The sequence below is a fragment of the Dactylosporangium salmoneum genome (genome assembly GCF_039532525.1).
Taxonomy (GTDB): Bacteria; Actinomycetota; Actinomycetes; order Mycobacteriales; family Micromonosporaceae; genus Dactylosporangium; species Dactylosporangium salmoneum.
Genome location: NZ_BAAARV010000046.1, coordinates 86,902 through 144,572 on the forward strand (window position 1 = coordinate 86,902; position 57,671 = coordinate 144,572).

Below are 57,671 nucleotides of genomic sequence, written 5' to 3' on the forward strand. Positions count from 1 at the left end.
GCCGCGCCGGCGATCGCCCCCGTCCGGCGTCTGCGTTGCCGCCGCGATCGCCGGTGTACCGCGGCGAGCAGTTCGATCGGCGGCGGCGTCGCTTCCGCGTGCTCGTGCAGGGACTGCCGGAGTGCGTCAAGCTCGCTCAACGCTCACCTCCGTGGTCCCGGGGGCCGGTGTGCCCCGCCGAGGGTCCCGCTGCCGCGGCACGACCGTGCGGAGCCGGGACAGCGCGCGGGCGGCGTGGGCCCGCACGGTCGAGGCACCGCAGTCGAGGGTCGCGGCGATCTCGTCGTCGGTCATGTCGGCGTAGTACCGCAGCACCATCACCGCTCGCTGGGCGCGCGGCAGCCCGGCGAGGAACGTCCACATCTCGTCGCGGGCCGCGAGCCGGTGCGCCGGGTCTCCCGCCTCGCCGGTGACGCCCTCGGGCATGGTGGGCACGGGCGTCTCGGTGCTGGACAGCCGCCGGCGCCAGGACAGGTACTCGCGCACGATGGCCTTGCGCAGGTACGCCTCGGGCGCCTGCATCTGTTCGATCCGGACCCACTGGCGGTGGGTCCGGGCCAGCACCTCCTGCACCAGGTCCTCGCCGAGGTGCAGGTCTCCGCAGAGCACGTGTGCGAACCGCAAGAGGGCGTGACCGCGGGTGACCACGAACTCGTCGAACCCGGTGGACATTTCCGCGGCACTCCTGCGATCAGCAGCTCTGGTAGACGTACGACCGGGAGCCGGGCTTGCTCACGTTCACGTCGCGCAGGACCACCGAGAGGCGGCTGCCGTACTTCGCGCACGTGCCGGCAAAGCTGCCGGGATCGTACTCGATCACGATGACGTTGGCGCCGTAGGCATCGACGTAACCCTGACATTCCGAGACGCCCGGCGCCATGTCGTACTCGCCGCACTCCTCGGCCACGGCGAAGTCGAACCCGGCCTGCGTCTTCCCGGCCCGGGCGAGCTCCGAGGCGTTCTTCTGAGCGATCGCCAGGCCCTTGCCGTGCGCGTGCGCGGCGAGGAGCTTGGCGAACGCGATCGCGTGGTCGGCGGTCAGCAGCCCCTGTGAGCGGGCGAAGCTGTCGAAGTTGTCGACCTCGACACCCTTGAAGCCCTTGGCGGCGCAGCTCGTGATCCAACCGCCGACGATGTCGGCCAGGGCGGCACGCTTGGCCGGCGTGGAGATGTCCAGGACGAGTTCGTTCCAGTCCCGGTCGACCACCTCCGCGCCGCCCTTGCGCAGCAGCAGGTCAGGGTGGTTGGCACGCCACCACCCGGCGGCCTCGGTCTGGGCCTGGAAGCCGTTGACGTAGCAGATGTTGTACGCGCCGGTGGCGACGGTGTCCTCGTGGTCGCGGGACACGACGGTGACGCCGGCGGGCAGCGGATACCCTCCGCCGATCTGGTAGTCGAACCCGGCATTCGGCGGCGGGGCGTTCACGGACGCCGGGCTGGTCGTGGGCGCCGGGGTCTTGCTCGCGGCCGGCGAAGGGCTGGGCGCCGCGGCGCTCCGGCTGGATGACGCGGGCGCGGCGCCGGGACCGTTCGTCGCGGGGCTCGGCTGAGCGGTGCGCGACGGCCTCGACCAGCCCGGCCAGTGCCCGGAGGCGCGTCGCTCACCGGCTGTGGCCGCACCGATCCCCAGCGCGATGGAGGCCAGCACCGCGCATGCGGCAATGGCCACGAGGAGCCAGCGGGGGCGGCGTACGGCTCGAAGAATCTTCTCGCTCACATCTGTTCAATGCGGTGAGCGCCCCGGTCTGCTGCCGGCCGACGCGAGAATCTTTTGGGTTCACGGCGCGCACGATCGCCTCCGCACGGGGTAGGGCTGTCCACCCGGACCACGCAGGAGGTGCGCCGCGACATGGCCAGCTACCCCGCAGCAGATACCCCTCGTGGCGCCACCATCACCGTCCGTTGGTCGGTCCTCGGTCCGGCGCTCGTCGCCGCGCTCGGTGGATTCCTGTTCGGGTACGACACCGGCGTCATCTCCGCCGCCCTGCTGTACCTCACGGCGGTGTTCGGCCTGTCCAGCACGCTGCAGGAGGTGGTCGTCGCCGCGCTGCTGCTCGGCGCGATCGGCGGCGTGGCCGGCGGCGGGCCGCTCGTCGACCGCTTCGGCCGGCGGCGACTGCTCATGGTCTCCGCCGCCGTGTTCTGCATCGGCGCGCTCGCGTCGGCGTTCACCCCGAACCCGGGGGTGCTCATCGCCGCCCGGTTCGTGCTCGGGCTTGCGATCGGCACGGCGTCGCTGGTGGTGCCCACGTACATCGCCGAGATGGCGCCCCGGCAGGTGCGCGGGCGCCTGGTGTCGTTACAGCAGCTGATGATCACCGTCGGCATCTTCGTGTCCTACCTCGTCGGCTTCGCGTTCTCCGGGGTGGACCAGGGCTGGCGCTGGATGCTGGGGCTCGCCGTCGTGCCGGCCGCGGTGATGCTGCTCGGCCTGCTCGGCCTGGCGGAGAGCCCGCGCTGGCTGCTGTCGCGGGGCCGCGACGACGAGGCACGGGCCGTCATGCTGCGCTCCCGCGGACCGCGCGAGGCCGACGAGGAACTGGCCGAGATCCGGGAGATCAGCGCGGCGGAGCGCGGCATGTCGATCCGCGACGTGTTCGGCCGCCAGCTGCGCCCGGCCGTGCTGCTCGGCGTCGCCGTCGCCGCGACCAACCAGCTCGTCGGCGTCAACGCGGTCATCTACTACACGCCGACCCTGCTCACCCGGGCCGGCTTCGGTGACGCCGCGGCGCTGCTGTCCACGGTCGGTATCGGGCTGGTCAACATGCTCGTCACGATCGTGGCGCTGCTCGCGATCGATCGGGTCGGCCGGCGCCCGCTGCTGCTCGGCGGCACCGCGATCGTCGTGGTCAGCCTGGTCGTGCTCGGCGTCCTCTTCCTGCTCCCGAGCCAGACCGGCGTGACCGGGGCCGTCCTGGTGGCCGTGTTGTGCGTGTACATCGCCGCGTTCGCCGCGAGCCTCGGCCTCGGCATCTGGCTCATCAACAGCGAGATCTTCCCGACCGCGGTGCGCGGCAAGGCGGCCGGCGCCGGTACCGTCACCCACTGGACGCTGGACTTCCTCATCTCGCTGAGCGTGCTCACGGCGATCGGCGCGCTGACCGCCACCGGGCTGTTCTGGCTCTACGCCTGCTTCGGTGTGCTGGGCTTCCTGTACCTGTTCCGCAACCTGCCGGAGACCAAGGGCCGCAGCCTGGAGGACATCGAGCAGGCCCTGCGCCGCCGCACCGAAGCGGTCCGCTGATCCGGCCCGCGCCGGGCGGGGCTCGCAAGCGTCGTCGGCGGCCGCCCCGCAGTGGGCGCGAGGCGGCCGCCCCCGGCACCTAGACCTTGGCGCAGGCCGTCCCGTTGAGGGTGAACTGCGCCGGCACCGCGTTCGTGCCGCTGTACGCCGCCTGGAAGCCGAACTGCACGTTGCCCCCAGCCGGGACGGTGGCGTTGTAGGGCATGTTGACCGCGGTCACCGCCTGTCCCGACTGCGTGACGGTGGCGTTCCAGGCGTTGCTGATCGCCTGGTTGCCGCCGAACGTCCACTTGAGAGTCCAGCCGGTGATCGGGGCGGCACCGGTGTTGGTGACCGTCACGTTGGCCGTGAAGCCGGCGCCCCAGTCGTTGAGGCTGTATCCGACCGTGCAGCCGGCACGGGTCGACGGCGAGGCCGACGCCGACGGCGATGCGGACGGCGAACGGGAAGGGGACGCCGACGCGGACGGGGAGACCGACGCGGACGGGGAGGCCGACCGGGACGCCGACGGGCTGGTCGAGGGGTTCCCGCCGCTCTTGGACACCATGTACGCGGAGTGCGCCTTGAACACCGACAGCTCCGGTGCGCCGTGCTTGACGCTGTAGTTGTCGCCGCCGGCCTGCGCGTCCGGGTACCACCAGAACGCGCTGCCGTCCGCATCCTGCGTCTGCAGATCGTTGTAGATGGAGGTCCACCAGGTGCTGCGGTCCACGCCCTGCGTGTTGAACTCACCCAGGAAGAACGGCTTGCCGACCACCGCGTGCGAGTCGGACACCCAGGCGTTGATGAGGGTGAGCGTCTGCGCCAGCGTGAGGTTGGCCCAGCCCTCGTTCGGGTACGGGTGCGCCGAGGTGAAGTCGATGTACGGCGACTGCTGGATGGCGACGAACGGGTTGCCCTCGTCGCCGCCGAAGCCGTACTTGGTGCCGTGCCCCTCCAGGCCGGCGTCGACCATGTGGTTGCCGTCGATGCCCTTGATGTAGGCGGCCATGGTGTCGACCCACTTGCGCAGCGTGGTCCCGTTGACGTTCTCCGCGGCGCCCTGGCCCTCGTACCGCGGCTCGTTCATCAGTTCCCACGCGAACACGGCCGGGTCGTCCTTGTACTTGACACCCGTGTAGTGGTTGGTGCGGTTGAGCGCGTACGACACGTAGTTCTGGTACTGCGTGAAGCAGCCCGGGCAGGCGGACTGGTTGAAGAACCGCCACCGGTTGGCCTGACCGGTGGCCAGGCCCTCCCAGGACAGCCGGGTGTCGATGCCGCCGTACGCCTCCCAGTAGTTCTCCAGGACCGGGATCACCCGGATGTTGTGCTGCGCGGCCGAGTAGAGGATGTAGTCGAACTCGGAGAACTGCTGCTCGCTGTAGACGCCCTTGCCGGGTTCGAAGCCGTGCCACGTCTCGTGGTCGAACATCCACGTGCGCAGCACGGTGACCCCGTCGGCGGCCATCTCGGCCATGTGGTTGTCGATGCGGGCCTTGTCCATCCACTGGGTCTCGGTGTCCCCGTAGCTGCCGCCGTAGGTGAAGGTGTCGTAGACGTTGGCTCCGGCGAAGTAGTACGTGTGGCCGCCCAGGCAGAAATGGATGCCGCAGCGGGTGACGAAGCCGGCGGTGGCGGCCGACGCTTGCACGAGGGGCACCGCGACCGCGGCGGCGAGCAGTGCGGCACAGACCGCGACGGCGAGCGCGACCCGGCGCCGGGCGCCTCGCCAGCCGGTGGGTGCGGGATGGGACTGATGCATAGGAGTGCGCCTCCTGGCGTGAACCCCGAACGTGATCGGTGTGGGCGGTGGAGTCGCGGCAGCCCACGGCCACCGCGCAACTGAACCGCTTCAGTAAGCTCACGCCAGCGACCGCTGTCAACGCCCGCACAACCGCCGTCGGGGCAGTCTCGGGTGAATGCCGCCGCGGCGCGCACAAACGGAATGCGCCGCCTGTCCGACGGCGCTGAAAGTTTCCCGGCCACCGTCGAGGAAGCGGTCTCGTTCCCCGACGGTGGCGGTTTCGTTGACGTGCGGGTCACGGCCCGCTCGCGGTCACCCGGCCGGTGGCAGGCCGGCGGTGAGCTCGTCCACCCGGCGCCGGTAGCCCGCGACGTTGGCGAGCTTGATGTCCTCGTAGCCGCGGACCATGTCGGGCAGCGCCGCCAGCTCGACGCACCGCGCGTGGGACTCCTCGCTCAGGCCGGGCAGCAGACCGTCGATCGTGGCGCGGTACTCCTCGACGAGTTTGCGTTCGGTGCGCCGTACCGCCGCCATCCCGAACAGGTCCATGGGTGTCCCCCGCAGGACCCGCATCGTGCGCAGGACCCCGAACACCGGACGGAACCAGGGGCCGAGACGCATCTTGTGCTTCATGCCCAACGCGCGCAGGACGGGCGGATGGAGCCGATAGGAGACCTTCGCGCCCGCGCCGAACTCCGCGCGCACCGCGGCCTCGAGCTGCGGGTCGAGCGAGAGGCGCGCCACCTCGTACTCGTCCTTGTACGCCATGAGCTTGTAGAGGTACTGCGCCACCGCCTCCGACAGGTCCGTGCCGGGCACGCTGTGCCGCTCGGCCTCGTGGACCCGGGCGACGAACTCGGCGTAACGGCGGGCATAGGCCAGATTCTGGTATCCGACCAGGTCGGGAATCCTCGCGCTGACCAGTCGTTCGAGTTCGGAACCCGCAGGGGCGCCGACGGTGTCGACCAGTCGCCGCTGCGCGGCCGTCAGCTCGCGCACGGGCACCTCGGTCGTCAGCTCGGCAACCGTGGCAGCGAAGGCGCCCGGGTCGGCCACGTACTGCCGCCCGCGCCGCAATGCCTGCAGGTTCTGCTCCACCTGCACCCCATTGAGCCTGATCGCCTCCTCGATCGCGTGCACGGGCAGCGGCAGGCAACCGGTCTGGAACGCCACCCCCGTCAGGAACATGTTCGCGAACTGGTCGGTGCCGAACAGCGTCACGGACAGCTTGCGCGCGTCCACGAAGACCGACTGCGCCGCACGGGTCGCGTCCTTGATCCGCGCGGCGGTGGCATCCACGTCCGGGAAGCCGTCGGAGGAGTCGACCACCATCCGTCCGGTCGGGACCTTGGTCGTCGACACCACGGCGACGGTACGGTCCGGATCGGCGACGGCAAGGTTCCTGGCGTCGGCGGCGACGAGGAGATCGCAGCCCAGGTAGAGATCGCACTCGCCCGCGGCGGCCTTGTTGCTCTGCTCGATCGGCGCCGCGCTGATCCTGATGTCGGAGACGACGGCTCCCCCCTTCTGGGCCAGGCCGGTCTGGTCGAGGGACCGGACCTCGTGGCCGGCGGTCAGGGCCGCCGCGGTGAGGATCTGCGAGAGCGTCACCACGCCACTGCCGCCGACCCCGGTGATGCGCGTCGTGTGGGTCGAGGCAGCGAGGTCGAACGTCGATGCCGGTTCGCCGATCGCGTCCGCCGGCAGGGCCGGCGCACGCCGGCGACCGGCGCGCGACTTCACGTCCGGGACCACCGTCAAGAAGGACGGGCAGTCGCCGGCCAGGCACGAGAAGTCCTTGTTGCACGACGACTGATCGATCACGGTCTTGCGGCCGAACTCCGTGTCGACCGGCTGGACGGAGAGGCAGTTCGACTGTTGCCCGCAGTCGCCGCAGCCCTCACAGACCCGCTCGTTGATCATCACTCGCTCGACCGGGTCGGGAGCGAGCCCGCGCTTGCGCTTGCGCCGCAACTCGGTCGCGCATTCCTGATCGTGGATGAGGACCGTGACACCCCGGACGCGGCTCAACACCTCCTGGGCTTCCACCAGCCGGTCGCGGTGCCAGACCTCCACCGCCGGCGCGAGCCGGACGCCACGGTACCGCCGGGGCTCCTCCGTGGTGACGATGATGCGGCGCACCCCCTCGGCGGTCAGCATCCGCGTCAGCGCCGGGATCGACATCGCGCCGACCGCCTGCTGGCCGCCCGTCATCGCCACCGCCGAGTTGTACAGCAGCTTGTAGGTCACATCGATCCCGGCGGCCACGGACGCGCGCACCGCCAGGCTGCCGGAGTGATGGAAGGTACCGTCACCGATGTTCTGCAGCAGGTGCTTGCGCGTCCGCAGGAACGGGGACATGCCGATCCACTGCGTGCCCTCTCCTCCCATCTGGGTCAGCCCCATGACGTCGCCGACAGTGTCGGGGCTCATCATCAGCACGAGGGTGTGGCAGCCGATACCAGCGCCGACCAGCGAGCCGTCCGGAACCTTGGTCGAGCGGTTGTGCGGGCACCCCGAGCAGAAGTACGGCGTCCGGGCGACCAGGGGCAGCGGAACGATCGTGCGCCGCGCCCCACGACCGGCCGGCCGGCCACCCAGGCGCCGGGCCAGTCCGGCGGCGACGCCGTCGGCATCGAGCTCACCGTCCGAGGCGAAGATCGCGGTGCCGTCGGGCGCCCCCTTGCCCGAGATCCTGGGGGCGTCGGCGCTCCCGTAGAGGATCTGCTTCAGGGCCGACTCGACGAACGGGCGCTTCTCCTCCACCACGATGATCTCGTCCAGGCCGGCGGCGAACTCGGTGATCTCGTCCGGGATCAGCGGATGGATCATGCCCAGCCGCAGCAGCCGGACCCCCCGGGCACGCAGCGCGGCGTCGTCCAGGCCCAGCATGACGAGCGCCTGCCGCATGTCGAGGTAGGTCTTCCCGGCGGCCACGATGCCAATGGTGGGCGTCGACCCGAAGTCCTCGACCCGGTTGAGCCTGTTCGCCCGCGCGTACGTTCGGGCGGCGGCGATCCGGATGCCGTCGCGGCTCTGCTCCATCTCCGACAGGGCCGGTTGCAGCATCCTGGCGTTGATCCGGTGTTCGAACGGCTCCCCGCGCCACGTCACCTGCGGCAGGACGGGCGCGATGCGGTCACCGTCGACCCGGACTTTGCCGACCCCGTCGGCGACGTTCGTGACGATCTTCAGGGCGACCCACAGTCCGCAGAAGCGCGACATCGCCACGGCGTGCATCCCGAGGTCGAGAACGTCCTGCGGGTCGGCCGGGAACAGCACGGGCATCCCCAGATCGGCGAGCAGGGCCTCCGACGCGCCCGGCACGGTCGAGGACTTCGCCGAGGGGTCGTCGCCGACGAGCGCCAGCGCGCCGCCGCGCGGGTGCGTCCCCATCAGGTTCGCGTGCCGTAAGGCGTCGGTGGCGCGGTCGAGGCCCGGGGACTTGCCGTACCAGAACCCGGTGACCCCGCCCACCCTGGCGTCGTCCAGTCCGGCCACGAGCTGGGTGCCCTGCACCGAGGTCGCGGCGAGCTCCTCGTTCACACCCGGACGAAACACCACGTCCAGGTCGTCGAGGAGCTTTCCCTGCCGCTGGAGTTCCAGGTCGAATCCGCCGAGCGGCGAGCCCTCGTACCCGGAGACGAACACGGCGGTGTCCCGGCCATGGACGCGATCGGCGCGGCGGACATTCATCGGCAGGCGGACCAGCGCCTGGACCCCGGTCATCTGTACATCACCGGTCTGTGCGGTGTACCTGTCGGTGAGTTCCGCTGTCATTCGCCCTGCCCAGTTCTCGGTCCTGTGAACGCCACCAGACTCGCACAGCCGACGCGGCTATGCGCTGCGTAGCTATTTGCTGAAGATGCATGGAGCGTTGCTCGTGCCTTCCGAGGATGCCCGATCCGAGCAGGACACCTGCATCATCCGAGGGCACGCGGCCTGGGCTGCGGCGCCCGCCGCGTCGGCAGTCAAAATCGCTGTCCGGTTGTCGGCGCACGGTGATAGATAGTGAGCGTGGCAAATCCTCTGGAGTTCTCCGTCCTGCTGCGGCTGATCGAGGAACGGTCGGTCGCGTTCCGGGCCGCGGTCGCCTCCGCGTCCAGCCTTGACGTGCAGGTGCCGACCTGCCCCGAGTGGACGCTGCTGGACCTGGTGCTGCACCTGGGCCGGGGAGAACGCCGCTGGGCCGCCACCGTCGCCGCAGGGCCTGCCGACGCTCCGCCGGCCGAGACCGCGTCGGCGGAGGGTGCACCGGCCGCGCCCCGGGAGCGCGAGGCCCTGCTGGCCTGGTCGGCCGAGTCCACGGAGCAGTTGCTGAGCGCATTGCGGGAGTCCGGCCCGGATCGCGGTTGCTGGACGTGGTGGGGTGATTCGGAGTCGCCGCAGACCTGCGGTGCCGTCGCCCGGCACCGGCTCCAGGAGGCCGCGGTGCACACCTACGACGTCCAGATCACCGTGGGCGCCCCGCAGCCGCTGCCGGACGAGGTGGCACTCGACGGTGTCGATGAGTTCCTGTCCACCTGCTGCGCCACGACGAGCGCCTGGCCGCACGAGCCGGGTGCCGTCGACTTCCACGCCACCGAGGGCCGCTCCTGGCGCCTCTCGCTCTCCGCCGACGGCGCACGGACCACCCGTCTCCCCACCACCGCTGGCGGCGGCCCGGACGCGGCCGCCGCGGCCGCCCGGGGCACGGCCAGTGAGGTGGTCCTCATGCTGTACGACCGCATCCCGCTCGACTCCCTGCAGCTCAACGGCGACCGACGTATGTTCGACCTGCTCCGCGCCTGGAACCCGGACGAGTAGTACGTAACGGTGCGCCACGTCGTGCACCGCGAGACCTCAGCACTGGGCCTGCTCGTCGCCAAGACCGGCGACTTCCCGGCCGCGTTCGCCGAGGCGCTCGGCCACGGCGGCCCGGCGTTGATCGAGCTCCGGACCGACCCGGCGCAGCTCACCCCCGACCGCAGGCTCGCCGAGGCGGCGCCGCGAGCGGGGCAGTGACCACGGAGCCCGGCTGCGATCGGCTGGTTACGCCGACTCGCGGATGACCAGTTCGGTGGGGATGATGACCGCGGCCGGGCTTTCGCCGTCGATCTGGCTCAGCAGCAGGCGGACCATCTCGGCGCCGATCCGGGGGTACGACTGGCGGACCGTCGTCAGCAGCGGCTGGGTCGTCGTGGCGATCTGGCTGTCGTCGAAGCCGCCAACCGCCACGTCCACCGGCACACGGCGGCCCGCGCGGTGCAGTGCCGTCATCGCGCCGGCCGCCATCAGGTCCGACGCCACGAAGATCGCGTCCAGATCGGGCGCCCGCTCGAGCAGCTGCAGCATGGCCGCCTCGCCGCTGGCGCGGGTGTAGTCGCCGTGGGCCACCAGCTCCGGCTGGCCGCCCAACGCTTCCCGGTAGCCGGCCAGCCGTTCGACGCCGCCGGACGTGTCGAGGGGGCCGGTGATCGTCGCGATGCGGCGGCGGCCCGAGGAGAGCAGGTACGACACCATCTGGCGGGCGCCGTCGCGGTCGTCGGCGGCCACGTAGGCGGCCTGGCGCTCGTAGCCCAGGGGCTTGCCGCACGCCACGACCGGCAGGCCGCGGGCGAGCAGTTCGGGGATGAGCGGGTTGCCGCTGTGCGTGGAGACGAGCAGCGCGCCGTCGACGTGGCCGCCGGTGAGGTACCGGCCCAGGCGCTTGCGGTCCTCCAGGCTGCTGGCCAGGGTCAGCAGCAGCGTGATGTCCTGCTTGGCCAGGGCCTGGGTGCAGCTGTGCAGCAGGACGTTGAAGTTCGGGTCCTCGAAGAGGCGCTCCTGCGGCTCGGAGAGGATGAACGCCACCGACTGCGAGCGCTGGGTCACGAGGCTGCGGGCGTGCTGGTTGACCACGTAGCCGGTCTTGCGCATCGCGCGCTCGACCGCCTCCTGGGCGGCGTCGCTGACGTCGTGGCCGCCGTTGAGGACCCGGGACACCGTGCCCCGGCTCACCCCGGCCGCCGCCGCCACGTCGTTGATCGTGGGGCGGCGGCCGGGGCGGCGCCGGGTCTCGCGAGGTTCTGGCACGTGGCCATTGTGCACCAGCGCTATCCCTTGACCGCGCCGGAGAGCAGGTCGACGCGCCAGTAGCGCTGCAGCGTCAGGAACAGCGCGACCAGCGGCGCGATGGACAGCAGGGCGCCGGTCACCACCAGCGTGTAGAGGACCGGGGTGGTGTTGCCCTGCTTGAGCATCGTGTAGAGCCCGACGGTCACCGGGAACTTGTCGTCGGAGGTCAGCATGATGTACGGCAGGAGGAAGTTGTTCCAGATCGCCACGAACTGGAACAGGAACACCGTCACCAGCCCCGGCAGCATGGACGGCACGGCGACGCTGCGGAAGATGCGCACGTCCCCGGCCCCGTCGGTGCGGGCCGCCTCGACGAGGGAGTCCGGCACGGCCGCGGCGGCGTAGATGCGCGCCAGGTAGACGCCGTACGGGCTGAGGATGCTCGGCAGCAGCACCGAGAGGTACGTGTCGGTCAGGTGCAGCCGGGCCAGCAGCAGGTACTGCGGGATCGCCAGCACCACGGCGGGCACCAGCACCCCGGCCAGCAGCACGTTGAACACGACGCCGCGGCCCGGGAAGCGGTACTTCGCCAGGGTGTAGCCGCTGATGCCGGACACGGCGGTCGACAGCAGCGCGCCCACCCCGGCGTAGAGGGCGGTGTTGAGGAACCACTGCCAGTAGACGCCGCCCTGGTACCGCGAGAGGTCGGCGATGTTGTCGAACAGCGCCGTGCCCGGGGCGAGCGTGAAGGTGCGGAACAGCTCCCCGTTGGTCTTCGAGGACGCGGTCACCACCCACACGATCGGCAGGAGGCAGTACAGGGCCCCGACCAGCAGGACCAGCGTCGGCAGCAACGAGTACTTCTTCACGACTCCGCCCCGAAGGCACGTCGCTGTACCAGCCGGAGGAAGCCGAACGACAACACCAGCGTCGCCGCCGCGACGACTACAGACGCGGCCGCCGCCGTGTTGATGTCGTCGCGGGCGAACGCGTCGACGTAGATCTTCATCAGTGGGGTCCAGTTCGACGGCAGGGCGTTGGTCAGCGGGCGCAGCGTGGTGGGCTCGCTGAACACCTGCAGGGTGGCGATCAGCGAGAAGACGAACGTCATGATGAGCGCCGGGGTCAGCATGGGGATCTTGATGCGCCAGGCGATCTGCCACTCCGTGGCACCGTCGATGCGGGCCGCCTCGTACAGCTCGCTCGGCACCGCCCGCAGCGCCGTGAACAGCACGACCATGTTGAAGCCGGTGCCGCCCCACAGCGCGATGTTCGCCACCGAGAAGTAGATGCTCGTCGGGCCGAGCAGGTCGACGGGGTGCCCGCCGGCCAGGGTGAGCAGGTACTGGCCCGGGCCGACCGACGGCAGGTACATGAAGCCCCACATGAGGCTCGCGATGACCGCGGGCACGGCGTACGGCATGAAGATCGCCATCCGCGAGAACCGCCGCGCCCGGGCCCTCGGCAGGTCCAGCAGCAGCGCGAAGAGCAGGGCGAGGCCGAGCATCGTCGGCACGAGCAGGCAGCCGTAGACCAGCACCCGCAGCGCGCTGTGCCAGAACTCGCCGTCGGCGAAGACCGCACGGTAGTTGGCGAACCCGACGAAGGACTCGACCCGCGCCGCGGCGCCGAGGCCGAGCCCGCTGACCTTCACGCGGCGCAGCGACAGGTACACCGTGTAACCGATCGGCACCACCATGAACAGCGCGAAGAGCACGATCGCGGGCGAGAGGAAGGCGTACGGCACCGAGGCCGGTGCCGTACGCCGGGAGTGCCGTCTCATCCGGAGACCTTGAACCCGTTCTTCTTCAGATCGTCCACGGTGGACTGCTGCATCGCGCCGACCGCCGCCGGGAAGGCGGTCTTGTCGGTGATGGCCTTGGCGAAGGCGTCCTTGTAGGTCGCGTACGTGACGTTGACGTTCGGCCCCCAGGTGACCCCGGCGGCGGTGCCGGCGATGGTCTGGGCGAGGGTGTAGAACTCGGGCTGGTTGCTGAAGAACGCCGGAGGCTTCGACAGCGCCCCGCCGGACTGCGCCGCGGTGGCGGCGGGGTAGATGCCGCCGTTGTTGATGAGCCCGGTGACCGCGGCGGTGTCGGTGTTGAGCCAGATGGCGAACTCGGTGGCCTCCTTCATGTGCTTGCTCTTGGCCGCGACCGCGGTGGAGGAGCCGCCCCAGCTGCCGGTCTTGTGCTCGCCGGCGCTCCACTGCGGCAGCTCGGCGATGGCCCACTTGCCGGACGTGTCCGGGGCGTTGCCCGACAGCACGCCGGGGCCCCACACGGCGCTCGGCCAGGCGATCAGGGTGCCGTCGTTGAGGGCCTTGTTCCATTCGGGGGTGTACATCGGCTGCTTGTCGATGTCGCCGGAGGCGACCAGGCCGCCCCAGAAGTCCGCCACCTTCTTCGTCGCCTCGTCGTCGACGTGCACCGACCAGGTGTCGCCGTTGACGCCGAACCACTTGGCCCCGGCCTGCTGGGCGAGCCCGGCGAACCAGCCCGGGTCGCCGGCCGAGAACGTGGTGAGGTGCCGCTTCGGGTCCTTCTGCCGTACCTGCTTCGCGGTCTGCGCGAACTCGTCCCACGTGGCCGGGACCTTCAGCCCGAGCTGGGCGAAGATGTCCTGGCGGTAGTAGAGCATCATCGGGCCGGAGTCCTGCGGGATGGCGTAGACGGCGTCGGTGCCGAGCGTGATCGTGCTCCACACGCCGGCCGCGAACTTCGCCTTGGCGTCGCCGGCGTACTTCGAGATGTCACCGGCCGCGCCGTTGCTGACCAGGGTCGGCAGCGCCTGGTACTCGGCCTGGAACAGGTCCGGCGGGTTGCCGGCCTTGTTGGCGGTGAGGACCTTGGTGACCTCCTCGTCGCCCTGGGCCTGCTTGCTGACCGTGACGTGAATGTCGGGGTGGGCCGTGTTCCACTGGTCCACGACCTTGTCGATGCCCGGCACCCAGGACCAGAAGGTCAGCTCGACCTTCCCGCCGGATGAGGAGCTGCTGTCGTCCGAGCCGGAGCAGCCGGCCGCCGCGAGCAGCAGCGAGCCGGCCGCCGCGGCCGCGAAGAGGGCGCGCGTCGTGCGCTTCATGAGCGATCTCCAACACGTAGTCGTCGTCGAAAACGATGGGGTGTACGACTGGGAGCGTTCACAGTTTTGGCTCGGTCAAGCTCGGTGTCAAGTGGCCAAGTGTGCGCTACAGTGCGCGCAGAGCCTTTGGGAACGTTCACGGTCAGGAGCACGGTTGTGGCGGATTTGCAGCTCGGCGGGCTCGCCTACGGCGGGGACTACACGCCCGAGCAGTGGCCCGAGGAGGTGTGGGCCGAGGACGTCGCGCTCATGCGGCAGGCGGGCGTCAACCTGGTCAGCCTCGGGATGTTCAACTGGGCGCTGCTGGAGCCGGCGCCCGGGCAGTACACCTTCGAATGGCTCGACCGCGTCCTGGAGCTGCTGCACGGCGCCGGCATCCGGGTCGACCTCGGCACCCCGACCGCGGCGCCGCCGCCGTGGTTCGCCCGCAACCACCCCGGCGCCCGCCTGGTCGACCGGGCCGGGCACGTGCTCGGCCAGGGCGGGCGGCAGAGCTTCTGCCCCAGTTCCCCGCAGTACGCCGCGGCCGCGGCGAACATCGCCGAGCAGCTCGGGCGCCGCTACGGCACCCATCCGGCGCTGTCGCTGTGGCACGTGCACAACGAGTTCGCCGGGGTCAACGCGCACTGCTACTGCGGCACCTGCGCGGAGGCGTTCCGGGCCTGGCTGCGCGCCCGGCACGGCGACCTCGCGACGCTGAATGCCGCCTGGGGAACGGCGTTCTGGGGCCAGCGCTACGGCGACTGGGCCGAGATCGAGCCGCCGCGGCTCGCCCCGACCGCGGTCAACCCCGCGCAGCAGCTGGACTTCCTGCGCTTCTGCTCCGACACGCACCTGGCCAACTACCGGCGCGAGCGGGACGTGCTGCGGGCGCACTCGCCGGCGGTGCCCATCACCACGAACTTCATGATCGCCAACTGCAAGTGGGTGGACTACTGGAAGTGGGCCGGCGAGGTGGACATCGTGGCCAACGACCACTACCTCGCCTCCGAGCGCGCGGACCGCCACGTCGAGCTCGCCATGTGCGCCGACCTCACCCGCAGCCTCGCCGGCGGCGCGCCGTGGCTGCTCATGGAACACTCCACCAGCGCGGTGAACTGGCAGCCCCGCAACATCGCCAAGCGCCCCGGGGAGCTGGCCCGCAACAGCCTCGCCCACGTGGCCCGCGGCGCCGACGGCGTCATGTTCTTCCAGTGGCGGGCCTCGCGCTTCGGCGCCGAGAAGTTCCACTCGGCGATGCTGCCGCAGGCCGGCACCGGCACCCGCATCTTCCGCGAGGTCACCGACCTCGGCACCCGCCTGGCCGCCCTCGGTGACCTGCGCGGCACCCGGGTCGCCGCCGACGTGGCCGTGGTCTGGGACTGGGAGGCCTGGTGGGCGCTGGAGCTGGAGTGGCGCCCGTCGGTGGACGTGACCTTCCGCGAACGGGTCGAGGCCTACTACGCCCGGCTGTGGGAGGCGCACCTCACCGTGGACTTCGTGCACCCGGAGGCCGGCCTCGGGCGCTATCCGCTCGTCGTGGTGCCGTCGCTGTACCTCACCACCGCCGCGGCCGCCAAGAACCTCGACGCCTACGTGTCCGGCGGCGGGACGCTCGTGGTGTCGTACTTCTCCGGCGTCGTCGACGCCAACGACGCCGTGCCCGACGGCCCCTACCCGGGCGCGCTGCGCGAGGTGCTCGGCCTGGCGGTCGAGGAGTTCCTGCCGCTGCGCTCGGGCGAGCGGCTCCTGCTCTCCGACGGCTCCCGGGCGGACGTGTGGGCGGAGGACGTACGCCTGGACGGCGCCACGGCGGTGCTGTCCTATGTGGACGGCCCCGCCCCGGGCGGCCCGGCCGTGACCCGCCACGAGCGCGGCGGGGGCGTCGCGTGGTACGTCTCCACCCGCCTCGCCGACGCCGACCTGAGCCGCCTGCTGGAGCGGGTGTATGCCGACGCGGGCCTGTCCGCGCGCGCCGCCGTGCCGTCCACGTTGGAGCTCGTGCGCCGCCCGCCCCACCTGTTCGCGATCAACCACGGCGTCGAGCCCGCCGAGGTCCGCGGGGTCGCCGTCCCCGCCGGAGAGGTCGTCGTCCTGCGCGAGGAGCCCTGACATGATCATCGAGATGCGCCGCGCCGAGATCCTCGCCGCCGCCCGCCAGCGCGGCGGCGTTGGTCTGCAGGAGCTCAGCCGCCGCTTCCACGTCTCGATCCCGACGATCCGCCGCGACCTGTCGGCCCTGGCCGAGCGGGGCCTGCTGCGCCGCGTCCACGGTGGCGCGGTACCCCTGGCGCCCCCGCCGATCCCGGTGCCCGACACCGCCGGCCTGCAGGCCGCGGCGGCGCTGGTCCAGCCGGGGATGGCGATCGGCGTGTCGGGCCGCCGCCTCGGCCCGCGCCTGGCCGCGCTCGTCGCCGGCGTGCCGGCTCTGACGGTCGTGACCCCGATGCTGGCGGTGGCCCGGGCGATCCGGGCGGAGTCGGCGACCGTGCTGCTGATCGGCGGGGTTCGCACGCCGTCCGGCAGCCACGCCGGCCCCCTGGCCGAGCTGGCCCTGCGCGACGTGCACCTGGACATCGCGTTCGTGGAGCCCGTGGTCTCGGGCGATCTCCTGGCGGCGGCGACGGACCTGGCGCTGCTGCACCGGGCCCGTCGCCGGGTGTTTCTCTAGCCGCCGACAAGCCGGGCGGCCTGTCGGACGGATCAGGGTTCTACGGAGTCCAGGAGACGTTCGGGTTGATGTGGCCGGTCCAGTCGAAGAGGGTCATGTTGTCCCACTGGTTGCCGGTGCCGTTGATGTTCGCCGGGTCCCAGCCGTTGCCCGAGATCGCGTACCAGGTCGGCTCCCAGTAGAAGACGCCGATCGCGCCCGCCGAGCGGGCCGTGTTCTGCACCGCCGTAAACTCGCTGGCCTGGCCCGCCCAGGTGGCCGGGTAGCCCGAGCACGGCGCCGAGCCGCTCACCGAGTTCGCCTCGGAGTCGGCGTTGGCTGAGGTGAACGGGTACGCCGTCTCGGCCAGGATCACCGGCTTGCCGTAGCGCGTGCGCACGTCGCCGATCACCGTGGACAGGTTCGACAGGGTGCCGTGCCACATGCAGTAGTACGACAGGCCCGTGATGTCCCAGGTGACGCCCTTGGCCTTGATGCCGTCGTAGAACCAGCGCGCGTTGGCGTCGCTGTCGGCGTCAGCGGTGTGGATGATGACCTGCGTGCCGCTGTTGCAGGCCTTCGTGGCGTTGTAGCCGGACTTCAGCAGCAGGCTCAGGTTCGTGAAGTCGTTGTTGACGACCTTGCCGTCGTTCCACAGCATGCCGACGTTGATCTCGTTGCCGATCTGCACGCTGTCGGGCGTGGTGCCCTGCGCCTTGAGCGCGTTGCAGACCGAGAGCGTGTAGTTGTACACGTCCGTCTGCAGCGCCGAGATGTTGTGCGACGCCCACGCCGCCGGCTTGTACTGCTTGCCGGGGTCCGCCCACGTGTCGGAGTAGTGGAAGTCGATCATCAGCTGCAGGCCCTTGGCCTTCGCGGCCTTGGCCTGCACGAGCACCTTGGCGAGGTTGTTGTACCCGCTCGCCGGGTTGTTCCAGATGCGCAGCCGCACGTAGTTGACCCCGACGCCCTTGAGGATGTCGAGCGGGTCGGCGGCGGTGCCGGAGGCGTTGTAGTACTTCGCGCCGAGGTCGAGGCTGCGCTGCAGCGACGACACGTCGGCGCCGCGCATGGTGATGGTCGCCGCGCCGGCGGGCGCGGCGTTGGCGACGGCGAGGGCGGCGCCGATCGCGGCCGCGCCGATGATGGCGGCGACGCGGCGGGTGCGGGGATTCCGGAGCACTGGTACTCCTTCGCTCGGGAGTGTAACCGTGAACGTTCCCAGTGTTCGGAGCGGTGCTGTTGAGCGTCAAGACGATGACAGATGTTGATTGAAAGTGGGATCGTTCACGGCTCCCGTCACCGGGAGGGCAGGTCGACCCACTGCTGTACGACGAAATCCTCATCCCCGCGGCCCTGGCCGATGCGGGCCGCGCCGTGTCCGCCGAAGTGGGCCGGAAACACGATGGCCCCACTTCCGGCGGCGGCGTCGAGGATGCGGCGCCGGGAGGTACGAGCCTGCTGCGGGTCGACGTCGAAGCTGCAGCGCTCGTCGGCGTGCAGGAACTGGACGGGACTGTGCACGAGGTCTCCGACGAACACCGCGCGGGCGTCGGGCGTCTCGAGCCAGACGACCGCGGAGCCGGGCGTGTGACCGGGGGCCGCCTCCAGCCGCAGCACGCCGTCGATGCGGTGGCCGTCCTGCCAGAGCCGCAGCTGGCCGGCCTGCTCGATCGGCGCGATGCTGTCGGCGAAGAGCAACCGGTGGCACTCGAGCTGTCGCCGTTCGTCCTCCGTCCGGGGCGCACGCGTGTAGATGACGCTGTCCGGGTGGAAGTACTCGTAGTCGGCGCGCGCGACGACGTAGGAGGCGTTGGGAAACGTCGGAGTCCAGGATCCCTCGACGAGGTGGGTGTTCCACCCGACGTGATCGGCGTGGATGTGGGTGTTCACGACGAGATCGACGTCCTGCGGACGTACGCCGGCGGCGGCCAGCCGGTCGAGGTAGTCCGTGTGCAGGTTGGCGAACCGCGGGAACTGCGGCCGGTCCCGGCCGTTGCCGATACCGGTGTCCACCAGCACCGTCCGGCCCTCGTAGCGCAGCACCCAGGTTTGCACGAACGCCCGGAACGCGCGGGTGCCCGGGTCCCAGAAGTCCGGCGCGAGCCATGAGGTGTTCGCGCGCCAGGTATCCGCCGGCGTATCGGGGAAGATCTCGTCCACCGTCCGGCTCAGTCCTTGCAACTCCACCACGCGCGTGATCTCCACGGCGCCGATCAAGACCCGATCCACGGCCCCCGCCTCTCCGTCAATCCAGGCTGCACCCTTCGCGGTGGTGTACGACTCGCCCGCTCCAGGTGATGCACGCGGCCGCGGCCCTCGCCTTCACCCGCCGCGCCGCCCGCCGGGCGCCCGGGACGGAACTACGGTTGGAGCATGAAGGCTGCGGTACTCGACCACGTGGGTGTCCCGCCACACTTCGGGGACTTCGCCGAGCCCGAACCCGGCGAGGGTCAGGTCGTGGTGAACGTGGCAGCCGCCGGCGTGAACCACCTGGACCTGGCCAAGGCGTCCGGCTCGTTCTACACCGGGCCGCCTCCGATTCCGTCCGTGGTGGGGTCCGACGGGGTCGGCCGGACGGCCCACGGCCGTCGGGTCTACTTCGACGCCCCGGTGGCGCCGTACGGCTCCTGGGCCCAACAGACCCTGGTGTCCGATACCGACCTGCTCGACGTGGCCGCCGGCGTGGACGACGCCACCGCGGCCGCGCTGGGCAACACCGGCCTGACCGCCTGGCTCGCCCTGAGCTGGCGGGCCAGGCTGCAGCCGGGCGAATCGGTGCTCGTCCTCGGCGCGACCGGAGCGGTGGGCTCCGTCGCGGTCCAAGCCGCCAAGTCCCTGGGCGCCGCCCACGTGATCGCCGCCGCCCGCAACCCGGACCGCCTGCGGTGGGCACGACAGCACGGCGCGGACGCCACGGTGGTCCTCTCCCCCGGCACCGACCTGCCGTCCGCCTTCCGGCAGGCGGCCGGCGACCACGGGATCGACGTCATCATCGACCCGCTGTGGGGCGAACCGGCCCTGGCGGCCATGCAGGCCGTCGCACCCGGGGCACGGCACATCCAGATCGGCGCCTCCTCCGCCCCCACCATCGACCTCCCCGCGGCGGTGATCCGCGCCGCCGACCTGGAGATCCTCTCGTTCGTGGTCTTCCGCGCCCCGCTGCAGGAGCGGCGCGACGCATACCGGAACCTCACCGAGCGCGCCGCCCTCGGCGAGATCGCCGTCGACGTGATCCGGCTGCCGCTGGCCGAGGTCGCGAGCGCCTGGGAGCAGGAACGGCGCGGCGCTCACGCCAGGCTGATCCTGACTCCGTAGCCGCCGTGTCCTCGGCGGCCTCGCCTCCCGGCACGCTACTCGTCGAAGTCGGGGTCCGGGCCGCCGTAGACAAGGTGCTCCGCGTCGGCGGGGATCCAGGGGCCGGGCTGCGTCGCCCACCCGGCGTCGTAGCGCCCCACCGCCTCGACGAACTCCGCCGGCGGCCGGTACTCGTGCGCGGTCACGTAGTGCCAGATCAGCGCCGGCGCCGCGAACATCACGCCCGGCCCGGCCGGCACCCGGATCTCGTGGTACGCCAGGAAGCTCCGGCCCGGCCGCGGATCGACGATGCCGCGGCCCTCGCCGGGCGGGCAGAACTCGCAGTCGTGCAGGCCGCGGTACTGGTTGACGGACGGATTGCCGATCGCGTCGAGCAACGCGCCGGCGAACCAGTCCGGCACCGGGCCCCGCTCGAACGGGTGCTCCGCGCTCAGCCAGCCGACGTTGCGCCGCTCGTACTCCGGGCGGTAGTCCACGTAGCCCCAGTCGTACTGCAGCGTGTCGGTGTCGTCGTCGCCGCCGTAGGCGTAGGGCGTCAGGTCCGCGAAGTAGGTCACGGCGCACGGTACAGCAACCGGCGTCACCCGAGCTGCCCTCAACGCAACCCTTAGGATGCGGGGGTAGCGGGCCGGAGATGGTCACGGGGTTCGGCGGTTCCGGGGTTCGAGTCCTCGGCGGCCCACGTGCGCGATGAGTCTGCCGGTGGCACGGCGGTTGGCGGTGGCGAAGCCGAAATTGTCGGTCGTGACGACGACCTGTTCGTGCTGCGCTCGTTCGTGGATCGATCAGGGGGTGTGGGCGGCGCCCTGTTGCTGTTCGGCGAGCCCGGTGTCGGCAAGACGGTACTGCTGGGGGCCGCGACCGGGTACGCCACGGCGGCGGGGACGCGGATTCTGGTGGCTTCCGGCACGCAGTTCGAGGCGGCGTACAGCTTCGCGGCCCTGCACCAGGCGCTGCGCCCGTTGATCGAGGATCTCGCGGGGTTGAGCCCGGCGCACCGGCGGACGCTCGGTGTCGCGTTGGGCGTTCGCCACGGGTCGCCGCCCGGCCTGCTGATGATCGCCAATGCGGCTCTGGCGCTGCTCGACCGGGCGGCGGCGGGTGGGCCGGTGCTGCTGATGCTCGATGATCTGCAGTGGCTGGATCGGGCGAGCGCCATGGTGTTCGCGATCCTCGCGCGCCGCCTGCCGGCCCGGGTCGGGCTGCTGGCGGCGTACCGGATCGGGGAGGAGAGCTTCTTCGACCGGGCGGGGCTGCGGGAGCACGAGGTCCGGCCGCTCGACGAGCGGGCCGCGACGACGCTGGTCGCCCAGCGGTTTCCGGCATTGGCTCCCCGGGTCCGGCGGCGCCTGCTCGCGGAGGCCCAGGGCAACCCGCTGGCGCTGCTGGAGCTTCCGCTGGCGCTCACCGATCGCCAGCAGTCCGGAATGGGATCGCTGCCCGAGGTACTCCCGCTGAACCGCCGCCTCCAGGCGGCATTCGAGTCGCGGGTGCGAGGTCTGCCCGAACCGACCCGGCACCTCCTGCTGCTGGCCGCCTTGGACGGCACGGGCAGGCTGGACACGCTCGCCACCGGTGACGGGGGCCTCGCGGCGCTGGCCCCGGCCGAGCGGGCCGGCCTGGTCCACGTCGACGAGCACGCCGGCACTGTGGCGTTCCACCACCCGCTGACCCGGTCGGCGGTGGTCGATCTCTCCACGGTGGACGATCGCGTGCGCGCGCACGCCGATCTTGCCGGGAGCTTGGCGCACCGCCCGGAACGGCGCGCCTGGCACCTGGCCCAGGCGACCATCGGCACCGACGAAGGGGTGGCCCGCCTGCTCGAGGACGCCGCGCACACGGCCCGCAGCCGTGGTGACGCCGCCGGGGCGGTCACCGCCCTGCTGTATGCCGCCGACCTCAGCCCGGCGGGCGCCGACCGCGGCCGCCGGCTCGCCGAAGCGGCGTACCTCGGCGCGGTCGTGACCGGTGACCTGCGCGATGTCCCCCGCCTGCTCGCCGATGCCCGCGAGAGCGACGGCGACCGGCCGCTCGTGTCCGCGGTCGCCGCCGCGCATCACCTGCTGCTCAGCGGGGAAGGCGACGTCGACACCGCCCACCGGCTCCTGGTCGGCGCCATCGAGATGCAGCCGACGCCGTACGACGGCGGCAACGCCACCCTGGTCGAGGCGCTCTACACCCTCGGCTGGGTGTGCTACTTCGGCGGGCGGGCCGAGCTGTGGGAGCCGTTCCGCGCCGCGTTCGCCCGGCTCACTCCTCCGGTGCCCGAGCTGCTCGCGCTGCTGGCCGGGACGTTCGCCGACCCGGCGCGCACCGCGCCGGCGTTGCTCGGCCGCCTCGACCGGGCGATCGCCGACCTGACCGACCAGGCCGACCCGGTGTGGAGCGTCAGGGTCGGCCTGTCCGCGATGTTCGTCGACCGGCTCACGTTCTGCCGCACCGCGCTGACCCGCATCCTGAGCGACGACCGCGGCGCGGCCGTCACCCTGTCCCTGCATGCCCGTTCCCTGCTCGGCCTGGACCAGATGATGACCGGCGAGTGGGACGAGATGCGGCCGCTCGCCGAGGAACACGTCGCACTGTGCCGCACCCACAACTACCGGCTGCTGGAATGCATCGGCCTGTACCTGCTGGCGATGCTGGCCGCCGCGCGCGGCGAGCACGAGACCGTCAAGCGGCTCACCGACCGGATGACGATGTGGGCCACCCCGCGCCGCGCCGGCCTCGTCCCGCGTATCGCCGCCCAGGCGATGCTGACGGATGCGCTCGGCCGCGGGGACTTCGAGGAGGCGTACCGGCACGCCACGGTGATCACCCCCGTCGGTGAGCTGGCCGACCACGTGCCGCACGCACTCTGGGTGATCATGGATGTGGTGGAGGCGGCGGTGCGTTCCGGACGAAGCGCCGAGGCGGCAGCGCACGTCTCCGCGGCCCGCGCCTCCGGCGTGGCCGGGGTGTCCGCTCGGCTGGCCATGACCATCGAAGGGGCCGCCGCCCTGGTCGCGACCGACGAGGAGGCGCCGGCCCGGTTCGCTGCGGCGCTCGCCGTCACGGGCGGCGAGCGCTGGCCGTTCGATCGCGCCCGGATCGCGCTCGCCTACGGCGAACGGCTGCGGCGCGGCAAGGCCCCGACCGAGGCCCGCCGGCACCTGACCGCCGCCCTGGACACCTTCCAGCGGCTGGACGCCCGCCCATGGGCGGCACGTGCGGCGGCCGAACTGCGCGCGACCGGCCAGACCGCGGGTCACCTGGCCCCGGCCGGTCCGGGCGCGCTGACGCCGCAGCAACGCGAGATCGCCGAGCTCGCGGCCGCCGGCCTGACCAACAAGCAGATCGGCGAACGGCTCTTCCTGTCGCCCCGGACAGTCGGTACCCACCTGTACCAGACCTTCCCGAAACTGGGGATCACCTCACGCGCGGCCCTCCGGGATGCGCTGGCGGACACCGGCGCCACCGAGCCGCCGGCGTCGAGCGCTTGACGCGGACCAGTCATTTGACGCAATCGACCGGAGCCGCCGGCCGCCTACCGTCACTCGCGTCGCACCGATCCAGCGCATGAGGAGTGATAGGTCATGACCTCGCCAGCAGTCTCCAACGTCGTGCTCGTCCACGGCGGCTTCGTCGACGGGTCCGGCTGGCAGCCGGTGTACGACCGGCTGACGCGGGAGGGGTACCGCGTCAGCGTCGTGCAGAACCCCACCTTGTCGCTCGACGGCGACGTCGAGGCGACCCGGCTCGTCCTCGACCGTCAGGACGGTCCCGCGATCCTGGTCGGGCACTCGTACGGCGGAGCCGTGATCAGCGAGGCCGGCAACCACCCGCGGGTGGCCGCGTTGGTGTACATCGCCGCGTTCGCGCCCGACAAGGGCGAGTCGGTGAACTCCCTCATCGCCGATCCGCCCCCGGGTGCACCGGTCCCGCCGATCCTGCCGCCCGTCGACGGTTTCCTCTTCCTCGACCGGGAGAAGTTCCACGCCTCGTTCGCCGGTGACCTTCCGGCCGACCAGGCCACGTTCCTCGCCGACTCGCAGGTGCCGTGGGGCGTGGACGCGTTGGCCGGCGCCGTCAACGAACCCGCGTGGCGTACCAAGCCCAGCTGGTACCTGGTCGCCACCGACGACCGGATGATCCCGCCGCCGGCCCAGCGGGCGATGTCCGAACGCGCGGGCTCGGCCGTCGTCGAGGTCGCCGGCAGCCACGCCATCTACGTCTCCCAACCCGACGCGGTCGCCGACCTGATCAGGCGCGCGGCAGCCGGCAGCTGAACCACCGGGGCACACGCTCGCGCAGCGCGGCCGCCCTCGGTCGCGCCAGCGCGGGCGCACCCTGTGCTAGCGCATCTCCCGGAACGCACGGCGCACCTGGTCGACGAACAGGTCCGGTTGTTCGAACGCGGCGAAGTGGCCGCCCCGGTCGGGCTGCTCGTAGAAGCGCAGGTCGGCGTACTGCCGCTCGCACCAGCGCCGCGACGGCCGCGTGATCTCCTTCGGGAACACCGAGACGCCGACCGGCACGCTCACCCGCGGGACCTGCCACCCGCCGCCGCGCGCGAACCCGTCCTCCCAGTAGATGCGCGCCGATGAGGCGCCGGTCCCGGTGTGCCAGTAGACGCTGATGTCGTCGAGGATCTGGTCGCGGGTCAGGGCGGTGAGCGGGTCGCCGGCGTGGTCGGTCCACGCCCAGAACTTCTCGGCGATCCAGGCGCATTGGCCGACCGGCGAGTCGACCAGCGCGTAGCCGATCGTCTGCGGGCGGGTCGCCTGCTCCAGGGCGTAGCCGCTCCCCCATGCCCTGTGGTACGCCTGGTCGGCGAGGCTGCGCCGTTCGAAGTCGGTCAGCTCCTCGGCGGTGTCCGCTGTGGACGGTGGGACGGCCCGCGGCGCGAAGTTGAGGTGGATGCCGACGACACGGTCGGGATGTTGCGCGGCCAGGTGGGTCGTCACCGTCGCACCCCAGTCGCCGCCCTGCGCGCCGAAGGTCTCATAGCCGAGCCGGCTCATCAGCACCGCCCACGCCGCGGCGATGCGGGGCGGTCCCCAGCCCGGCTCGACCGGCTTCCCGCTGAACGCGAACCCGGGCAGCGACGGGCACACCACGTGGAAGGCGTCGGCGGCGTCGCCGCCGTGTGCGACCGGGTCGGTGAGCGGGCCGAGGACGTCGAGGAACTCCACGACGGAGCCCGGCCAGCCGTGTGTCAGCACGAGCGGCAGCGCGTCCGGTTGCGGCGACCGGACGTGGAGCAGATGGATGCCGAGCCCGTCCACGTCGGTGACGAACTGCGGCACGCTGTTGATCCGGTGCTCGAAGCGGCGCCAGTCGTAGCCGCCGGCCCAGTAGTCGCACAGCTCCCGCAGCCAGCCGGCGGGCACGCCCTGACTCCAGTCCGGCACCGTCGCCGGTTCCGGCCAGCGCGCCCGGGTCAGCCGGCGCCGCAGGTCGTCGAGGGCGTCGTCGGGGACGTTCACGGTGAACTCCTCCACGGCGCCACCGTAGGCCGGGCGGGTGCCGCCGCCGGGTCGTTACGGGCCCGCTCACCCGCCGGTCCCCCTTCGGCCGGGGTGGCGTAGTCGGTGCGGCAGCGGGTAGGCCAGCCCGTATGAGGCTCGGGTATGTCTTGTCCTGCGAGGAGAACGGGCCGGCGGACCTGATCGAACGGGCCACGGCGGCCGAGCAGGCCGGCTTCGAGGCGCTGTGGATCTCCGACCACTACCATCCCTGGCTGGACGAGCAGGGCCAGTGCCCGTTCGTCTGGTCGATGATCGGCGCGCTCAGCCAGGTCTGCTCACTGCCGATCACCACCGCGGTGACCTGTCCCACGGTTCGCATCCACCCGGCGGTCGTCGCCCAGGCTGCGGCGACCAGCGCGGTGCTCACGGGCGGGAAGTTCACCCTGGGAGTGGGCACCGGTGAAGCCCTCAACGAGCACATCCTCGGCGACCCCTGGCCGCCGGCCGGCGTCCGCCTCGCCATGCTCGAAGAGGCCGTCGAGGTCATGCGCAAGCTGTGGACCGGAAGGGTCGTCACTCACCACGGTGCGCACTACACCGTGGAGAACGCGCGGATCTACACGCTGCCCGATCAGCCGCCGAAGGTGTACATGTCCGCCCTCGGACCGAAGGCCGTCAAGCTCGCCGCGCGGATCGCCGACGGGTACATCGGCGTCACGCCGGAGCCCGAGCTGGTGCAGCGGTTCCGTGCCGGCGGAGGCGGATCCAAACCCACCCAGGCCGCCTTCTTCGGGTGCTACGCCCGGACCGAGGGCGAGGCGCTGCGCATCGCGCACGAGAAGTGGCGCAACATGGCCCTACCCGGGGAACTGACCGTGGTACTGCCGTCACCCCGCCACTTCGAGCAGGCAAGCCGCCTGGTCACGCCGGACATGCTCAAGGACGTGGTCGTGCTCGGCCCGGACCCCGACCGCCACCTGGCCATGATCGAGCAGTACGACAGGGCCGGCTACGACGAGGTGTACGTCGCCAACGTCGGCCCGCATTACCAAGAGTTCTGCAGCATGTACGCCACCGAGGTCCTGCCCCGCGTGCGACGGCGGGAGACCGTCGGCGCCTGACGCGTGTCGTCGCGGTGGGCACGGCGTGGATGCGGGATGTGGGGACCGGTATCAAGTCGCGCAGAGGTAGCCGAACTCGTTGTTGCAACTCGTTGTTTCAAGGAGGTGGGCGTCATGGGACAGCTCGATGGGAAGACGACGCTGGTGACCGGTGGTTCGGCCGGAATCGGTCTGGCTATCGCTCGCCGGTTCGCCGCCGAAGGCGCCGTCGTGTACCTCACCGGCCGGCACAAGGAGGAGCTGGACGCGGCCGTGGAAGCCGTCGGCGAACGGGCCATCGGCGTCCAGGGCGATGTGTCGAGGCTCGTTGATCTCGACCGGCTCTTCACGACCATCGAGACGCGCAGTGGACGGCTGGACGTGGTGGTGGCCAACGCCGGGATCGGCGAGCTGGCCCGGCTCGGGGAGATCACCGAGGAGCAGTACAACAGGGCTTTCGACGTCAACGTCAAGGGGACCCTCTTCACGGTCCAGAAGGCACTCCCCCTGATGCCGCGTGGCGCTTCGGTGATCGTGCTCGCGTCCACCAATGCGTCGATGGGTGTGGAGGCGATGAGCGTCTACAGCGCCACGAAGGCCGCCGATCGCAACTTCGCCCGCACCTGGGCCGCCGAGCTCGCGGGCCGCGGCATCCGGGTCAACGCCATCAGCCCGGGCCCGATCGAGACCCCCGGCATCCGCGGCCTGGGGGCCACGGCGCAGAGCGACCAGCAGTTGGCGGACGCCATGGGAGACCTGGTGCCGTTCGGCCGGCTCGGACGCGCCGACGAGGTCGCCGCCGCAGCCGTGTTCCTCGCCTCGGACCAGAGTTCGTTCACCACCGGAGCGGAGCTCTTCGTCGACGGCGGGCTGGTCCAGGTCTGAACCTCCGATCGCCGGCTCCCGCCCCGTCCGCCGACGGGATGCACTGGAGGAGCGTCCATGATTGATCGGATAGGGCTCGTCGTGCACGGCGGCCGGCCGGCGGCGCTCTCGGCCGCGGGGGACGTCCGCCGCTGGGCCGGCGAGCGGGGCATCGAGTGCGTCGACATCGACGTATGGGATTCCTCGCCCGAGGGCGGCCGCCTGAGCCCGGCGGACGAGGCCGCGCGCGCCGGCTACCCGGGTCTCATCGTCACTGTCGGCGGCGACGGCACGTTCCTGCGGGGCGTGCGGGTCGCGGCCGCCATCGACGCGATGGTGCTGGGCGTTGACGTCGGTCGCGTGGGATTCCTTACGGAGGTGGAGGCGAGCGACGTCGCCGCGGCGCTCGACGCCGTGCACACCGGGCAGTTCGCCGTCGACGCCCGGCTCACCTTGACCATGCGGGCCTCGCGCCCGCTGGAGATCCCCTCTGACATGCAGGTGTTGCTGCGCTACGGCCGTGGCCCGGCGCTACCGCCGCCGCGGGTTCGTCCGAGCGATGCGACGCAGGTGGGCTGGGGCGTGCCGCTCGACGTGATTGCGCTCAACGACGTGGTCTTCGAGAAGCTCGTGCGAAATCGTCAGGCGAGTCTCGCCGTCTACGTCAGCGGCCGGCTCTTCGCCTCCTACTCGGCCGACGCGCTGATCATCGCGACGTCGACCGGGTCGACCGCGTACAGCTTCGCCGCCGGCGGCCCGATCGTCTCGCCACATCTCGACGCGTTGGTCTTCACGCCGGTTGCCCCGCACATGGTCTTCAACCGCAGCCTCGTCCTCGCCGCGCGGGACCAGCGTGTCGCCGTCCGGGTCCTCGAGCGATCCGGGCGGGTGGCCGTCACCCTCGACGGCCAGCTCCGCGGCGTGCTGGACCCCGGCGACTGGGTCTCCGTCTACGCCGGGCCCCGGCGCGCCAAGCTCCTGCGCCTGGCGGACGTTGACTTCCTCGGCCGGGTCAGGGACCGGTTCCGGCTGACGGACTCGCCGGCCGCCCTCGCCGACGGCTCCGCACCGGTGATGTACAGCCCGGCCGAACCGCTGCCGCAGGACCTCAGGCACCCCGGCCCACCGGACATCCGCTGAGGTCCGAGCGACTACGCGACCGACGATGAAGGGACCTGCGACATGAAGGCGATACGGTTCGACACCTTCGGCGGCCCGGAGGTGCTGCACGTGGCCGAGGTTCCCGTGCCCGATCCAGGACCGCGGCAGGTACGGATCAGGGTCCGTGCGAGCGGGGTCAACCCGGTGGACTCCACGATCCGATCCGGCGCGATGCAGGCCATCATCCCGACCACGTTGCCGGCGATCCCCGGCATCGACGTCGCCGGCGTCGTCGACGCGGTCGGGGAAGATGTGACGGATGTTGCGGTGGGCGAGCCGGTGCTCGGCTGGGCCGACGCCCCGGCCGGTTCGTACGCCGAGTACGCCCTGGCCAGCCGGATCGCTCACATCCCGGCCGGGCTGTCGTTCGCCGATGCGGCCACGTTGCCCACCGCCGGCGAGACCGCCGAGCGCGGCTTGGACCTCCTGGGAGTACGAGCCGGCGAGACCGTGCTCATCCACGGGGCCAGCGGGTCGGTGGGGACCATCGCCGTGCAGCTGGCTGTCGCCCGCGGCGCAACGGTCATCGGCACCGCGAGCGAAGAGAACCAGGACTATGTCCGGTCGTTGGGCGCCATCCCGATGCTCTACGGTGAGGGCCTCGTCGAGCGGGTTCGCGCATCGGGCCGGCAGGTCGACGCCGTGTTCGACGTGGCCGGCAAGGGTGCGCTCCACGACTCCATCGTGCTGCGCGGAGGAACCGACCGGATCATCACCATCGCCGACCCGGCCGCCGCGGAGCTGGGCGTGACGTTCAGTGCCGGCACGCCGAAGGACTGGTCCACGGGCGACCTGGCCGCATTGGCGGAGCTGGCCGCGCGCGGCCGGTTGACGACCGCGGTAGCCGGCACCTATCCGCTGGAACGCGCCGCCGAGGTGCAGCGGCTCAGCCAGGGAAGCCATGTTCACGGCAAACTCGTGCTCGTCCCCTGAGGGCGCGGTGACGGCGGCGCCCTGACCGCAGTGGTACCGCGGGCCGGGTGGCGGCCCGCGGTACCACGAAGGGTCTTACTTGGTGGCCTTCAGGCAGAGAACCGTGCCCTTCTGGCCCGGCTTGCCCTCCCAGTACGTGGCCGACGTGTCCGCCCACTGGTCGCAGACGTCCTTCGCGTCGACCTCGCTCTCGGTCTTGTTCTCGACCCGGCCGAGCACCGAGAAGTCCGCGTCGGCGCTGTCGCACTTGACGATCGACAGGTCGTTCGCACCCTTCTGGTGCAGGCAGTCGCCGACCTTGGCGTTCAGCGCGTCGTCGCGGCTGAGGTACCAGCCGACGCCGCCCAGCACGACCAGGACGACGAGCGAGATCACCAGCCGCGGGACCTTGATGCCCTTCTTGGCCGGCTGCGGCGCGACGGGCTGCTGCAGGGGCTGCTGCTCCTGCGGCGGCTGCTGCTGCTGGGGTGTGGTCATGGTATTGGTGCCTCCCGTTGAATGTGTACCGGGTAGGCCTACCGGGTCGAAACCGGTTCGTCGAGGGGTCGTCCGCTTTCTGACATGTGATCTTGATCGCCTGCACGGACTGCATCGGCGCGGGTACGGACGGGCGGCTCCCATTCCGGTTGCTCGATGTAACGCTGCAGGCAGCGGTACGTGACGCCGCCGGCCCGCGCTCAGCCTCGTCGTTGCGTGGCCCTGGTCTTCGCGGTGCGGGCGATCCACCGTCCGTCGCGGTATTCGACCTCGATCGGGTGGTCGAAGGTGGCGGTCACGTGCTCGCTGGTGAGCACCTCGCTGGTCGGGCCCGCCTCGACGATCCGGCCCCCGGAGAGCAGCAGTGCGTGGGTGGTCGTCTCGGGCAGTTCCTCGAGATGGTGGGTGACCAGGACCGACGTGAGGTCGGGATGGGTACGGGTGAGCAGGTCGATGGTGTCGAGCAGCTGTTCGCGGGCGGCGACGTCGAGGCCGGTGGAAGGCTCGTCGAGCAGCAGCAGTGCCGGGTCGGCGACGAGGGCCCGGGCGATCAGCGTGCGGCCACGCTCGCCCTGCGACAGGGTCGGCCAGATGTCCTCGGCCTTGCCGTCGAGGCCGAGCAGGCTGATCAGCTCGCGGGCACGGGCGAGCTCGGCGGGAGTGGGCCGCCAGCGCATCGGCGTCTCGATGGAGCCGGTGATGCCGGTCAGGACGACCTCGGTGACCGTCAGCGGGGAACGCAACGGGTGGCGCGGGTTGACGTGGCCGATCCGCCGGCGCAGGGCCTGGAGTTCGACGCGGCCGAGCTGGTGGCCGAGCACGTCGACGGTCCCGGTGGTGGGGTGGGTGACCGCACCGCAGAAGCCGAGGATGGTGCTCTTGCCCGCGCCGTTCGGGCCGAGCATCACCCAGTGCTCGCCGCGGGCGACGGTGAAGGACACGCCGTGCAGGATCTGCTTGCCGTCCCGCCGGAAGGTCACGTCGGCCAGGTCGAGGATCGTCGGCGGGAAGGTGCTGTGCGTCACGGGGAACCTCACGGGGTCAGGGCTGTTCGGACGGTTCGGGTGCGGCGGACTTGACCGAGGCGCTCAGCGCGTACGCCGCGTCGGCGGCGGCCTGCGGGTCGTGGTGCTGAATCGCGCGCAACAGCCGGGCATGGGTGGCGCCGACCTCGGGATCCTCCGGCAGCACGGCGGTGCGCTCGATGGACGCTTCGATCAGCTCGGCGACCGCGGCGTGCAGCCGGATGAGCAGCGGGTTGCCGCTGGAGTGGATGACCGCCCGGTGGAAGTCGGCATCGGCCTTGGAGTAGGCGGTCAGGTCGCCGGCGTCGTGCGCACGGCTCCTCGCGTCGAAGGCCGACACCAGGTCGGCGAGCGCCGCCGGGGTGGCGTGCTGGGCCGCGAGCCGGGCGCTGGCGGCTTCGAGGCCGGCCCGGGCGTCGAGGACGTGCTCGAGTGACGACAGGTCGTCGCGGGCCAGCAGCCCGGTGATCTCGTTGGTGGCGCGCACGTAGGTGCCGTCGCCGATCCGGGGTTCCAGCAGGCCCGTGATGCTCAGTCCGCGCAGCGCCTCCCGCACGGTCGCCCGGCTGACGTCGAGCTCGGCGGCCAGGTCGTGCTCGCCGGGGATCTTCCGCCCGACCGGCCACCGCCCGGAGGTGATCAGGTGGCGGAACTCGTCGCTGACCTGCGTGGCCAGCGGAACCCCCCGAACCGGCCCGCGCATCAGGAACGCTCCGTTGCCGAACGGGTCATGGTCGCCTCCGTCTTTCACCCGTCAGCCCGGGTCAGGACGCAACTGTAACGCAAATGCCTGACATCTGTACGGCGGGAGCCTCCAACGAAGTTCCAGCCGATTCCCAACCGTTGCCGCCATCGTGGAGCGCCACACGACGAAAGGGACTTCATGCGCAACATTCTTGTTACCGGCTCGGTTGACGGCATCGGCATGCGAACCGCGGCCCAGCTCCTCGCCGAGGGGCATCGCGTCGTCCTGCACGCCCGCAACGAGGAACGGGCGGCGATCGCCAAGGCGGCGTTCCCGGCGGCGGCCGGGATCGCGGTGGGCGATCTGCGCTCGCTCGACGAGACCAAGGCGCTCGCCGGGTCGCTGGCCGCCTTCGGACGCTTCGACACCATCGTGCACAACGCCGGGATCGCCCGGCTGGACAGCCCGGAGCGGGAACTGACCGGCGACGGGCTGGAGTCGACCTTCCAGGTCAACGTGCTCGCGCCGTACCTGCTGACGGCACTGCTCGCCCAGCCGGAGCGCCTCGTGTTCGTGTCATCGGCGATGGCCGCGGACGGTGTCGTCGACCTCGCCGACCTGCAGTACGACAGTCGCCCGTGGAACGGGACCGAGGTGTACTCCACCTCCAAGCTGCTGGACCTGATGCTGGCCGTCGCCGTCGCCCGTCGCTGGCCCGGGACCCTGAGCAACGCGGTCGACCCCGGGTGGGTGCGGACCAAGATGGGCGGCGACATGGCGCCGACGAGCCCCGGCGACGCCGCGCGGGCCCAGGTGCGCCTCGCTACCGGCACCGATCCCGACGTGCTGGTCAGCGGGCACTATTTCAGCGAGCGCGACTGGCGGCCGTCCGAGGCCAGCCTGGACCCGGCACTGCTGGACGACCTGCTCGCGCACTGCGGGAACCTCACCGGCGTCCAGCTGCCCGAGGACTCGAGCTCGCCGGCGACCACCACGCCCTCGACCCGCTGATCCCCGAACGGCGGGGCTGACCGGAGCCAGGCCATCGTCTGCTCCACCGAACGGTCCCGTCCGCGCGCCTCAGCCGCCGCGAACCGGTCCGGCGGGCTGCCCGACGGTATCTCCGCGAGGTAGCCCGCCAGTTCGGCGTCCATCGCCTCGGCCTGGTATCCCACGCGATCGCCCAGCGACCGCACCGTGCCGAGCAGTTCCGCCGCGTCTTCGGCCCGGCCCGCGCGGGCCATGAGATGCGCGTGCATCGCCACGCTCACCAGCCACCCGGTCGTGTCCGCGCCGCGGTGGGCCTCCTCGAGCATCCGCCGGACCAGCACCGCCGCCTGGCCGGGCCGGTCCAGCGACAGCTCGACCTTGCTCATCAACCACAGCGCGGACACCGTCGCCCAGCCGTGACCGCACAGGCCGGCCTCGCGCAGGGCGTTGGCGAGGGTCGCCTCGGCCTGCACCGCCAGGCCGGAGCGGCGCTGTGCCTCGCCGAGACACATCAGTGCCTCCGCCGCCGTGGCATGGTGACCCACCAGCTGGGCGAGTGCCAGTGCCTCGGCCGCGTGCTGCACCGCCGCGTGCACGGCGCCGTCGCCGGCCTCAAAGTACGCGATCGTCGCGAGGACCTGCGCCCGCACCCCCAGGTCCTCGGTGGCGGCACCGTGTCGCGCGGCCACCGCCAACGCCTCCGCGACCTGGCCACGCGCTCCGCTGACGTATCGCAGCAGCGCGAGCCCCATGGCGGCGCGGGCGGCCAGCGCGTGCCCGTGGATCCGCGGATCGGCCTGCCGCAGCGCGGGCTCCAGATAGTGCAGACCGTCATCGACGCGGCCCTGCCGGTACCAGAACCAGTACAGTCCACCGGCGATGCGCAGCACGGCCGCAGTGTCCCCTGCCGCGCTCGCCCTGCGCATCGCCGCACGCACGTTGTCGCTCTCGATGTGCAGCAACCGCATCCACGTGGGGCTGTCGGGCCCGCGCAGCTCGTCGCCGGCGACGTCCGCCAACTCCCGGATCCAGGCGGTGTGCCGGCCGCCCAGCGCGTCACGACGTTCGGCGGGTGTGCGGCGCAACGCGTACTGGCGGATGGTCTCCAGCATCCCGTAACGCCGATCGTCGCCGTTCACCACGGTCACGACGGTCACCAGCGACTTCTCCACCAGGCTGGTCAGGTCGACCAGGATGTCGCTCCGCCCGGTCACCGCCTTGGCCGCGGGCAACCCGAAACCGCCCTCGAACACCGCCAGCGCCTGCAGCGACTCCCGTTCCGGGTCGCTGAGCAGCTCGTACCACGAGTCCATCAGACCCAGCAGCGTGGTGTGCCGCGAGCTGGTGCGCTCCCCCGCCAGTAGCGCAAACCGGTCGTCGAGATGCTCCAGGATCTGTCGCGGCGACAGGACGCGGCACTGCGCGGCGGCGAACTCGATGGCCAGTGGCATACCGTCGAGGGCCGCGCAGAGGCGGGCGATCAGACGCCGCTCCTGCGCGCCCGGTGACCATCCGCCCAGCACGGCGGCGGCCCGCGCGATGAACAGCGCGACCGCCTCGCCCTCGACGCCGCTCGACAACGGCGGGACCTCGAACAGATGCTCGCCGTCGACGCGCAACGATTGGCGGCTGGTGGTCAGGACGCGGACATTCGGGCAGGCGCTGAGCAACGCGGACACGAGCGCACTGACGGCGTCGGCCAGGTGCTCGCAGTTGTCCAGGACGATCAGCATCGCACGCGAGCGCAGCGCCGCGATCAGGGTGTCGAGGCCACCCGTGCCGGTGATCTGCAGCGCCGCGCAGAGCCGCCCGGCAAGCACCGCGGGCTCGTGCAGGCCGGCCAGCTCGACGAACCACGGGCCGTCGGCGTCCCGGCGTGCAGCGGCCACCGCCAGTGCGAGCCTCGTCTTGCCCATGCCGCCCGCGCCGGTGAGTGTGACCAGGCGGTGCCGGCTCAACAGGTCGGACACCACCTGCCGTTCGCCGACCCGCCCCACCAGTGCCGAGATCGAATGCGGCAGGTTGCTCGAGCTCCTGGTGGCACCGCCGCGGTCGATGAACGGTGACGGTACCGGCGTGAACGCCTGATCCAGGATGTCGTGGTGCAACGCGGCCAGCTCCGGTCCGGGCTCGACGCCGAGCTCGTCCATCAGGCGGTGGCGCGCGTCTCCCAGCGCCGCCAGCGCGTCCCCCTGGCGGCCCGCCCGGTACAGCGCCTGCGCCAGCAACGCCCAGCCCCGCTCCCGCAGCGGGTGTTCGGCAAGGAACGCCCGCAGCTGGGCGGCGGCCGTTTCGTGCGCGCCCAACGCGATCAGCGCGGCCAGGCGGTGTTCCACGGCACCGGTCCGCAGCTCCTGGAGCCGTTGCGACTCCGCGACCACGAACTCGTGGTCCGCGCAGTCCGCGTACGCCGGCCCCCGCCAGAGGGCCAGCGCCTCATCGAAGCGGACCAGCGCGGACCTGGCGTCGCCGCCGGCCAGCAGGTCCCGTCCCTGGGTCACCGCCGTGCCGAACCGGTCGGCGTCGAGCGTGACCAACTCCAGCCGCAGCGCGTAGCCGGCGCCGTCCCGGGTCAGCACCCGTCCCGGTTGCCGTGGCAGACGGCCGGGCTCGAGTGCCCGGCGCAGGACCGACAGGTAACCCTGCGCGGTGATCCGAGCACTCGGCGGCGGGTCGTGCGGCCACAGGCAGTCGACCAGCGCGTCGATCGACACGAACCGGCCGTTGGCGATGACCAGGCGGCACAGCAACGTACGCGGTGCCGGGCCGCCGACGGCGACGGCCCGGCCGTCGTGCAGCACGACGGTCGGGCCGAGCACACCGAGCGTCAGGTCCACCCGGGCATCGGATGCAACGGCAATGTTCACGACACCTCACGTGCAGTCTGGATCTTTGTCAGCTAGCCCAAAGGTTCCCAATGCACGATTCGGCTGTCAGCCGTATGTATGACACCTCAGCCTCAGCCAGGCTCGACCACCTGCCCGGAAGCCACCGGTGACGTCCGGTTCTCAGTGCAGAATTCGCAGCTCGTTGTTGGTGTCGTCCACGAAGTAGACGCCGCGGTTGTCCGGGGCGACAGCGAGGCCGAACAGCGCGCCCGCGCCGAGGTCGTCGAGGGTGCGGAACGCGACCTGCTTCCTCAGCAGCGGGTTGGTCTCGACGATGTTCCCGTCGCCGCCGTTGACGGTGAGCACGTTGCCGTTGGGCGCGATCGCCAGGCCGAGCGGGCCGTTCAGGTGATCGCCCTCGGTGACGGTACGGCCGGTGCCCGCGCTCGTCCAGCGCACGCCCGCGAACGGGATGGCGGCGATGCGGCTGGCGACGGTGTCGGCGACGTACAGCGTGCCGTCCTTGCCAAGGCCCACCCCGGTCGGGCCGATGATCAACGCGTTCGGGTCGGTCTGCTCCGTGAAGCCCGAGGCGATAGTGGTGGTCTTGCGCAGGACCGGCGGCCGGTCGCCCTCGATCTTCAGCTCGAGGCGCAGCACGGTTCCCTGGTTGGTGGTGGGAGGCTGGCCGCCGACGATCCCGTTGAGGACGTTCGTGACGAAGAGGTTGACCAGCCCGCCCCGGTCGTCAGCGGTCATGTCCCACGGGCCGTTGATGCCGTTGCCCGAGAACGTCTCGCGGACGGTACCCGTGCTGTCGAGGACAAGCAGGCAGCCCGGCTGGGCCGTCGCGGAGGTGCCGTCCGTCGTGGGCAGGCTACCCACGATCACCCAGCCGGTACGCAGAGCCACGAGCGCGGTGGTCAGCCCGACGCCGCCCGGGCACGCGCCCGGCAGGCTGCCGGCGTCGATCTGGGCGAACAGGCTGACGTTGCCCCCGGGGCTGACCTGCACGATCGTCGTGCCCAGGCCTTGCTTGTTGTCCGAGTTGTTGAAGTTGCTGACGAGCACGTCGCCCTTGTGCAGCTTGTCCTTGCTGCGTGGGACCACCGCGACGCCGTACGGATTGACGTCCCCATTGTCCGGCACCGTCGACGCGACGACGTCGACCTTGTTGAACTGATTGATGAACGGTGCCCCGAAGTGCCAGTCGTCCGTCGAATGGGCGCCGGCGCTCGGGGCGAACGCTCCGACCGCCAGCGCGGTCGCCGCCGCGAAAATGCCGGCCTTTGCTGTGAACCTCACGATTCGTGTTGCCTTCCTACGCTCGTGGATCATGCGACTCGGGCGCCCGGAGCCCGCAATTGCGCGCGGCTCTCCGATCGCCAGGGTCAACCAGGAATGCGCCCGCCTCCGCCCGGACATACAGCAGCTGAGGTTCATGGGTCGCGGTGCCGTCGCTTCCCGGATTCCTCCGGCGGAAACGCACAATCCCGGGCGTGGATGCGAAATCAGTGGATAGGTTCGAGAATACGCTGGATATGCAGAATGTACGTTTTCTGCCCCCACGCGGCTCGCCAGTGGTCCTCCGTTGCGAGCATGCCGGCGGCAGCGCGCGTGAGCCGCCACTTGCCGACCGATGGTCCACAACGGTGAGATCATCCGATGATCGATCTGGCGCGCGTGGCGAGATGGTGTTCCGGCGTGACGAAGTCGCGGGCGTTCGAGGTGGCGATCGTGCTGCTGGTCGGCGCCAACGCACTGGTCCTCGCCGTCGAGACCTATCCGCACCCGGGCGCGATCGGCACCGCGCTGGACGAGCTGGAATGGGGCTTCCGCATCGCGTTCGTCACCGAGATCGCGATCCGCATCCTCGCCCACGGCCGCCGGCCGCAGGACTTCTTCAAGCAGGGCTGGAACGTCTTCGACTTCCTCGTGATCGCGTCCGCGTTCGTGCCCGGCCTCCACGGCGACTCCGCTGCCCTCCGGGTCATCCGCATCGCCCGCGTGGTCCGCCTGGTCCGTTTCTCCCCCGGCCTGCGCACGATCGTGACCGCGTTGCTGCGCAGCCTCCCCGGCGTCGGTGGCTTCCTCGCCCTGGCGCTGGTGTCGCTGTACGTCTACGGGATGGCCGGCTGGCTGATCTTCGGCGACGTCTATCCGCAGGACTACGGGACCATCGGCCGCGCGGTGCTGACGCTGTTCGTGCTGCTGTCCCTGGAGAACCTGCCGGACCTGATCCAGAAGGGGGTGGAGTTCTCACCCTGGACCCTCGTCTACTACGTGAGCTACGTGCTGCTGACCGCCAATCTGCTGATGAACATCCTCATCGCCGTCATCGTGAACTCGATGGAGGAGGCCCGCCGGCTCGAGATGACCGACGGCCTGTCGCCGGACTACGACGTCGACGGCGACGGCGTGCCCGACGAGATCGACCGGATCGCGGTCAGCCAGCGCCTCGATGACCTGCGCGCGCTCGTGCAGGAGCTGGAGCGGGATCTGCGCATCGACCGTGGGCCCGGCGGCACGTAATGTTCCCGATCGGTCGTGCTCCAGCCGCAGTGAGCGGGTCGAGCCTGCTCAGCCCCGGTCGTGGGCCGGCGGGCGGGCGCCGCGGAAGCCGTTGTCAGCCGCCCTCCGGCAGGGGAAGTTCCCGGCCGAGGCGGGCGAGCGGGGACAGGCCCATGAGCAGTGGTGACAGCATCATGCCGGCACCGGCCACCAGGATGGCGGTGCGCAGCCCCAGCTCGCCCGCGAGGAAGCCGCCGAGCAGCGAGCCGAGCGGGGTCAGGCCCATCCCGACGAACGTGATCGTCGCGGCGGCCCGGCCCTGCATCCGGTCCGGGGTCACGGCCTGCCGGACGGCCATGACCGTGACGTTGACCAGCTGCCCGAAGGTGCCGTACCCGAAGTTGACCGCGATGAGCAGGGGGATCGTCACCGCCGGGGGGCCGTGCAGCGCGGGCACGAACAGCAGCACGCCGTCGCCGATCACCGCCGCGGATACCAGCACCGCGCCGTAACCGAACCGGCTCGGCAGGCGGGCGGCGAGCAGCGAGCCCACGAGCGCCCCCGGCCCGGTCGCCGCAAGGACGAGCCCGACGGCGCCGCCCGGCAGGTGCAGCCCCCGGGTCAGGAAGATCAGGTAGGCGGTCATCACGGCGGCGAAGGAGAACTGGAACGCGGCCGAGGCGAGGCAGATTGTCCGCAACGAGGTGTCGGCGACGACGAAGCGGAGTCCCTCGTGGATCCGCCGCCACAGCCGGGCGGGCCGGCCCACGTGCTCGGGGATCGCCTCGCGGTGCCGGATCCGCGCGATCGACACGAACGACCACGCGAACAGCAGCGCGTTGGAGGCGGCCGCGATCGGCGCCGACAGCAGCGACACCAGCGCCCCGCCGAGCGCCGGGCCGCCGATCTGGGCCGCGGACCGGCTGCCCTCGATCGCGCTGTTGCCGCGCAGTAGCCGGTCGCGTGGCAGCATCCGTACCAGAAAGGCTTGATAGGCAACGTCGAAGAACACCGACAGCGTCCCGACGGCGAAGGCTACGACGAGCAGCGTCGGCAGCCCGAGCCCGCCGATGACGGCGGCCGCGGCGGCTCCCCCGAGCACCAAGGTCCGGCCGAGGTCCGCCAGCACCATGACGGTCCGGCCGCGCCATCGGTCCACCCACGCGCCGACGAGGAGCGACAGCAGCAGCAGTGGCGCCTGCCCGACCGCGCGCAGGACGCCGAGTTGGCCCGGGTCGACGTCGAGTGTCAGGACGGCGAGCAGCGGCACGATCACCAGGCTCGCGTGCTCGCCCAGTTGCGAGGCCGTCTGACCGAGCCAAAGCCTGCGGAAGTCGGCGCTGCGCCACAGCGTCGATGTAACGGACTGCCCGGAATCGGATACCGCCGAGGAAGCGGACGACACAGGAAACCCCTTTGGGGTAGCCGAAGACAAGGGCCCGTCCAACCGCGTCTGCGAAAGACGCAGTGACAATGAAGACGGGTGTGCTCGCTGTGCCGCGCGATTCGGGGCAGCACGCGATGACCGGGCCGATGTACGGCCGATGCGTCAACGCGTGCGCGGGCGACCGGGCATCCTCAGCTCCTTGCGGGGGTCATTCGGCTATCCGACCCTAGCCATCGGCGGCCAGCCGCGCAAAGCGATTTGACGACGACGCATCGGGTGTGGTGTGCATCCGCCGGTCGACGATCAGGACCAGCACCGCGGCGGCCACGGCGGCGGTCGCCAGGACGAGCCAGAACGGCACGTTGCCGCCGACGAGGAACACCGCGATCGGCGGGCCGATGGTGTTGCCGACCTGGAACACGGCCCACGCCGCGCCGGACGAGCGGCCGAGTGTGCCTTTCGGTGCGATCCGCTCGACGAGGGTGTAGAACGCGGGGCTGTAGGCGCACTCGCCCAGCGCGAACGTGACCATCATGACGAACAGGAGCGCGACCCGGGGGCCGCCGGTGAGTGCTCCCGCGGTGTAGCCCAGCAGCCAGGCGGCCGCCCACACCAGCCCCATGGTGATCAGGGCCCGCGTCTTGTGCACCCGCTCCACCCAGCGGGACACCGGCAGTTGCCCGATCAGGACCACGGCCGTGGCGACGGCGTAGAGGCCACCGATCAGCGCGGTGGAGCCGGACAGCTCGGTACGGACCATCAGCGGTACGCCGCTCTCCACCTGGGCCAGGCCGAAGGTGACCAGCAGCAGCTGCGCGACCAGCAGGAGGGCGTAGTTGAGCCCCGGCCGGAACCGGACGAGCCGGGCTCGGTGCTCCGCGGCGTCGTCCTCGGCCCGCGGCAGCGGCACGCGGACGGCGATGATCAGCGCGTACGCCGCGCAGCTGATCGCGTTCGCCGCGCACAGCCACTGGTACGTGGTGGCGGAGGCCGAGCCGAGCAGCACGCCGCCGAGCCCGGCCCCGACCCCGAGGCCGAGGTTGAGCAGCAGGTACCGCAGCGACATCGTGCGAACCTTGACCTCGTCGGTGGCGCTGAGCACGGTGATGATCGGCACCACGGCAGGCAGGAACGAGCCGGTGCCGACCCCGATGACGAGGACCGCCGCCAGCTCGGCGGCGTACCCGGACCCGACGGAGACCAGCAGCCAGCCAACGGCCTGTACCAGCAGCGCGGCGATCGCCACGACCCGCGGCGAGTACCGGTCCACGAGCCAGCCCCCGACGACCGACATCGGCACGGCCGCCCCGGCGAGGACGAGCAGCAGCAGCGCGGTCGCCCCGGTCGACAGCCCGCGGAACTGGCTGAGATAGATGGCCAGGAAGGGATAACACAACCCGGTGCCGACCGCGGACACCCCGTACCCGGCGACGAACCACCACGCCGGCGCGCCGAGCCGCCGCCTCGCCCGCTCGGGCCGATCGACGCGCATGCCATCCTCCCCGTTCGCCTACGCCTGCCCGGCCTCGGCGGCGCCTCCTAGCCTGCACGATGCGGGACCGGCGGTACAGCGCCGCAACGCACAACCGGGCAGTGTCGAACAAGATGGTGCGCGATCATCGAGACCTCGCCACTAGCCTGGAGCCGTGCGCAACGTCTCGATCGACGAGCTGGACCACCTCCCCGTCGACGTCCTCCCTATCGGCACGGACTACCCGCGCCGCGCGGGCGCCACGATGCCGGTCGCGGTGTCGCTTGCGAACCCGCTCACCCTCGCGATCATCGCGCCCGCGCTCGTCGTGTCGCTGCTGATGCGCGGCAGCGCGCCGACGGCCGCCGGCCTCGTGGGCTCGGTGGACGTGGCCGCCGCGATCGCGCTGCTGATCGGGTCCATCCCGGTCGTGGCGGTCATGCGGCGCCGTCCGCCGCGCATCCCGGACGGCGTGCACGCGTCGACCTACATCGGCCTCCTCGTCGTCGCGGGCGTCACGGTCGCGGTCACGGGCTGACGGGCGACGTCGCGGGCGAGCCACAGGGCCAGGGCCCGCGTCGCCTGTCAGGCGGTGATGGTGTACGGGTCGCCGTACACCTTCCAGGACAAGGGCACCCGCAGGTCGAGGTTGCCGGCGGCGAGGAACACGCGCTGGGCGGTGTCGACGCGGCTCGTGTCGCTGTGCGCCTCCTCGGTGCGCATCGCGGCTACCCGGGCGTCGAGGAACGCGTTGAGGTACGCGGTCTCGTCGCCGCCCTGGGCCGGGCTCTTCGCCTTGGCCAGGGCCGCCTTGCGGATGCCACCGAAGCTGCTGGCGTCGTTGCCGGGGCCGTGCATGACGAGCGCGTCGAAGTAGGCGAACTGGCCCAGGGCCCGCAGGCCGTCGGCCTTGGCCTGGGCGATCGCGGGGTTGAAGTACACCCGGTCCCGCTCGTCGTCCTGGGCCTTTCGGAACGCCGGGTCGGTCGCGGCGCTCTTCCAGTCGGCGACGAAGGCCGCACCGAGGCCCGCGTGCGAGGCGGTGCCGTTCACGCTGCGCAGCGCCGGCAGATACTTCGCCAGGACGTTGCCGGGCGCAGCCGCGGTGTAGGCCTCGACGACCTCGAGCATGTCGCCGGTGCCGGAGCAGAAGCCGACGATGCCGCCGGTGTAGCCGCGGCCGTCCCCGATGTCCTCGATGTACTGGTACTGGGCCCGCCAGTCGAGGCTGGAGTTCTCCGCGGAGGAGACGATTTGCATGGCGATGTCGGTACCGAGATCCGCCCGCGTCGCCGGCACCGGGACCGGCACCGGCGCCGATTCGGTCCGGTGGCCGAAGACCTCCAGCTCGCCGAGCGCGAGGCCCTTCGCGCCGCGCGGGGTCGCCGTCAGCCGCACGAAGCGCGCGCTGCCCTGAAGCCCGGCGATGTCGTCGGTCCTGCCGTCGCCGGTGCTGGTGGCGTACAACGGCGCCCAGGTGTTGCCGTCGGCCGAGGTCTCCAGGCGGTACACCCTGGCGAAGGCGGAACCCCAGGACAGCCGGACGCGGCTGACGGCGCTCATGGCCCCGAGGTCGACCCGCAGCCACTGCGTGCCGCGCCCGCTCGTCGTCCACCGCGTCGAGGTCTTCCCGTCGACGGCACGCGCCGCACTCCCCGCCGACGCGGCCACCGCCCGCCCCTTGGACACGACGGTGTCCGCCGCGTACGCGCTCGGCGCGCCGACCGCCACCCCCGCGACCACCGCCGCGATCCCTGCCACCGTCCACCGTGCCGCCATGCCAAACCCACCCGTCCGTCGGAAACCCGGTCGGCGTGGCCATCGGCACACCCGGACGCGCTCATGATGCCGGCAACCACCCCGCTCCTGCCTCGCGACCGGCACGGAACGGGGTGGGGCCGGATCCGGCGCGGGTCAGGGTTGCGCCGGGGCGTTCAGCAGCGCACGCCCCACCGCGGCCAGGGCGACGGCCTGGCTGACGGCCCCCGCGACCTCGAACCACTCGGTGCCGGCGACCAGGCCGGCGATGTGCAGCGGTGCCCACGCGCCCAGCGCGACAGCGACCCACGTGGCCACCGTGCGGCTGCGGAACAGCGCCACGGCCAGCAGCACCGTGCCGACGAGGTTTCCGAGGACGAAGAGCAGGAACACCCACAGCGCCGACGGGTCGGACTGGGCGTCGTCGAGCACCGCGGCGAAGCCGGCCGTCGAGCCGCCGTGGCCGGCCATGGCGAGCGTGACGAAGGTGTTCATGGCGATGCCGAAGTAGCAGATGTAGCCGCCCGCGGTGAGTGCCGCCGCGATGCCGGCGAGCCGGCGGCTGCGATCGCCGGCGAGCCGCTTGACGCCGAGGACGGCGGGCACGATGAGCAGGCTGCCGACCATCGCCGCCAGGGCGGAGAGCCGGGTCAGCCCGGGATGCGCGGCGGCGAGCGCCAGGGCGCCGGCCCCGTCGCTGTCGCTGCCGCCGTCCCGGGTGGACAAGGCGTACGCGGCGTTGGCGACGACGAATCCCCAGGGCGCGGTGAACAGTGCCGCCGCGAGCGCGGTCGCGCGGCGGGGCGTGGTGGTCGTGTGTGTTGCGGCGTCGAGCATGAGCCTCTTCCAATCGGGTTGCCCGGCCGGGGCCGGTGGCGGGTTGAGGAGGACAGCCCGGCGGGGCGGGTCGGGTTGCCCTCGCCGGGGCCCGTGGCGGGTCTAGGAGGGCAGCCCGGCGGGGCGGGCGCGGAGGGCGGGAGCCACCAGGGCGACGCACAGCAGGGTGATGACGATCCCGGCCGCGGCGGCGCCCCTGGCCGCGGCCGGCGTCGCGGCGACGAAGAACGCGGGCACGGCCGTCAGCGCGGAGAGCAGCCGGGTGACGATGACGGTGACGGCGCCGGCCCGGGATCGGTTCGGCCATGCGAGCACGACACCGGCGATGGTGCCGAGACCGAGCACGGTGCCGATCACGAGCACCGCGACGGGTGGCCCGTCGGTGCCGAGTGGCAGCGAGACGACATCGACGAGACCGAGGAGGCCGGACAGGACCAGGCCGACGGTGAGGGAGATTGACCGCTTCATGGGCACAGCGTCCGGGTCGCGGCCGCCGGATCGCATCCGTGCCAGCTCCCGGAAGATTTCCGTACTGGCACGTACTCGTGCCGCCGCGGGCGCCGCTACGGTGGGGCGATGTACGGGAAGCGGCTGATCGCGTACCTTGCCGGAGCGGCGGTGCTCGCGTTGGCCGGGTCGGGGATCTACCTGGCGGTGATCGCCCGGGACGGGGCCGCCACGGTGGAGCTGGCGGTCGGCGAGGCGCTGGGACTCTCCTCCGTCCTCCTCGGCCTGACGGTCGCCACCCGCCGCCCCCGCAACGTGGTCGGCCTGCTGCTCGTCTGCACGGGCGCCGCCTTCGTCGGGGTCGCCGTCAGCGACCTGTACCCGGCCGCCCTGGCCGTCGACCCACGCCTGCCGCTGGCGGCCGTCTACGTCGACCTCGTCCGTGGCGCCTGGATGCTGCTGTACGTGCCGCCGGCCCTGTTGTTCCTGCTCGTGCCCGAGGGCCGGGTGCCCGGACCGCGCTGGCGCTGGGTGGTGGCCGGGCTCCTGGTGGTGCCGGTGCTGTTCATCGTGGCGGCGGCCTTCGACCCGACCCCGGCGCCCCAGTATCCGGGAGTGCCCAAGGCGTTCCGCGCGTCCCCCGAGGTCCAGGGCGCCATCGAAACGTTCGCCTTCGCGTTGCTGCCGGTCTTCCTCGGCCTGCTCGTCGCGTCGCTCGCGTCGATCGTCGTGCGGTACCGCCGCACCGGCGGGGCCGTCGAGCGCGCCCAGCTCAAGTGGTTCGTGCTGGGGGCGAGCTTCCTTCCGATCACCCTCCTGCTGTGCTGGGCCAGCTATCTGGTGTTCGACCGGCCCGAGCTCGGCCTCGCCGGGCTGATCGCGACCTACCTGGCGATCCCGGCGTCGACCACGATCGCCCTGCTCAAGCACGACCTGTACGACGTCGATCGGGCGCTGAGCGCGACGGCGACCTACGCCCTCGCGACGGCGATGCTGCTGGCCTTCTACACGGCGGCGTCGTTCGTGGTCGGTCTCGGCGCGGGCCGTGACTCGCCGGTGGCCGCCGCGGCCGCGACCGCGGTCTGCGCCGCCGCGCTCGCGCCGATGCGCAACCGGCTGCAGCGCTTCGTCGACCACCGGCTCTACCCGGCCCGGGAGGCGGCCATCGCCGCGATCGAGGACCTGCGCCAGCGGACCGACGCGGGCAGCGCCCGGCCCGAGCAGCTGGAGAGCGTACTGCGCACGGCCCTGCGCGATCCGAGCCTGAGGGTCGGCTACCGGCTGCCCGGATCGGCCGCGATGCTCGACACCGCGGGACGCCCGGTGGAGCCGGACCAGGCCCCGTCCTGGCGGTCGGCCCCGGTACGGCTGGGCGGCCACGAGATCGGCGTCGTCGCGGCGGGCGGCGGGGCGAGCCGGGAGCTGCTCCGCGAGGTGGCATCGGCCAGCTCGCTGCTGGTCGAGGTCGTCCGGTTGCGGGCGGAGCTGGCCTCGGCGCTGGGAGCGGTGGAGGCCAGCCGGTCCCGGCTGCTGGCCGCGGGGTACGAGGAACGGCGCCGGCTCGAACGGGACCTCCACGACGGCGCCCAGCAACGCCTCGTCGCGCTCGGCATGAGGCTTCGGCTGGCCCAGCGTCACCTCGACGACGGCACGGTCGACGTCGACGGCCTGCTCGACCAGTCGGTGGCCGAGCTCGGCGACGCCGTCGTGGAGCTGCGGCAGATCGCGCACGGGCTGCGGCCGAGCAGTCTCGACGACGGGCTGGACCGTGCGCTCGACGCGATGGTGAGCCAGATGCCGATCCCGGTGACGCTGGACCTGCGCACGGCCGACCCGATCCCCGACGACCTGGCCACGACGGCCTACTACGTGGTCACCGAGGCGGCGACGAATGCCGTCAAGCACGCGCAGCCCACCGCGATCGGCGTCACGGTGTGCCATGACGCGGGACGGCTGACCGTCCGGGTGCGCGACGACGGCTCCGGTGGCGCGGTCGTCCGCCCGGGATCCGGCCTGGGTGGTCTCGCCGACCGGGTCGCCGCGGCCGGCGGCCGGTTGCGGGTCGTGAGCCCTGTTGCGGGAGGTACCACAGTTGAGGCGGTGCTGCCGTGCGAATCGTGATCGGTGAGGATTCCGCGCTCTTTCGCGAGGGGCTGGCGCGCCTGCTGGCCGACGCGGGGCACGAGGTGGTGGAGAAGGCCCACGACGCCCCGTCCCTGCTGCGCGCGGTCGAGCGGACCGAGCCCGAGCTGGCGATCATCGACATCCGGATGCCGCCCGACCGCACCGACGACGGCGCCCGCGCGGCTCGGCAGATCCGCACGACCCGGCCGCGCTGCGGGATCATGCTGCTCTCCCAGCACATCGAGACCCGGCACTCCGTCGAGCTCGTCACGGACGGCGGGTTCGGCTATCTGCTCAAGGACCGGGTCCTCGACGTCGACGACTTCCTCGACGCGATCCGCAGGATCGGTGCCGGCGGCTCGGCCCTCGATCCCGAGGTGGTGCGCCGGCTCGTCGGCGGACAGCGCAGCGACCGGCTGCTCGCCCCGCTCACCGAACGCGAACGCGACGTGCTGGCCCTCATGGCCGAGGGCCTGACCAACATCGGCATCGCTCGCCGGCTCTGGCTCACCGACCGCACGGTCGAGGCGCACGTCAGCTCGATCATGAACAAGCTGGGACTGCCCACGTCGGAGGAGGGCCACCGGCGGGTGCTGGCGGTGCTCGCGTACCTCAACCAACCCGGCACCACAACGCCCGCGCCATGACCACGGCCGCCGCGGCACCGGTGCGATCAGGGTGATGTGCTCGAGTCGTACGTCGTTCGGGCGGCGTCGATGTCGCCGATGTGCCGCTCGGCCCATGCGGTCACCGCCGCCATGACCGGGAGCAGGCTCTCGCCGAGCGGCGTGAGCCGGTATTCCACGCGAGGTGGCACCGAGCCGGTTGCCGACCGCGCCACCAAGCCGTCACGTTCCAGCCCGCGCAGCGTCTGCGTGAGCATCTTCTGGGTGACGCCTGCGACCGTGCGGGACAGTTCGCCGTGGCGGCGCGGCCCGTCCGCGAGTTCCTTCAGGATCAGGCTGACCCAGCGGTCACCCAACCGGTCCAGCACGCGGTGCGTCGGGCATGCGGCCATCGACATCAGGTACGCCGAACGCGCACCAGCCCGGCGTTCGGCAGTTCCACCGGTTGCCATCGGATCCTCCAGGCACCTCAAAGTGCGTACTGCCGGCGAGACAGCCTCCAGCCTATCGTCGCGACATGAGCGTGATCGGAATCCTCGGCGCCGGCAACGTGGCGCGCGCACTGGCCCCGGCATTGGCCGCCGCCGGACACGACGTCGTCGTCGGCGCCCGCGACCGCCTGGAGTCCACGGCCGCCTCGGCGGAGATTGTCGTCAACGCGCTGCCCGGTGCGGTGTCCGTCGAGGTGCTCGGGCGGCTGCGCCCGGCGTTGACCGGCAAGGTGCTCGTCGACGTCGCCAACGCCGTGGAGCAGGGTCCGGACGGCTTCGCGTCTCGCCTGCTCTACCCCAACCTCGCGGAAGCGCTGCAAAGCACCCTGCCCGAGACCCACGTGGTCAAGGCGCTGAACACGGTGGGACCGGCACCGCTGATGGTCGATCCGGCCAGCGTGGCGGTACCGCCGTCGACCTTCCTCTGCGGTGACGACACCGGCGCCAAACAGGCGGTGGCTGGGCTGCTCACCGACCTTGGCTGGGCGCCGCAGTGGGTTATCGACCTCGGCGGCGTCGCGAACGCTTGGTGGCCCGAGTCCTTCGCGCTCATGGTCCAACCGCTGATCGCCGCGGTGGGACCGGTCCCATTCGCACTGGCGATCGCACGTTGAGTCCAAAGCGATGGCCGCCACGCCGGTGGCGGCCATCGTCAACGCCGGCTACCTAGGGGAAGAAGACATCGCGTTCGCGTTCCCCGCCGCGCCACTCGGGTGTGATCCTGCGCAGGTGCTCCGTGGCGAGGAAGGCCAGCCGGAGGTCAGCGGGTAGCCCCTCGTACGGCGAGACCTGCGACGCGTGCGCGGCGATCGCCCGTTCCCGCTCGGTCAGGTGCTTCCCGGTGTCCACGACCGTGGTGATGAGCTCCTCCGGGGTACCGGGCACGTCTCCCTCGAGGTGCTGCGAGGTCGGGTGTTCCCGGGCGATGTGTTCGAGCCAGCGGCGCATGAGGGCCTGCGGCAGGCACTGCAGGTACACCCGGGCCACCTGCCACCGGCTCTGCGCGACCGCGGCGAGCGTCGCGTCCCGGATCCGCGCGTGGTCCCGGTGCCCGTCGCCGGCGTCGAGGGTGACGACCACGTGCGGCCGGAAGTCCTCGAGACGTTCCCGGACCCGGTCGCGCACGTCGGCGAACTCGGCGCCGACCAGCGTTTCGGGCCCGGCCGGGCCGGACATGCCGGAATCAGCGAAGTCGAGCAGGTCCACCCTGGACACCTGCAGCAGGCCGGCCGCGGCGCGCAGCTCCCGTTCACGTACGGCCGGGAGCCGCTCGTTGGTGATGCCGCTGCCGGGCGCGGGCTCGCCGGCCTCCCCGCGCGTCGCGCAGCACACCGCGGTCGTGGCGCCCGCGGCCGCCGCGTGCAGCAGCAGCGATCCGCAGCCGAACGTCTCGTCGTCGGGGTGGGCCACCACGACCATCAGCCGCTGTGGCCCGTCCCCGCTGGTCATCGCAGCGTGCACAGGAAGTCCTCGATGGCGTCGGCGACCTCGCCGGGAACCTCGAACGCGGGGAAGTGACTGCGGGCCGCGAGGCGGTGCACGCGGAACCACGGGTGCTCGGCGGCGTACGCCTGCTGCGCGGCGAGCACGGCGTCGTCGGCCGGCTGCGCGTACAGGTGCAGCGTCGGGCAGGGCGCGTCGAGTCGCTCCAGCGCGGCCAGCGGGGTGCCTTCGGCGGCGAACGCCGCGGAGATCTCCCGGCCGGCGCGCCGCCAGTGGCGGAAGCCGTACTCGGCCATGCCGGCAATGTAGCGGTGCAGGGGTGCCACGTCGATGCCGGTCGTCCACATGGCGAACAGTCCGGACCGGACCTGCTCCCACGCCTGCTGCTGTTGCAGGGCGGCGAGCGCGTCGAGGAATCCGGGCGGCGGACCGAGCACCATCCAGTCGAGCAGGACGATCCCCGGCACCCGGTCGGCGCCGAGGCGCCGGCGCAACTCGATCGCCGCCCAGCCGGCGTGCGAGAGCCCGACCGGCACCACCTGCTGGATGCCGGCCCGCTCGATCACGGCGATCGCGTCCTGCACCACCTCCGTGAGACCGAAGTCGGCCTCGGTGCGTTCGGACGCGCCGTGGTCGCGCAGGTCCAGGGAGATCGCCCGGCGGTGCCGGGAGGAAAGCGGCAGCAACGGGTCGAAGACGGTGCGGTCGCCGCACCAGCCGGGCAGGTACAGCAGCGCTGGTCCGCCGGTGCCGAGGTCGTCGTAGGCGACGCGGAGCGGGTGCAAATCGGCTGTCATGATGTTCCCCTCCAGATACTGCCAAGTGCAGTATTTCCAAGGGCGAGTAGACGCTGCCCTGGGCAGTATGTCAAGGTGACTGTCATGTCTGGGACCAGAACGACCACCTCGTACGCGCTGCTCGGCCTGCTCGCGGTGCGGGACTGGACGACGTACGAGCTCGCCAAGCAGGTCAAACGCAGCCTCAACTGGTTCTGGCCCCGCGCCGAGCGCAAGCTGTACGACGAGCCGAAGCGGCTGGTCGAGCAGGGCCTGGCGACGGCGACCAGAGAGCAGACGGGCCAGCGGGGAAGAACCGTCTACCGCATCACCCCCGACGGGCGCGCGGCCCTCGGCGAGTGGCTGGGCGAGCCGCCGGCGCCGCGGACCGTCGAGTTCGAGGGCATGGTGAAGGTCTTCTTCGCCGACTCCGGGTCACCCGAGCAACTGCTCGCCACGCTGGACCGCATCGAGGAGGAGGCGGCCGGCCGCCTCGCCGAACTGGCGGAGATGGCCGCGACGCGACCGGTGCCGTTCCCGCAGCGGGCCCACCTGAGCGCCATCGGGCTGCGGTTGCAGTACGAGCAGGAGGACGCGGTGCTGCGCTGGGCCCGCTGGGCCAGGAAGCAGGTCATGCAGTGGAACAGCACCACGGACCCGGGGGCCTGGGACACCACCGCCGTACTCCAGGACCTGGCGCAGCGAAGGCGCTAGCTCACGGGGGCCGCTACCGGGAACGACAAATTCGCCCAAAAGGTGTATTCCGCCGATACGATCTTCACAACTCATCTCCGAGGCGTGAGGAGCCATCATGGCGAACCACCGGGACACTGTCTCCTTCGACGTCGAGGGCGGCCCCCTCACCGCGATCACGGCCGGCCCCGCCCACGCCGGCGGGAAACCACTGGTCGCGGCGGTGCACGGCGGGACGTACACGGCCGAGTACTTCGATGTCGACGGTTCCGGGTCCGGCACGTTCATGGACGTCTTCTCCGCCGCCGGCTATCCGGTCGTCAGCTTCAACCGGCCCGGCTACGGCGGCAGTCTCGTGCTGGAGCCGGCCGAGAACACGTTTCCCCGGCACGCACTGCTGCTCGCCGACGCCATCGGGCAGGCCGCGCGGCGCGCGTCGACCGACCGCGTGTTCCTGGTCGGCCACTCGATCGGCGGCATGATCTCGCTGATGATCACCGCGGGCGAACTGGACTTCCGGCTCGTGGGCGCGTCAGTCACCGGGATGGGCGCCGTCATCCGCGCGGACGGCGCCGCGCACGCGCTGGCGTCGCTACCGGAGGAGGCGACCGTCGATCTGCCGTACGACCAGCGGGACCAGGTGATGTTCGGTCCGCCGCACACCTACACCGAGGTGGGGGTCAAGGCGGCGCACGAGGCGTACGCGCCCACACCCGTGCGTGACCTCGTGCAGGCACCGCGCTGGGCGGACGAGCACCTGCCCGGCCTGGCACCGCGGGTGCGGGTGCCTGTGCACAACGCACTCGCCGAGTTCGACGCGCTGTGGGACAGCACGCCGGCCAACGTCGGGAAGTTCGCCGGCATGCTCACGAACGCGCCGGTCGTCAACGCGGGCATCGCCCGGGACACCGGCCACAGCCTGGACCACCACATCCTCGGCCACGCGCTGTTCCTGCGCCAGTTGGCCTTCGCCGAGGAGTGCATGCTCTGGCATCGCCAGGAGCTGTCGAGGTAGTCGCGGTCCCGGCGCCGGCACCTCAGCTTTCCCTGCCGGCTGCCGATGCGTTCCGATGACGGGCGTCGGCTGGCAGGTCGCGGTCGTAGTTGGTGACGACGCGGAGAAGCGGAGTATCCGATGAAATGGCGTCTTCAAGGCGGCGACGACGCGGCGGGTGTGGCGATGGCCCAGCTCGGGCTGCGCAACGTTCTCGACGCGGCCCCCGGCGGGCTCATCCTCCTCGACCCCCAAGGCAAGGTGCACTACCGCAACCGGGCCGCGATGGACAACGCCGAGCGGATCATCACCCGCGCCGGTGGGCGCCGCGAGGACGTGCTCGAGCTGTTGCGGACGCAGACGGTGCGGGTCATGCGCGAGGCGCGCACGTTTCCGCACGTCGCCGCCGTGCCGATGGACGCGGGCGCCCGGCGCATCGTCGTGCAGATCAAGGTCAACCAGCTGGAGGGCTGGTACCTGCTGGACGCCCTGGACGTGACCGACCGCTACGACAACGAGCAGCTCCTGGTCGGGACGGTGCAGGCGCTGACCGAGGCCAGCGGAGGGCTGGCCTCGCTCAGCGCCCAACTGGGCGATGACGCCGCGCGGGTCACGGCACAGGCCGATACCGTCGCGAGCGGCTCGGAGGAGCTGACGACGAGCATCCGGGAGATCTCCGCCAGCACGTCGACCGCGGTAGGCAGCATCAACGACGCGGTCCGCACGGCCCGCGCAGCGGCCGAGACGATCGCCAAGCTCGCCGAGTCCAGCGCCCGGATCGGCACGGTCAGCAAACTGATCAGCGGCATCGCCGCGCAGACGAACCTCCTTGCGCTCAACGCCACCATCGAAGCGGCCCGTGCCGGCGAACTGGGCAAGGGGTTCGCGGTGGTCGCCGGCGAGGTGAAGGACCTGGCGCAGCGCACCGGCGAGGCGACCGAGCAGATCGGCGACATGATCGGCGAGATCCAGGCGCACAGCGAGCACACCACGGTGTCGATCCAGAGCATCGTGGAGCTGATCAACCAGATGCAGGATCAGCAGACCACGATCGCCAGCGCGGTCGAGGAGCAGACCGCCACGGCCAGCGAGATCAGCCGCAGCGTGGTCGAGGTGGTCTCCACCGCGCAGTCGACCGAGCGCGCCCTGGTGCACCTGCGCGAGCTCGGCACCGCCGTGGCCGCGAAGGCCGACGACCTGCGCCAGCATCAGGCCGAGCAGTCGATCCTCGCCACGACCTCGCGCTGACCGGGCGCGATACCGCCGGGCCTCATCGCCCGATGTCGCCGCCTGCCTCCAGCCAGCCGAGCAGCTCGGCGTAGAACGCGTCCACCTGGTCGGGGCGGTCGTCGCCGAGGAGGTCGTCGCGCACCGGGTAGCCTCGCCGCTGCAGGTAGTGCGCGATGAGCGCGTACGACGGGCGCAGTTTCGCGATGTCCTCCGGATCGACCGTGATGACGCCGCCCGGGATGGCCGGAGTCAGCGTGTCGCGTTCGTAGACGGCGTCCAGCGACTCCACACCCCACCGGCCGTCCCGGCGGGTCAGGCGGTAGTTCAACCGCGTGTAGGACACCAGGTGCGCCGGCACGCCGTCGTAGTCGATCTGGAACTCGACCGTCGTGGAAACCTCCGCGTGGGCCCGGTCGCCACGCACGTGGACAACCGGTGCGGCGACACGATGCACGGACCGGTCGCCCCGGCCGCTCATCTGTGCCGAGCGGGTCACGAAGTCCGGCCCGGACCCGGTGAACCAGCTCAGCTGCACGATGGAGTCGGGCCAGAACGCCCGCCGCATCTGATCCCACCAGCCGCGATCCCGGCCCTGCCGCTCGTCCAGGATGAGCTGGCTGATCTCGGCAACATCACACATGTTCGACACCTCGCCACAGCCGACACGGGGACTCGAGCACACCCGCGATCTCATTCTGGACACGCGATCCGACGATGTCCCCCATTTGCCGGAAACAAGGTGAAATGCGGCAATCCCTCCACTAGCCTGACACCCTCCGTCGCAATACCGACAGTCACGGGCGTGCAACCTCGGCGCTGCGCAGACTCGCCGGCTATGAGATTGACCCGAATCCTCGTCGTCGCGGTCACCGTTGCGGCGACAGTGGCGATCGCTCCCCAGGCCGCGTTCGCCATTCCCTCCGGCGCTGGGTGGTCCGGCTCCTGGAAGTACACCGGCGGCACCAGCGTGCAGGTCATGCTGGACGTGCCGGGGGCCAAGCTGGTGGCGAACGGCTGGGACGCGCTTGGGACCCGCGCCTTCGCCCTGAACATCACCGACACCGTGGCCGACGGCAAGTGCGCCTACGTCAGGTGGACCGCGGCCGCCACCACCGAGCACTGGGCCTGCGGCAGCGGCACCACCGTGCAGGTCAGCGGCCTGCCAACCTCGACCAACGCCATCACCGCCGTCCTGTGCCGCGACTCCACCGCCCACAACAACAAGACCAACTGCAACGTCATCGACGTCCCCTCGTCGTACACCGACGAGTTCATCCGCACCGAGGGCAACGGCGCGCGCTGGAAGTACTACAACGCCAGCGAGCACTACGACGGCGGCGAGGACTGGGGCGCCTGGATCACCATCGGAGACGCCGACTTCGACTACTTCGGCTGGGACGACACGCCGGAGGGGCAGCGCTGGATCCGGTCCTGGGTGTCAGTCTTCAAGCCCGCCTGCGCTTCGGGCATCCTGCTCAACGCCACCCCGGCGTCGAGCCTGTCCTACTGCGTGCAGTACAACTTCATCGACAACCTGCCGGTCACGAACATCACCGGTACGGCGTGGGGCCGGGGCTGCACCTGGGCCATCGACAGCCGCAGCCCCAATCCGCCCAAGCACTGCATCACGGTCCGCGTCCCCGAACCCAGCTGACCCTTATCCGTCGCCCTGAGGTATTTCGGGCTCAGGGCTCGAGTTGATCTCTATTCGCGTTGCTGCGAAACGGTTGGAGCCCGGCGCCGGCACGACTGGCTACGTCTGCCATCGTCGCCCGGCACCGGGTTTCCACGGTGGAAACCCGGCACCGGGTTTCCACCATCAATGTGGGTCAGCGGAACCACCGGCGGCGTGGTTTGACAGGCCGAGCGCCCGGGTCCAGGCCGAGTGCGGTGGCGTAGGCGATGATGCTGTCCTCGGCGCCGTTCGAGAAGCGTTTCATCACCCGCTGGACGGGCCAGATGCGCCTGCGGTCCGGCAGCACGAGCGCAACGTTGACCTCGGCGGCGGGATCGTCGTCATCGCCCAACCAGGTCCCGCCCGCGTGACGGCGGACCACCTCGCCGACGTAGGCGCCCACAGCGAACACCCGCGCGCCCAACTGCTGCGCGAGCAGGCCGTCCGGGCGCGGCCGGCCGTCCGGGGCCTCGACCTCGAAGAATCGCTCGATCTCCCATAGCGAGCCCGGCGAGAAGTCGGCCCGGTAGCCGGACTCCGCCAACGCCGCCGCAACCCAGTCAGCGGCCCCGCGCACGTCGTCGACAATGCCCACGGTCATGATCGTGGCACACGCATAGTCCCCGCTCGCCGGCATCCGCCGACGTCGCGATTCGCGCGCAAGGCAGCGTGAGCCCCCTGCGCCTTGCAGCATGTGGAAGCGCATTGCGCATGATGCACGCGGCCGCATCACCCCAGACGCCGCGGCATGCGCCCGCACCCGACGAGGCCCGTTGCAGTGCAATCTCGATGCACAGAATGGTTGACCATCACAGATTCCTGCATGAGACTTCCACAACATGCATGTAACTTCCACGAAGGGCCGCCACGGATGGCAGTTACTGGAACGCCCACCGAAAGTGCGGCCGTGAGCCGCCCCGCCGCCGCGTCTGCCGGGATCGGGCTGCCGGCGCCGGCCGTCAGTCCACGAAGTTCCGTTGTCCTCGCGCTGATCCTGGCGCTCCTGGCGCCGCTGGTCGTCGTCGCCGCGTCGTCCCCGGCGGCGGCTGCGGACGAGCCGCTGGTCATCACCCCGGCAACGCCCGGCTCGTACGCGGAGAGCGGGACCTGGGCAGACGCGCGAGACCCCGGCTACGCGAGCTCCCCGTCGCGCTACAGCCGGACACCCGGTTCGTCGGCCACCTGGACTGCCGTGGCGCCCGCCTCCGCCACGTATGAGCTGGCCGTCTACTACGCGGCGAGCGTGGACAACGCCAAGGCGGAGTACGCGTGGACCGGAGGACCGGACACGCCGACCATTGTGGACCAGTCCAAGGGCGGCAATGCCTGGCGCTCGATCGGGTCCGCCTACCTGGACAAAGGCCAGACCTTCACGCTGACGGTCACCGCCACCGCCGGTCCGGCAGTGACAACCCCGAACCTCAACGTCATCACCCGAGCCAACGCGGTGCGCCTGCTCAAGGCGGGCGACAATGGCGGCGGACCGGTGGCCGGCTGCGGCACGGACACCACCACGGCACCGGACGTCGATGCGCCGGAGCAGACGTTCCGCAGCTACCGCCTCGGGCAGCACGGGACCATGGTCTCGTTGACCGGCGACCACTGGGCCATGTCGATCGATCGGCGAGGCTTCCGGTACGGCTTCGATGTGGACGGTGCACCAGCCGCGGCGCCGCATCCGGATGCCGGCCTGCAACTGGCCGCGCAGGGCGGAGCAGCGTGTAACGCCGTCGCGGCGACCCTCACCGGCGCGGACGGGTCCAGCGTGCGGTTCGCCGTCACCTTCTCGAACGGCCGCAAGGCCGACATCGCCGTCGTGCCGGGAGACCAGTCGGTCAATCTGAGGATCACCGCCGTCGAGGCGCAGACCGACAGCGTGCGTGCCCAGGTCGCGGGCGGCATGAACCCGGCCTACGGGCTGGGCGACCTTGGCGGGAACCGGACGAACCTGAACGTCTACGGCGTCAAGAACCTCGACTACTACGCCCAGAACAGCGCGGGGACGACGAATCAGCGGTTCGTCTCCACCTTCACCGTGTTCCCCGGACGGAAGCTGGCCCAGGTCGTGCTCTCCGACGGGCGGCTCGCCATCGAAGTCGACAACGCGGCAACCATGCTCGGCGTCAACGGGCCGGGGATGGCGGGGCTGCACTACTTCTTCGGCGACATGCAGACGATCTACCGGCGTTACGCCGAAACCCGGCATGCCGCGGGTTATGTCGACGCGAAGCCGGACTACACGCTGTTCGGCGTCGGCTACGAGTCCTACGGCGCCCTCGGGTACAACACCAACCAGCAGACCATTACCGACTCGGTGACAAAGTACCTGGGCCAGGGTTTCCCCATCAGCTGGGCCGTGACCGGTTCGGGATTCTGGCCCTACGGCGCGGGCACGGCCCAGGGCACGACGTCGAGCTTCGGCATGTGGGGCGAGAAGTACCCCGATCCCGACGCGTACAAGGCGTTCTTCCACGAGCACGGGATATCGCTGATGCTCGGGGCGCGCCAATCGTTCCGGGCGCTTCCCGCCGACGGCGGCACGTACGACCCGGCCCTGGACGGCGACGGCACGACTGTGGGGATCCAGCGGGGTTACTTCATCAAGGACGCGAACGGCAAGCCTCGCGTGTTCAAGCCGACCTCGTTCCCGAACACCGCCATGTACCTGATCGACCCGGACAACAAGGACGCCGTCGCGTGGTTCGTCGCCCGCAGCCATGAATGGGGAGCTGACGGCTACAAGGAAGACCACATGTTCGACGCCACGGCGAACGGCTACTACAACAACGCGCTCGTGAATCCCGTCAACGAGGGCCTCAATGACGACGGCAAGCTCATGATGGTGCGCAACAGCGCGTTCTCGGTGAGCGGCTCGATCCTCCGCATCAACGACACGGACTACAACCAGGGACCGGGCGACCGGGATCGCACGGTGATCAATGGGCTCGCCTACGCGGCCAGCGGCCAGCCCAACTTCTACCCGGACATCGTCGGCGGACGCATCATCAGCGACCTTGAAACCAACACCGCGAAGCAGCGCTACCTGACCCGCAACGCGATGATGGCGGCCATGTCGCCAGCGATGTCCTTCGGCAACGAGCCCTGGCGGATGAACGACCCGGCCCTCGTGCAGGCGACGGTCAAGGCCGCGCAGTGGCACGCCGAGTACCAGCCGTACATCTACTCGGCGGCCATCACGTCGTACGAGACCGGGTTCCCGGCGACGGCCACCCCGCTGCCGGTGGCGTTCCCCGACGACCCCAACGTCCGAGAGCTGACATCGGCTGCGGCCAGACAGTACGAATGGATGCTCGGCCCCTCGCTCCTCGTCGCCCCCCTCTACGGCAGCGACACCGACACGGCGACGGCTCGTGACGTCTACCTCCCGGCAGGCGAGTGGATGGACATCGAGACCGGCGAACGGTTCTCCGGGCCCGTCACACTGGCCGGTCGTAAGCAGCCGTTCGGCAAGATTCCGGCGTTCGTCGGCGGAACGGGGATCCTCGTCCACGACCCGGGTGCCCGTAACCCCAGCGACACGATTCCGGCAGGCGCGGTGCGAGCCAGCGTCTACCCGGTCGCGGCGCCCGGCGCGGCCTTCGCCTACACCGCCGGCGACGGAAGTACCCGCAGCCGGATCACCGCGAAGAACACCTCGTGG

49 protein-coding genes and 1 pseudogene (1 of these 50 running past the window's edge) are annotated in these 57,671 nt (G+C 71.3%); 23 read left to right on the forward strand and 27 right to left on the reverse strand.

What is annotated here, in order from left to right:
* Positions 1–126 precede the first annotated feature (126 nt).
* Both ABD352_RS26465 and ABD352_RS26470 read right to left on the reverse strand, forming a co-directional pair.
* Complete coding sequence (locus ABD352_RS26465) at positions 127–672, reverse strand: SigE family RNA polymerase sigma factor (protein ID WP_344615185.1); 546 nt, start codon at positions 670–672, stop codon at positions 127–129.
* Positions 673–691: 19 nt separating this feature from the next.
* Complete coding sequence (locus tag ABD352_RS26470; protein WP_344615186.1) at positions 692–1,426, reverse strand: endo alpha-1,4 polygalactosaminidase; 735 nt, start codon at positions 1,424–1,426, stop codon at positions 692–694.
* A gap of 423 nt (positions 1,427–1,849) precedes the next feature.
* Here ABD352_RS26470 and ABD352_RS26475 point away from each other — a divergent pair, with 423 nt between their 5' ends.
* Entirely contained in the window at positions 1,850–3,244 is a 1,395-nt protein-coding gene (locus ABD352_RS26475) for a sugar porter family MFS transporter (RefSeq protein WP_344615187.1), read from the forward strand.
* A gap of 79 nt (positions 3,245–3,323) precedes the next feature.
* Here the strand turns inward: ABD352_RS26475 and ABD352_RS26480 are convergent, their stop codons facing one another.
* Both ABD352_RS26480 and ABD352_RS26485 read right to left on the reverse strand, forming a co-directional pair.
* Positions 3,324–4,988, reverse strand: coding sequence for a cellulose binding domain-containing protein (locus ABD352_RS26480; protein WP_344615188.1), 1,665 nt, complete (start codon positions 4,986–4,988; stop codon positions 3,324–3,326).
* A gap of 294 nt (positions 4,989–5,282) precedes the next feature.
* The gene (locus tag ABD352_RS26485) at positions 5,283–8,750 is read right to left on the reverse strand and encodes an indolepyruvate ferredoxin oxidoreductase family protein (RefSeq protein ID WP_344615189.1); all 3,468 of its coding nucleotides are present in this window, start codon (positions 8,748–8,750) and stop codon (positions 5,283–5,285) included.
* Between the two features lie 237 nt (positions 8,751–8,987).
* Between ABD352_RS26485 and ABD352_RS26490 the strand changes: the two genes are divergently transcribed.
* Positions 8,988–9,776 carry a maleylpyruvate isomerase family mycothiol-dependent enzyme gene (locus ABD352_RS26490; RefSeq protein ID WP_344615190.1) on the forward strand — a complete coding sequence of 263 codons (789 nt, stop codon included), beginning with the start codon at positions 8,988–8,990 and terminating at the stop codon, positions 9,774–9,776.
* Between the two features lie 9 nt (positions 9,777–9,785).
* Positions 9,786–9,974 carry a hypothetical protein gene (locus tag ABD352_RS26495; protein ID WP_344615191.1) on the forward strand — a complete coding sequence of 63 codons (189 nt, stop codon included), beginning with the start codon at positions 9,786–9,788 and terminating at the stop codon, positions 9,972–9,974.
* A 27-nt stretch (positions 9,975–10,001) separates the two neighbouring features.
* On the opposite strand, the gene ABD352_RS26500 is transcribed toward ABD352_RS26495, so the two are convergent.
* Genes ABD352_RS26500 through ABD352_RS26515 form a run of 4 tightly spaced genes read right to left on the reverse strand, consistent with a single transcriptional unit; the run spans position 10,002 to position 14,090 of the window.
* Complete coding sequence (locus tag ABD352_RS26500) at positions 10,002–11,024, reverse strand: LacI family DNA-binding transcriptional regulator (protein ID WP_344615192.1); 1,023 nt, start codon at positions 11,022–11,024, stop codon at positions 10,002–10,004.
* Positions 11,025–11,044: 20 nt separating this feature from the next.
* Positions 11,045–11,875: a carbohydrate ABC transporter permease gene (locus ABD352_RS26505; RefSeq protein WP_344615193.1), complete on the reverse strand. Its 831-nt coding sequence runs from the start codon at positions 11,873–11,875 to the stop codon at positions 11,045–11,047.
* Positions 11,872–12,789: a carbohydrate ABC transporter permease gene (locus ABD352_RS26510; protein WP_344615194.1), complete on the reverse strand. Its 918-nt coding sequence runs from the start codon at positions 12,787–12,789 to the stop codon at positions 11,872–11,874. Before ABD352_RS26510 ends, ABD352_RS26505 begins: the two co-directional genes overlap by 4 nt.
* Entirely contained in the window at positions 12,786–14,090 is a 1,305-nt protein-coding gene (locus tag ABD352_RS26515) for an ABC transporter substrate-binding protein (protein WP_344615195.1), read from the reverse strand. The genes ABD352_RS26510 and ABD352_RS26515 overlap by 4 nt, the downstream gene beginning before the upstream one ends.
* 156 nt (positions 14,091–14,246) lie before the next feature.
* On the opposite strand from ABD352_RS26515, the gene ABD352_RS26520 reads away from it, so the two are divergent.
* The gene (locus ABD352_RS26520) at positions 14,247–16,181 is read left to right on the forward strand and encodes a beta-galactosidase (protein ID WP_344615196.1); all 1,935 of its coding nucleotides are present in this window, start codon (positions 14,247–14,249) and stop codon (positions 16,179–16,181) included.
* A 1-nt stretch (position 16,182) separates the two neighbouring features.
* On the forward strand, positions 16,183–16,740 hold the full coding sequence (locus ABD352_RS26525; protein WP_344615197.1) for a DeoR family transcriptional regulator: 558 nt from the start codon (positions 16,183–16,185) through the stop codon (positions 16,738–16,740).
* A gap of 40 nt (positions 16,741–16,780) precedes the next feature.
* Here the strand turns inward: ABD352_RS26525 and ABD352_RS26530 are convergent, their stop codons facing one another.
* Both ABD352_RS26530 and ABD352_RS26535 read right to left on the reverse strand, forming a co-directional pair.
* Positions 16,781–17,902: a glycoside hydrolase family 53 protein gene (locus ABD352_RS26530; protein WP_425553644.1), complete on the reverse strand. Its 1,122-nt coding sequence runs from the start codon at positions 17,900–17,902 to the stop codon at positions 16,781–16,783.
* Positions 17,903–18,018: 116 nt separating this feature from the next.
* On the reverse strand, positions 18,019–18,951 hold the full coding sequence (locus tag ABD352_RS26535) for an MBL fold metallo-hydrolase (RefSeq protein ID WP_344615198.1): 933 nt from the start codon (positions 18,949–18,951) through the stop codon (positions 18,019–18,021).
* 144 nt (positions 18,952–19,095) lie between these two features.
* On the opposite strand from ABD352_RS26535, the gene ABD352_RS26540 reads away from it, so the two are divergent.
* Positions 19,096–20,037: a quinone oxidoreductase family protein gene (locus ABD352_RS26540; RefSeq protein ID WP_344615199.1), complete on the forward strand. Its 942-nt coding sequence runs from the start codon at positions 19,096–19,098 to the stop codon at positions 20,035–20,037.
* Positions 20,038–20,072: 35 nt separating this feature from the next.
* On the opposite strand, the gene ABD352_RS26545 is transcribed toward ABD352_RS26540, so the two are convergent.
* Positions 20,073–20,594 (reverse strand): DUF7919 family protein, encoded by a 522-nt coding sequence (locus ABD352_RS26545; RefSeq protein WP_344615200.1) that lies wholly within the window; start codon positions 20,592–20,594, stop codon positions 20,073–20,075.
* A gap of 126 nt (positions 20,595–20,720) precedes the next feature.
* Between ABD352_RS26545 and ABD352_RS26550 the strand changes: the two genes are divergently transcribed.
* A complete protein-coding gene (locus ABD352_RS26550; RefSeq protein ID WP_344615201.1) occupies positions 20,721–23,516 on the forward strand; it encodes a helix-turn-helix transcriptional regulator in 2,796 nt (931 codons plus the stop codon).
* A gap of 93 nt (positions 23,517–23,609) precedes the next feature.
* Positions 23,610–24,302 carry an alpha/beta fold hydrolase gene (locus tag ABD352_RS26555; RefSeq protein ID WP_344615202.1) on the forward strand — a complete coding sequence of 231 codons (693 nt, stop codon included), beginning with the start codon at positions 23,610–23,612 and terminating at the stop codon, positions 24,300–24,302.
* A gap of 66 nt (positions 24,303–24,368) precedes the next feature.
* Here ABD352_RS26555 and ABD352_RS26560 read toward each other — a convergent pair whose 3' ends face one another.
* Positions 24,369–25,517, reverse strand: a complete 1,149-nt coding sequence (locus ABD352_RS26560) for an epoxide hydrolase family protein (RefSeq protein ID WP_344615203.1) — start codon at positions 25,515–25,517, stop codon at positions 24,369–24,371.
* A 116-nt stretch (positions 25,518–25,633) separates the two neighbouring features.
* Between ABD352_RS26560 and ABD352_RS26565 the strand changes: the two genes are divergently transcribed.
* From ABD352_RS26565 to ABD352_RS26580, 4 genes are all read left to right on the forward strand, one after another.
* On the forward strand, positions 25,634–26,605 hold the full coding sequence (locus ABD352_RS26565) for a TIGR03557 family F420-dependent LLM class oxidoreductase (protein ID WP_344615204.1): 972 nt from the start codon (positions 25,634–25,636) through the stop codon (positions 26,603–26,605).
* A 114-nt stretch (positions 26,606–26,719) separates the two neighbouring features.
* Positions 26,720–27,469, forward strand: coding sequence for an SDR family NAD(P)-dependent oxidoreductase (locus tag ABD352_RS26570; protein ID WP_344615205.1), 750 nt, complete (start codon positions 26,720–26,722; stop codon positions 27,467–27,469).
* A gap of 57 nt (positions 27,470–27,526) precedes the next feature.
* Positions 27,527–28,588 carry an NAD(+)/NADH kinase gene (locus ABD352_RS26575; RefSeq protein WP_344615206.1) on the forward strand — a complete coding sequence of 354 codons (1,062 nt, stop codon included), beginning with the start codon at positions 27,527–27,529 and terminating at the stop codon, positions 28,586–28,588.
* Positions 28,589–28,630: 42 nt separating this feature from the next.
* Complete coding sequence (locus ABD352_RS26580) at positions 28,631–29,542, forward strand: NADP-dependent oxidoreductase (RefSeq protein WP_344615207.1); 912 nt, start codon at positions 28,631–28,633, stop codon at positions 29,540–29,542.
* A 75-nt stretch (positions 29,543–29,617) separates the two neighbouring features.
* On the opposite strand, the gene ABD352_RS26585 is transcribed toward ABD352_RS26580, so the two are convergent.
* From ABD352_RS26585 to ABD352_RS26595, 3 genes are all read right to left on the reverse strand, one after another.
* Entirely contained in the window at positions 29,618–30,019 is a 402-nt protein-coding gene (locus tag ABD352_RS26585; RefSeq protein ID WP_344615208.1) for an LppU/SCO3897 family protein, read from the reverse strand.
* A 200-nt stretch (positions 30,020–30,219) separates the two neighbouring features.
* Complete coding sequence (locus ABD352_RS26590) at positions 30,220–31,044, reverse strand: ABC transporter ATP-binding protein (protein WP_344615209.1); 825 nt, start codon at positions 31,042–31,044, stop codon at positions 30,220–30,222.
* 16 nt (positions 31,045–31,060) lie between these two features.
* Positions 31,061–31,747 (reverse strand): FadR/GntR family transcriptional regulator, encoded by a 687-nt coding sequence (locus ABD352_RS26595; protein WP_344615210.1) that lies wholly within the window; start codon positions 31,745–31,747, stop codon positions 31,061–31,063.
* A 180-nt stretch (positions 31,748–31,927) separates the two neighbouring features.
* Between ABD352_RS26595 and ABD352_RS26600 the strand changes: the two genes are divergently transcribed.
* The gene (locus ABD352_RS26600) at positions 31,928–32,740 is read left to right on the forward strand and encodes an SDR family NAD(P)-dependent oxidoreductase (protein WP_344615211.1); all 813 of its coding nucleotides are present in this window, start codon (positions 31,928–31,930) and stop codon (positions 32,738–32,740) included.
* A gap of 2,081 nt (positions 32,741–34,821) precedes the next feature.
* Here the strand turns inward: ABD352_RS26600 and ABD352_RS26605 are convergent.
* Together ABD352_RS26605 and ABD352_RS26610 are read right to left on the reverse strand one after the other, a co-directional pair.
* Positions 34,822–35,586, reverse strand: a pseudogene (locus tag ABD352_RS26605) (AfsR/SARP family transcriptional regulator); the annotation flags it as partial.
* 141 nt (positions 35,587–35,727) lie between these two features.
* Entirely contained in the window at positions 35,728–36,852 is a 1,125-nt protein-coding gene (locus ABD352_RS26610) for an NHL repeat-containing protein (RefSeq protein WP_344615212.1), read from the reverse strand.
* Between the two features lie 399 nt (positions 36,853–37,251).
* Between ABD352_RS26610 and ABD352_RS26615 the strand changes: the two genes are divergently transcribed.
* Entirely contained in the window at positions 37,252–38,079 is an 828-nt protein-coding gene (locus ABD352_RS26615; RefSeq protein WP_344615213.1) for an ion transporter, read from the forward strand.
* Positions 38,080–38,173: 94 nt separating this feature from the next.
* On the opposite strand, the gene ABD352_RS26620 is transcribed toward ABD352_RS26615, so the two are convergent.
* A complete protein-coding gene (locus ABD352_RS26620; RefSeq protein WP_344615214.1) occupies positions 38,174–39,463 on the reverse strand; it encodes an MFS transporter in 1,290 nt (429 codons plus the stop codon).
* Between the two features lie 208 nt (positions 39,464–39,671).
* Positions 39,672–40,937 carry an MFS transporter gene (locus ABD352_RS26625; protein WP_344615215.1) on the reverse strand — a complete coding sequence of 422 codons (1,266 nt, stop codon included), beginning with the start codon at positions 40,935–40,937 and terminating at the stop codon, positions 39,672–39,674.
* Between the two features lie 154 nt (positions 40,938–41,091).
* Between ABD352_RS26625 and ABD352_RS26630 the strand changes: the two genes are divergently transcribed.
* Positions 41,092–41,454: a hypothetical protein gene (locus ABD352_RS26630; RefSeq protein ID WP_344615216.1), complete on the forward strand. Its 363-nt coding sequence runs from the start codon at positions 41,092–41,094 to the stop codon at positions 41,452–41,454.
* 47 nt (positions 41,455–41,501) lie between these two features.
* Here the strand turns inward: ABD352_RS26630 and ABD352_RS26635 are convergent, their stop codons facing one another.
* From ABD352_RS26635 to ABD352_RS26645, 3 genes are all read right to left on the reverse strand, one after another.
* Entirely contained in the window at positions 41,502–42,677 is a 1,176-nt protein-coding gene (locus tag ABD352_RS26635) for a chitosanase (RefSeq protein WP_344615217.1), read from the reverse strand.
* A 153-nt stretch (positions 42,678–42,830) separates the two neighbouring features.
* Complete coding sequence (locus ABD352_RS26640; RefSeq protein ID WP_344615218.1) at positions 42,831–43,511, reverse strand: hypothetical protein; 681 nt, start codon at positions 43,509–43,511, stop codon at positions 42,831–42,833.
* A gap of 102 nt (positions 43,512–43,613) precedes the next feature.
* Positions 43,614–43,979, reverse strand: coding sequence for a hypothetical protein (locus ABD352_RS26645; protein ID WP_344615219.1), 366 nt, complete (start codon positions 43,977–43,979; stop codon positions 43,614–43,616).
* A gap of 108 nt (positions 43,980–44,087) precedes the next feature.
* Here ABD352_RS26645 and ABD352_RS26650 point away from each other — a divergent pair, with 108 nt between their 5' ends.
* Together ABD352_RS26650 and ABD352_RS26655 are read left to right on the forward strand one after the other, a co-directional pair.
* On the forward strand, positions 44,088–46,079 hold the full coding sequence (locus ABD352_RS26650) for a sensor histidine kinase (RefSeq protein WP_344615220.1): 1,992 nt from the start codon (positions 44,088–44,090) through the stop codon (positions 46,077–46,079).
* Positions 46,076–46,729 carry a response regulator transcription factor gene (locus ABD352_RS26655; RefSeq protein ID WP_344615221.1) on the forward strand — a complete coding sequence of 218 codons (654 nt, stop codon included), beginning with the start codon at positions 46,076–46,078 and terminating at the stop codon, positions 46,727–46,729. The genes ABD352_RS26650 and ABD352_RS26655 overlap by 4 nt, the downstream gene beginning before the upstream one ends.
* 26 nt (positions 46,730–46,755) lie before the next feature.
* Here ABD352_RS26655 and ABD352_RS26660 read toward each other — a convergent pair whose 3' ends face one another.
* Positions 46,756–47,076, reverse strand: coding sequence for a winged helix-turn-helix transcriptional regulator (locus tag ABD352_RS26660; RefSeq protein WP_344615222.1), 321 nt, complete (start codon positions 47,074–47,076; stop codon positions 46,756–46,758).
* 149 nt (positions 47,077–47,225) lie between these two features.
* Between ABD352_RS26660 and ABD352_RS26665 the strand changes: the two genes are divergently transcribed.
* On the forward strand, positions 47,226–47,813 hold the full coding sequence (locus tag ABD352_RS26665) for an NADPH-dependent F420 reductase (protein WP_344615223.1): 588 nt from the start codon (positions 47,226–47,228) through the stop codon (positions 47,811–47,813).
* 52 nt (positions 47,814–47,865) lie between these two features.
* On the opposite strand, the gene ABD352_RS26670 is transcribed toward ABD352_RS26665, so the two are convergent.
* Together ABD352_RS26670 and ABD352_RS26675 are read right to left on the reverse strand one after the other, a co-directional pair.
* Positions 47,866–48,660 (reverse strand): PIG-L deacetylase family protein, encoded by a 795-nt coding sequence (locus tag ABD352_RS26670; protein ID WP_344615224.1) that lies wholly within the window; start codon positions 48,658–48,660, stop codon positions 47,866–47,868.
* Positions 48,645–49,439 (reverse strand): alpha/beta fold hydrolase, encoded by a 795-nt coding sequence (locus ABD352_RS26675; protein WP_344615225.1) that lies wholly within the window; start codon positions 49,437–49,439, stop codon positions 48,645–48,647. The genes ABD352_RS26670 and ABD352_RS26675 overlap by 16 nt, the downstream gene beginning before the upstream one ends.
* Positions 49,440–49,523: 84 nt before the next feature.
* Here ABD352_RS26675 and ABD352_RS26680 point away from each other — a divergent pair, with 84 nt between their 5' ends.
* From ABD352_RS26680 to ABD352_RS26690, 3 genes are all read left to right on the forward strand, one after another.
* Positions 49,524–50,132, forward strand: a complete 609-nt coding sequence (locus ABD352_RS26680; protein ID WP_344615226.1) for a PadR family transcriptional regulator — start codon at positions 49,524–49,526, stop codon at positions 50,130–50,132.
* Between the two features lie 97 nt (positions 50,133–50,229).
* Positions 50,230–51,126 (forward strand): alpha/beta fold hydrolase, encoded by an 897-nt coding sequence (locus ABD352_RS26685; protein ID WP_344615227.1) that lies wholly within the window; start codon positions 50,230–50,232, stop codon positions 51,124–51,126.
* A 120-nt stretch (positions 51,127–51,246) separates the two neighbouring features.
* The gene (locus ABD352_RS26690; protein ID WP_344615228.1) at positions 51,247–52,353 is read left to right on the forward strand and encodes a methyl-accepting chemotaxis protein; all 1,107 of its coding nucleotides are present in this window, start codon (positions 51,247–51,249) and stop codon (positions 52,351–52,353) included.
* A 22-nt stretch (positions 52,354–52,375) separates the two neighbouring features.
* Here ABD352_RS26690 and ABD352_RS26695 read toward each other — a convergent pair whose 3' ends face one another.
* On the reverse strand, positions 52,376–52,975 hold the full coding sequence (locus ABD352_RS26695) for a nuclear transport factor 2 family protein (RefSeq protein ID WP_344615229.1): 600 nt from the start codon (positions 52,973–52,975) through the stop codon (positions 52,376–52,378).
* A 195-nt stretch (positions 52,976–53,170) separates the two neighbouring features.
* On the opposite strand from ABD352_RS26695, the gene ABD352_RS26700 reads away from it, so the two are divergent.
* On the forward strand, positions 53,171–53,989 hold the full coding sequence (locus ABD352_RS26700) for a hypothetical protein (protein ID WP_344615230.1): 819 nt from the start codon (positions 53,171–53,173) through the stop codon (positions 53,987–53,989).
* Positions 53,990–54,164: 175 nt separating this feature from the next.
* Here ABD352_RS26700 and ABD352_RS26705 read toward each other — a convergent pair whose 3' ends face one another.
* Positions 54,165–54,605: a hypothetical protein gene (locus ABD352_RS26705; protein WP_344615231.1), complete on the reverse strand. Its 441-nt coding sequence runs from the start codon at positions 54,603–54,605 to the stop codon at positions 54,165–54,167.
* A 312-nt stretch (positions 54,606–54,917) separates the two neighbouring features.
* Between ABD352_RS26705 and ABD352_RS26710 the strand changes: the two genes are divergently transcribed.
* A protein-coding gene (locus ABD352_RS26710) for a golvesin C-terminal-like domain-containing protein (RefSeq protein ID WP_344615232.1) crosses the window boundary here: on the forward strand, positions 54,918–57,671 show its 5' portion. It continues 429 nt past the right edge of the window; only the first 2,754 of its 3,183 coding nucleotides appear in the window; its start codon is at positions 54,918–54,920; its stop codon lies off the right edge, out of view.

Bases quoted from the DNA above. Each gene is read 5' to 3' on its own strand.
- ABD352_RS26525 (WP_344615197.1), top strand. From the start codon at position 16,183: ATGATCATCGAGATGCGCCGCGCCGAGATCCTCGCCGCCGCCCGCCAG.
- ABD352_RS26475 (WP_344615187.1), top strand. From the start codon at position 1,850: ATGGCCAGCTACCCCGCAGCAGATACCCCTCGTGGCGCCACCATCACC.
- ABD352_RS26675 (WP_344615225.1), bottom strand. From the start codon at position 49,439: ATGACAGCCGATTTGCACCCGCTCCGCGTCGCCTACGACGACCTCGGC.
- ABD352_RS26570 (WP_344615205.1), top strand. From the start codon at position 26,720: ATGGGACAGCTCGATGGGAAGACGACGCTGGTGACCGGTGGTTCGGCC.
- ABD352_RS26485 (WP_344615189.1), bottom strand. From the start codon at position 8,750: ATGACAGCGGAACTCACCGACAGGTACACCGCACAGACCGGTGATGTA.
- ABD352_RS26690 (WP_344615228.1), top strand. From the start codon at position 51,247: ATGAAATGGCGTCTTCAAGGCGGCGACGACGCGGCGGGTGTGGCGATG.
- ABD352_RS26555 (WP_344615202.1), top strand. From the start codon at position 23,610: ATGACCTCGCCAGCAGTCTCCAACGTCGTGCTCGTCCACGGCGGCTTC.
- ABD352_RS26640 (WP_344615218.1), bottom strand. From the start codon at position 43,511: ATGCTCGACGCCGCAACACACACGACCACCACGCCCCGCCGCGCGACC.
- ABD352_RS26580 (WP_344615207.1), top strand. From the start codon at position 28,631: ATGAAGGCGATACGGTTCGACACCTTCGGCGGCCCGGAGGTGCTGCAC.
- ABD352_RS26540 (WP_344615199.1), top strand. From the start codon at position 19,096: ATGAAGGCTGCGGTACTCGACCACGTGGGTGTCCCGCCACACTTCGGG.
- ABD352_RS26465 (WP_344615185.1), bottom strand. From the start codon at position 672: ATGTCCACCGGGTTCGACGAGTTCGTGGTCACCCGCGGTCACGCCCTC.
- ABD352_RS26680 (WP_344615226.1), top strand. From the start codon at position 49,524: ATGTCTGGGACCAGAACGACCACCTCGTACGCGCTGCTCGGCCTGCTC.
- ABD352_RS26595 (WP_344615210.1), bottom strand. From the start codon at position 31,747: ATGCGCGGGCCGGTTCGGGGGGTTCCGCTGGCCACGCAGGTCAGCGAC.
- ABD352_RS26650 (WP_344615220.1), top strand. From the start codon at position 44,088: ATGTACGGGAAGCGGCTGATCGCGTACCTTGCCGGAGCGGCGGTGCTC.
- ABD352_RS26565 (WP_344615204.1), top strand. From the start codon at position 25,634: ATGAGGCTCGGGTATGTCTTGTCCTGCGAGGAGAACGGGCCGGCGGAC.
- ABD352_RS26685 (WP_344615227.1), top strand. From the start codon at position 50,230: ATGGCGAACCACCGGGACACTGTCTCCTTCGACGTCGAGGGCGGCCCC.
- ABD352_RS26700 (WP_344615230.1), top strand. From the start codon at position 53,171: ATGAGATTGACCCGAATCCTCGTCGTCGCGGTCACCGTTGCGGCGACA.
- ABD352_RS26510 (WP_344615194.1), bottom strand. From the start codon at position 12,789: ATGAGACGGCACTCCCGGCGTACGGCACCGGCCTCGGTGCCGTACGCC.
- ABD352_RS26515 (WP_344615195.1), bottom strand. From the start codon at position 14,090: ATGAAGCGCACGACGCGCGCCCTCTTCGCGGCCGCGGCGGCCGGCTCG.
- ABD352_RS26695 (WP_344615229.1), bottom strand. From the start codon at position 52,975: ATGTGTGATGTTGCCGAGATCAGCCAGCTCATCCTGGACGAGCGGCAG.
- ABD352_RS26625 (WP_344615215.1), bottom strand. From the start codon at position 40,937: ATGCGCGTCGATCGGCCCGAGCGGGCGAGGCGGCGGCTCGGCGCGCCG.
- ABD352_RS26665 (WP_344615223.1), top strand. From the start codon at position 47,226: ATGAGCGTGATCGGAATCCTCGGCGCCGGCAACGTGGCGCGCGCACTG.
- ABD352_RS26585 (WP_344615208.1), bottom strand. From the start codon at position 30,019: ATGACCACACCCCAGCAGCAGCAGCCGCCGCAGGAGCAGCAGCCCCTG.
- ABD352_RS26575 (WP_344615206.1), top strand. From the start codon at position 27,527: ATGATTGATCGGATAGGGCTCGTCGTGCACGGCGGCCGGCCGGCGGCG.
- ABD352_RS26480 (WP_344615188.1), bottom strand. From the start codon at position 4,988: ATGCATCAGTCCCATCCCGCACCCACCGGCTGGCGAGGCGCCCGGCGC.
- ABD352_RS26600 (WP_344615211.1), top strand. From the start codon at position 31,928: ATGCGCAACATTCTTGTTACCGGCTCGGTTGACGGCATCGGCATGCGA.
- ABD352_RS26645 (WP_344615219.1), bottom strand. From the start codon at position 43,979: ATGAAGCGGTCAATCTCCCTCACCGTCGGCCTGGTCCTGTCCGGCCTC.